This window comes from Proteiniphilum sp. (assembly GCF_040307845.1).
GTDB lineage: Bacteria > Bacteroidota > Bacteroidia > Bacteroidales > Dysgonomonadaceae > Proteiniphilum.
The window spans coordinates 1-57,671 of sequence record NZ_JAWRIS010000019.1; the positions used below are offsets into that span (position 1 = coordinate 1).

Here is a 57,671-nt window from a genome sequence, read left to right on the forward strand (position 1 = left end):
TCTTCAACCGATAAAATCTTTAACAAATATCCCCATGCGGGACCCCTGTGTCATAGGGAATTAGTCCGTCTTTCAACGGGTTATGCCCTTGTTGAAGGCAGGTTGCATACGTGTTACTCACCCGTGCGCCGGTCGCCACCAGAAGTATTGCTACCCCTTATGATGCCCCTCGACTTGCATGTGTTAGGCCTATCGCTAGCGTTCATCCTGAGCCAGGATCAAACTCTTCGTTGTATTTTTGTTTTTTTGTTTCCTTGAAACATATACCATCGGTTCCTGCTTGTGGCAGGCCCAAACGGAAACATGATCAACTGAAAAGATTCTTTCCAAAGCCCCCGGATTCACGATTTATTTAGTTTCCTGTTGATACTATTTCTTTACAGACTTTTTCTTCGCTCGACATAATTAAAACGAGTTTTAACTCTGCACTCGCTTATCGAAAAAGTTCTCGCCACGGCATGGTCAAACAAGTTTGCCCCTGCACGCCCGGCTTAACGAAATAGTTCCTGTTTTTTATTGAACGGGTACCAATTTGATCCGGGTATCTAAAACCCGAATCCCTTGTATACTCTGCTTTGTCTTCTTTTTGAACGTATATGTAAATAATCTAAAGATCGCTTTTTTCTCTCGCAGTCAGTACTTATTTCCTGAAAGCGGGTGCAAAGATAGGGAGTCTTTTCTTACCATCCAAACAATTCAACAAAAAAAATCGATCTTTTTTTACTCCTTTTTCTCCTCTTCTTTTCAAACAAAAGAATATCATCTATTTACCCTGACAAAAAAAATCAATCTTTTTTCATGCCGACAGGAGAGAAACAGGAAAAAACAGGGAGACGATATAAAAAATAGGGAAAAAGAAAGTCTCTCGGAAGAGACGAACGAAAGAGTAAGAAACCACACCAAAAAGTGAAAAGGTGCGACTTTTCCTGATAGAATCATATTTTATAAGTATCTTCGCACAAAAATAAGAATAAATAAATGAAAGGTATCCTTCATATCTTAAAGCGGTTTTTACCCCCCTATAAGAAATATGTTATTCTGGCATTTGTATTCAATATTCTGACTGCAATATTGAACGTAATTTCATTTGCCACGATCATCCCTATACTCCAGGTCTTATTCAAAATAAACAGGAGCACATTTTCATTTATTCCCTGGGACAGTCCTGACTATTCATTCATGGATCTGGTACTCAATAATATGAACTGGTATATAACCCACCTCATTGATACCCACGGGAGCAGTTTCACACTCATGGCACTGGCCATATTCCTTATCGTGACGACTTTACTGAAAACCGGAACTGCCTACCTGGGTTCTTATTTCCTTATTCCGATAAGGACGGGAGTAGTGAAGGATATCCGGAATCAAATCAACGACAAGGTACTTTCCCTCCCTATCGGCTTTTTCACCGAAGAAAGAAAAGGAGATATCCTCTCCCGGGTATCGGGCGATGTGAATGAGGTGGAAAACTCGGTGATGAGTTCCCTCGACATGCTTTTTAAGAACCCTGTTCTTATATTGATCTATCTGGGTACTATGCTGGTTCTCAGCTGGCAACTAACCCTTTTCGTCTTGGTAGTACTGCCGGTAATGGGGCTTGTGATGGGGCGTGTGGGAAGAAGCCTGAAAAGGAAATCTTTCACGGCACAGAACAAGTGGGGGGAACTGATGTCTCAGATGGAAGAAACATTAAGCGGATTGAGGGTGATCAAAGCGTTCAGTGCTGAAAGCAAAATCTCCGAAAAATTCCATACAGGCACCAACGAATTCCGGCGCATGTCTAACAGGATCGCGCGCAGGCAGCAATTGGCACATCCCATGAGTGAACTTCTGGGAACTATCACCATCGCCATTGTACTGTGGTTTGGAGGCACATTAATATTGGAGGGTAACAGCCTGATCGATGCTGCCTCGTTCATCTACTATCTCACCATATTCTATAGTATCATCAATCCGGCCAAGGAATTCTCCAAATCGGCCTATGCCATTCAGCGCGGGTTAGCATCGATGGAACGTATCGACAAGATACTGACTGCCGATAACAAGATCACCGATCCGGCACAACCGGTTCCCGTCACATTCAACTCCTCTATAGATTACAAGGATGTATGGTTTAAATATGAAACGGATTGGGTCATTAAAGGGGTAAATCTGAAGATCGACAAAGGCAAAACCATTGCTCTTGTTGGTCAGTCGGGTTCCGGAAAATCGACGATGGCCGATCTCCTGCCCCGCTTCTATGATATCCAAAAGGGAGAGATCCTTATCGATGGGGTAAATATAAAGGATATGAGAATCCGGGAGCTGAGGTCACTGATGGGATATGTCAACCAGGAGGCCATCCTTTTTAACGACACCTTTTATAATAATATAGCATTCGGCGTCAACAACCCAACGGAAAGCGAGGTGGTCAATGCCGCCAGGATTGCCAACGCCCACGAATTCATTATGGCTACCGAATACGGCTATCAAACCAATATCGGCGACCGGGGCGGGAAGTTATCAGGCGGTCAGCGACAGCGCATCAGCATTGCGCGGGCCATCCTGAAGAACCCGAAAATATTGATACTGGATGAGGCCACTTCGGCACTCGATACCGATTCGGAGCGGCTTGTACAGGAAGCGTTGGAGAAGTTGATGGAAAACCGGACTACCATCGTGATCGCCCACAGGCTATCCACCATCAAGAATGCAGATGAGATCTATGTAATGAAAGACGGGCACATAGTAGAATCAGGTCAACATGCCGCTCTTTATGCACAAGGAGGATATTATACCTCATTGTGCGATATGCAACGCGATCTAAGAGATTGATAGCTTATCCCTTACCCCTTATCCTTAGGGACAGGGACAAGCAATTCTTTTTCGGATATCTTCTCCAATAAGCGGTCTACGGCTTCGAAGGGGGAATTAATACTGAGAAATTCAGGGACGATCTCTTTCATCCTCTTCACTGTCCGCATATCGTCATATTCATAAGAAGCATGAATGAGAGTGTCCACTTTGCGGTTCACCTCTTCATATTCATATTCACGCACATCCGCGATCATAATCTTCTCATGGTATGTTGGTTTGGTGTGTTCTGCGATGTTCAGCAGCTCTTCATAGAGTTTCTCCCCATGCCGCAACCCGGTAAACTCTATTTTGATATTCTTGGAACCGGAGAGGCGGATCATTCTTTTTGCCAGATCCAGTATCTTGACTGGTTTTCCCATATCAAAAATATATATCTCACCGCCTTTTCCCATAGCACCGGCCTCCAACACTAACTGACAGGCCTCCGGAATGGTCATGAAATAACGGATGATCTCCGGATGGGTCACCGTAACAGGGCCTCCATGCTTTATCTGCTCTCTGAACAGGGGTATTACTGAACCGTTCGACCCTAACACATTTCCAAAGCGGGTGGTGATAAACTGCGTTGTCTTCTTGCCACTTTTCCCTATATGTTTTGCCAGAGACTGCACATAGATTTCGCAGATCCGTTTGGAACATCCCATCACATTGGAAGGGTTCACTGCCTTGTCGGTGGAGACCATCACAAATTTATCGGCATTGTATTTCACGGCAAGATCTGCCATAATTTTTGTTCCCAGAATATTGGTCTGTACAGACTCCGATACATTGTCCTCCATCATCGGTACATGCTTGTAGGCCGCCGCATGAAAAATATATTGGGGGCGGGTCCTCGAAAAGATACGCTCCATCCGGCTGGCATTACTCACGTCAGCCACAATGACTTCGGCACGCAAGTCTCGCCATTTCTCTTTTAACTCAAGCCTCATATCATGCAATGGGGTTTCAGCCTGGTCGATAAGAATAATACTGTAAGGATTAAAATTGGCTACCTGACGGACAATTTCACTTCCTATCGATCCGGCGGCCCCCGTTACCATCACACGTTTACCCTCAATATTTGAAGCAATCTTTATCATGTTGACATGGATCGGTTCCCGGGGCAGGAGGTCTTCAATCTGTACATCTTTCAACTGCTCCTTACTCATGATCATCCCGTTCCACTCGTTCAAAGGCACCGTGGTGAGCAATGAGATGTTATGATCCACAAAATTACTCAGAAGGTCGGAATTCTTTATCTCCTCCATCTGCTGGGGTGAGACGATAATGGTCTGCACATCTTTGCTTTCTAATGTCCTGAAAATATTCTCATTATTCGCATAGATAGTTATCCCCATCAATTCTTTTCCCACCATCTGGCTTTCGTCTGATATAAATCCAAGCACCCGGTAGTTAAATTCACTATTCCCTTTCACAGCTTTGGCCACACTTATACCGGCTTCCTTTGTACCATAGATAAACACATTGACTGGTTTCACATTCCGTCCTGTAATGAACTCATACACCTCTTTCGTCAATATCCTCGAAAAGATCATCAGAAACAAATTAAGGAAGAAAATGGAGATGAAAGTCACATCATCCAGATGAAAGCCGGGCCTGAATCCCTTCAGTATGATAATGCCCAGATAGGCAATCCCATACCCTAATATCAAAGAATAGGCAATCCTCATCAAATCGGAGAAAGAAGAGAATCTCAAAATACCGCTGGATGTGCGGAATAACATAAATGTGATGGCATTGACAAAAATCAGGATCACGACCAAGGTGATACCATCGCCCCTGACTTCGGGGGTGAGTTCCACAAATCCGTATCTCACCAGATACATCATGAAACAAGAGAACATGATCATGAGTGTGTCAATCACAAAAATTGAAAATCGGGATAAAACCCTATTTGATAAGAAATTATGTATTACATTACTCATAAAAGTCTAATTAATTTTATACTCCTCGTTCACAATAGATTGATGTATAGTCTTTCCTGTCTCTATCAACTCAATTCCTTTTTTAATCAGTGGATCTTCTTTATGGTAGGCTGCCCAGAAGGCTTCTTCACCAAAGAAATTCCGGATAATATAGGCATATATCACATTTTCCAGCAACTCACTCGATTCCTGCACATAATAAGGCCTCCGCCTGATGCCATTGTGATCGGCAAAGCTCACCAGATTTAATAACAGCGGCTGTTGCCGTAAATACCGGTAAAGTTCGTGCCATGTATTGAAACTATTCAGTTTTTCACGATTCATGTCGGAATAAAGCATGGCATATTTCTCATCCAACCGGTTATTCACTACCTGATTATAATAGGGGTTTATCCCCATTGTGTCACGGGGTATAAAGATGTCAGGCATGATTCCCCCTCCACCGTAAACGGTCCTGCCTCCAGCCGTCTGAAAAGGAGTAAGATGATTGGAGACCGTATCTACGTTGACATAATCTCCTTCTATATAACGGTTGATGGCCTCCATTTCGTACTCATCATACTTTCCCCTTTCATATCCACGCTGAATAGATCTGCCTGAAGCTGTATAATAACGGGCTACTGTGAGCCGAACCGCCGAACCGTCGGGAAAATTACGCTGTCCCTGCACCAATCCCTTACCAAAAGATCGTCTGCCTATCACTAATCCCCTGTCGTGGTCCTGAATAGCACCGGCAAAAATCTCACTGGCCGAAGCACTAAATTCATCGATCAACACCACTATATCGTCTTTCTTGCAAGTCCCCGATCCGTTGGCATAACTGTCGGTCCTTGGAAAATTCCGCCCATGGGTATATACGATAAGGTCTCCCCTGTCTAAAAATTCATTTACCATAGCCACCACTACATCCAGTGATCCTCCTATATTTCCCCTCAGATCGATCACAAAGGAATGTGCTCCCTGACTTTTTAATTTGGATATGGCAGATATAAATTCACTGAAAGTATTAAAACCAAAATTCTTCCCCAGTTTAATAAAACCGATCCGGTCCGTCAACATATAAGCTGCATTCACACTGTTCATGGGGATATCACCGCGCGTAACGGTGATATCATGTAAACGGTCATCACCCGTTCTTATGATACCCAACCTCACTTCCGAGCCCATTTCACCGCGCAGCCTCTCCATCACTTCCTCATTCCGGAGTTTGGTACCGGTGACCAAGGTATCATTTACCGTCACAATCCTGTCCCAATGCATAATACCGGCCGCCTCGGAAGGTCCTCCCGGCACAATTCCTGTTACCACGATGGTATCCCTCAACACATAGAAGTTAACGCCAATTCCTGAGAAATGACCTTCCAGGTCTTCGTTCACCCGTATCATATCAGCAGCAGAGATATAATCTGAATGAGGATCCAGTTCATGTATGATATTGGGCAGCGCATCTTCCACCAGTTGGCGCATATTGACCGTATCGACATACGACTCCCTGACATAGTTCAGCACTGCATCTATCTTTCCGGACCCTGCTATGCTTCCCGAACGTCCGAACTGGCTATATTTACTTCCTATAAATATACCCAGTGCAATACCTATACCTATACCTAAGGGCAGCCATATCCTGGCCTTCTTTCCTTCATTCATTCCATCTCTCTCCTGTCGCTATTTGTCAATTTCTACCGAAACAAGTTCAATATTGGCTCTCCTCAAAAGATCAATTCCATCGCTCAACCGGTAATTATCCGCAAAGACTACTCTGCTTATACCGGCCTGAATGATCAATTTGGCGCACTCAATACAAGGTGAAGAAGTAACGTAGAGTGTGGCTCCGTCGCTACTATTATTTGAACGTGCCACTTTTGTGATTGCGTTTGCCTCAGCATGGAGCACATAGGGCTTTGTGATATCATTTTCATCTTCACACACATTCTCAAAACCCGAAGGAGTGCCATTGTAACCATCTGAAATGATCATCTTGTCTTTCACCAGAAGCGCACCGACCTTTCTCCGTTTACAGTAGGAGTTTTCCGCCCATATAAAAGCCATACGCATATACCGCCTGTCGAGCAGTTCCTGCTTTTCCTCGTTTTGTTCCATATCACATTCAGATTGCTTTCAAACTCATATCGAGACTTTTCACCGAGTGAGTCAGTGCACCTACCGAAATATAATCGACTCCTGTTTCGGCATACGCACGGATGGTATCGATAGTGATCCCTCCCGAAGACTCTAACTCCACTTGCTCATTTACCGCTTTCACGATCTTCACAGCCTCAAGAGTCTGTGCAGGCGTAAAATTATCGAGCATGATCCTGTCTACACCGCCAATACGGAGCGCCTCTTCCAACTCAGCAAGATTACGCACCTCTATCTCTATTTTGAGTTTTTTATTTTTTGCTTTTAAATAGTGTTGTGCCCCACGAATGGCCTTTTCAATCCCTCCGGCAAAATCGACATGGTTGTCCTTCAATAGGATCATATCAAATAATCCTATCCTGTGATTCTCCCCTCCTCCTATCCTGACAGCCTGCTTTTCAAGGATACGCATTCCCGGCGTGGTTTTCCGGGTATCGAGTACTTTTGCCGATGTGCCCTCAAGGAGTTTCATATAGCGATTGGTTATGGTAGCAATACCGCTCATCCGCTGCATAATATTAAGGACAAGCCGTTCGGTCTGCAAAATGGAACGGATTTTTCCTGTCACAATAAAAGCTATGTCACCCGGCTTAACAGGTGTTCCATCCTGAAGAAAAACCTCTACTTGCAACTCCGGATCAAAAGTATGGAATACTTCAACGGCTATATCTATGCCGGCAAGTATACCTTCTTCTTTGATAAGCAGTTTCGATTGCCCTTCTACTGTCTCCGGGATACTACAGAGGGTGGTGTGGTCTCCGTCTCCGATATCTTCGGCAAAAGCCAATCGGATAAGGTTATGAATTAACTCTTTTTCTATCATACTAAAACGACTTGATCCGCTATATCTTACAACAAACAATCTATCCGTTTTGTTATTCTTTTATAAGAATTTTGGTGCAAAAATAAGAAATAAACGGCTATATTTGCCCTTAAAAACTGCTTTTTTCGTTTTCTGAGGCCAAATTACTCATATTCGATGATTATTCGGTTGTGATTCGATTGTGATTCAGTTGTTATTCAGTTGTTATTCAGTTGTAATTCGATTGTAATTCGATTGTAATTCGATTGTAATTCGATTGTAATTCAGTTGTTATTCGATTGTGATTCAGTTGTGATTCAGTTGGAATTCGATTGGAATTCGATTGGAATTCAGTTGTTATTCAGTTGTTATTCAGTTGTAATTCGATTGTGATTCAATTGTGATTCGATTGTTATTCGATTGTTATTCAGTTGTAATTCGATTGTAATTCAGTTGTTATTCGATTGTTATTCAATTGTTATTCGGTTGTAATTCGATTGTGATTCGATTGTGATTCGATTGAAGTTCAGAAATTACGTGCGAAGCACAAATAACAGCGAAGCTGAATAACGCACGAAGTGCGAATAACGGCGAAGCCGAATAACAATAGAATTACATAACAATAGAATTGAATGAAAACTATTTTACTTTCCATAGGAAAGACAGACGATCCGCTTTTTTCACAAATCATAGAAGAGTATAGAAAGAGGATCAATTACTATGTTTCCTTTGAAATGCAGATTATTCCTGATATAAAAAGTACAAAAAAATTCTCCGAGAAAGAACAGAAAAAGCAGGAAGGGGAAAAACTGCTGAAATGGTTCCAGCCCTCTGACTATATTGTGCTGCTTGATGATAAGGGAACGCAATATTCTTCCATGGAGTTCGCCGGATATATGGAGAAAAAATCTTATTCTGCCTCTAAACGGCTGGTTTTCGTTATTGGAGGACCTTATGGATTTTCCGGTGAGGTACGTGAACGATCAAATGAAACTATTTCTTTATCAAGAATGACCTTTACCCACCAAATGGTTCGGCTGGTCTTCGCAGAACAGCTTTACCGTGCAATGACAATCTTACACAATGAGCCCTACCACCACGAATAAAAAATTTCACTTTCCACTCACTTGACGAAATAGTTATTACTTTTGTAAAATGAATTAAGCCGAGTTATGACAAAAAAGAAAACAATTCTAACTGTTATCTGGACTATCATTGCACTAATCGCAATCGCAGCTGTGATTTCCCTGATAGTTTTTCCCCGCTGGAAAGGACTTTTTCTGGCAGGAAGCGGGGCTTTTCTTATTTTAAACCTCTTTCTGTCGCTGTTTTTTATCAGCAAGAATTTTAAAGAATAACTGTTATAGTTCAAACTCAAAAGAGAGCAGATCAAAGATTTCTTTTTCCTGCGGATTGGTAGAGCCTTTAAAATCGGTTACCAACTGCATCACTCTTTCAGCATTATCAGGTGAAATTCTACCGGAGAATTTCAACATATTCAATGCTGATTGGCGCAGCAACAGCGATTCGCTTTTCAGATCGGCTTTCGCCTTTTCCAATAACCCTTCAAACCGGATCCGCACCAGGGACCCAGAACGGATAATACATAACCTGGCAAGGAGCCAATACCCGGTAGCCCGGATGGTTTCATCTCCACTCCCCGTCCATTCCTGTACTAACTCATCAGCATAAGACAATTCCTGAAAAAGATTTTTACATACCTGCTCCCGGATTTCCTGATTGGCCGTACCTTTTACCCACCGACCAGCGTCTTCCTTAGAGAAACGGGCAGGCGGACAAAGCATTGTCGCCAATATTTTCAACTCACGCACATCCTCTTTCCACATTATTTCCGCCAGGACTATATCCGGCACGTATCTGGCCGCGATTTGTTGGAGCCTGGGAATATCCACCCCGAAATTCATTCGATATTCTATTCCTTTTGCACGCATGCTGGCGGCAGTCATTCCGTTCATCGACATTCGCAGGTCGGCTCGTATATTCCGTAAAACAGAGTCTATTGATTTATTTTCCATAACTGCAAAATTAGGTTTTTCAAAGATAAAATTATAATTTTGAAACAATTTTCACTATCTTTATGTTATAGTAAAAAAACAGATAAAACCATACACGATGAGACTCCTCTTAATCAGTAACTCCACCAATCCGGGTGAAGGATATCTGGAGTACCCCAAGAACCAGATCAAAAAATTTCTGGGGGATAAAGCTAATAATGCTATTTTTATTCCTTATGCAGCAGTCACCTTTTCATTTGATGAATATGAAGAGAAGGTGAATGCCCGTTTTGCAGAAATAGGACATCATGTCACTGGTATTCATCGTTTCATCAATCCAGTGGAAGCCCTTGAAAATGCAGAGGCCATTGTTGTGGGAGGCGGGAACACCTGGCAGTTGGTGAAAATGCTTCAGGAAAAAGGACTGATGAAAGTGATCCGTAAGAAAGTGAAGAAAGGCACCCCCTATATAGGCTGGAGTGCAGGATCCAATATAGCTTGCCCCACTTTGAGAACCACCAACGATATGCCTATCGTGGAACCTCTGAAATTCAAGACGCTCAAATTGGTTCCCTTTCAGATTAACCCCCATTATCTTGACGATCACCCGGCAAACCATGGAGGTGAAACCAGAGAAGTACGTATCAGGGAGTTCATCGAAGTGAACCGCGATATCTATGTAGTGGGACTTCGCGAAAGTACCATGCTCCTTGTCGAAGATGGCGAGCTGGAGCTGATTGGTCCTCGGAAGGCCCGTATCTTTAAATATGGACAGGCCCCCATGGAACTTTCAAATGAAGATGATTTCAACTTTCTGCTACAAAAAAAATGAGTACAATACAGCATAGCGGCCTTCAACCCGGCACCTCCTTATTCCGACGAATCATCAGCGATAGCAGGTCTTTGGGTATACTTTTATTATTATGCACTTTCCTGTCACTGGTTTTGACAAACATCAAAGGAATAGGCACTCTATATTATAATTTCTGGCATTTGGAGATTCCCGGCTTCCACCATTTGCACCTGCCACACAGCATTATCCATTTTATCAACGACGCCCTGATGACGTTGTTTTTTTTTCATGTGGCTATCGACATAAAAAAGGAAGTGACCACCGGAGAACTCTCCTCCCCCAGCAGGATGATGTTTCCTTCCATTTCCGCATTATTCGGGGTAGCCTTTCCAGCCCTTATTTTTATCACGTTCACATCGGGTACGGTTTTTACAAACGGGTGGGCCATTCCCACGGCTACTGATATTGCTTTCACATTGGGTATCATAAGCCTGCTCGGGAAAGCGGTACCTCATTCGATGAAAGTTTTCCTGACAGCACTGGCCATCATCGACGACCTCTGCGCCATTCTCATTATCGCTGTGTTTTATGGCACTGGACTTTACTTTATGTGGCTGGCAGGTGTGGCTGCCATAGCAGTCATTATTTTTCTTATCAACCGTTACTTTCATCACAAATCGGTTTATATCGTAACAACCGTACTGGCATTGAGCATGTGGTATTGCATGTATCGATCAGGGATTCACGCTTCATTTGCCGGGGTGATATTGGCTTTTATCCTTCCTATCAGCAAGATGCCGGCATTTGAGAAAAGACTGAGCCTTCCGGTGAATTTTTTCATTGTGCCCCTCTTCGCGTTGGCAAACACCAGTATCTTCATCACTCCCGCGGCAGTCGCAGGCCTCACCTCCCCCCTTTCTATCGGGATTATTCTGGGGCTGCTCATTGGAAAACCATTGGGCATCGCGTTCGCCGTTTATCTGATGGTCAAACTCCGGCTGGTCAGGTTAACAAACATCCGTTGGTCCCAGTTTATAGGGGTGGGCATATTAGCCGGAATAGGCTTCACTATGTCTATTTTCGTATCAAATCTCTCTTTTCCCGAGGAGAAAATGTGGATGGATATAGCGAAACTGTCGGTGCTGATTGCTTCGGTATCGGCAATGATAGTAGGGTATGTATGGCTCAAAGCTATTCCCCGTGATGAGGACGAAGTGTGATTGACATAGCCACCACTATTACCATTGCCGGGGGTTATCCGAAACGTTATTCTTAAAATCCGCGATGCTCCATATTTCCGAAAATCGTGTCGGAATGAAGTATCAGGTCAACATATTGTGCCCGCTTGTAGATCAACAGGTTGTCGTTTTTATTGAGCACACTGTCCGAAAGCTTTCCCCTGAATTGTTCAATTGAGTCATATCCTTTCCGTTCCATCCATTCCTCCACTCCACGGATCATCTCAGTAATATGTTTTATCCCGTGCCTGTAAACGGCGCTTACCGTCTGTACACATGTTGCCCCTGAGAGGATCAATTTAATTATATCATCGCCGTCGAAAACGCCCCGGCTACCACATATACTGGCATTTATACGGTCATAGAGCATCCCCGCGATACGAAGCGATTGCTTATAGTCACCTTTCTTACTGAAGTTAAAAGCTCTTCTGTGGCTTTCATTTTCAATATTGATGTCGGGCTGGAAGAAAGAATTAAAGAGCACCATCGCATCTACACCCGCCTCGTCAAGACGTTTCGTAAAGTGCAGGATATTGGTATAATCAGAACTGAGCTTCACGCTTACCGGTATGGATAGTTCTTTTTTGATTTCTGCCACCATATCGATCTGCCTTTTCTCTATTTCAGAGGCATCGAGATCGAATTGGGTAGGCGTCTGGTAAAGATTGAGTTCTATTCCATCCACACCAGTCTCTTCGATCAAGCGTGCATAGCGAAACCAGGAAGCATCATTCACGGCATTCAGACTGGCAATCATCGGTATGGAAAGGCTCTCTTTGGCATTGCGGATCTTTACCAGGTAATACTCTATCTCGGAGCGATCAATATCGGGATAGAGCGAAGTCATCTCGGCATGGATATCGTTATACTCTTCTTTCAATTCATCAAATTGCAGATCCTCCAATTGAATCTGTTCTTCGAAAAGCGTTTTATACACTATCGCCGCAGCTCCTGCCTGTTCTGCTTTTTTCAATGACTCAATGTCAGAGGATAGTTCCGATGCCCCCAGTATGACCGGGTTTTTAAGCGGAATGCCCATGTAGGATGTTTCCAGGTTCTTCATATGACTCTATTTTTATTATATACACTTATATTATGTTTCAGACAAAGTTATACTTTTTCATGAAAAAACAAAAATCCTGTAACAATAAAAGTAATTATCTTTCCAATTCAACTCTTTGGAAATAGTTCGATTTTCATGTACTTTTGCGCTGGATTCTACAAAGAGTGAATTATTCAATTGTTAAGATGATGAATAGATCAACGGCAAACTTCCTAACGGCATGCATTTCTGACAAATCGAAAAGAGAAAAAAGACGTGAAGAACTGACAAAACTTGATCTCTCCTTTTCGATACGCAAAGGGCTTGCTGAGATTGTAGCAGGGGTTATCCCGCACAAAATGACGAGGAACCAATGTCGGGGAATTCTGCGCTATGGTCCAATACGGGTCCTTAAACTCCGCAGGGAAGTGTATCGCCATAGGGAGGTAGTTCCAAAATATTATCTGGCTGTCTGTACAATGGCAAAAAACGAAGGTCCCTATTTTAAGGAATGGATAGAATGGCATCATAACTTAGGTGTAGAGAAGTTTTACATATATGACAACGAAAGTACGGACAACACCAAAGAAATACTGGCTCCTTATGTCGCATCAGGTTTGGTGGAATATATCTTCTGGAAAGGGGTAAAACAACAATTGCCGATCTATGATGACTGTTTAGATAGACACCGTTTGGATACACGTTGGATGGCGGTTATTGACCTGGATGAATTCATAGTACCGATACAAGACAAAACGATTCCCCAGTTTTTAAGTCGATTCGAGGAGGCATCTGCGATAGAAATCAATTGGTTGTGCTATGGCAGTGGCGGAGCCGATAAAAAAGTGGAGGGCGGCGTCATGGAGCGATTCAAACAACATGCGGAACCAGATCATATTTTGAACAGGCATGTCAAGAGTATCGTCAATCCGCGCCGTGTCGTTTCATTTATCGGCGCCCATGAAGTGGCAAGAATGTCCGGAAAGACTTTCGATTCGCACGGCCAACCGGTTCGAAAGCATTTCAGGGATCGCGATCCCCAGCAGGATGTGATCCGCATCAACCATTATGCGGTGAAATCTTATGAGGAATTTCTGGGAAAACGTGCCAGAGGCCGGTCAAGGACACTTGATATCCGGGGTATGGACTATTTTGAACGGTTCGACCTGAACGATATTGAGGAGGAATAAATTGATGAAGATGAAGATATTGGTTACCGGCGCTGCCGGATTTATTGGTTTTCACGTCGTACAGGAATTGGCCCGGCAGAGATACGACGTAGCCGGACTCGACAATATCAATGCTTACTACGATGTCCAACTGAAATATGCCCGTCTGGCTGAAACGGGCATACCCCGGGAAAAAATAAAAGAGGGTGAATGGGTACAGAGCGATACATACCCCACATACCGTTTTATCCGGATCGACCTGACTGATGCCGAAGGGGTTCTCGCACTCTTCCGTGACGAGCAATTCACACATGTCCTCCATTTGGCTGCACAGGCGGGGGTTAGGTATTCCCTTGAAAATCCGCTTTCATACATCAATTCCAATATAGTGGGGTTTACCCACCTGTTGGAGGCGTGCCGTGCCTACCCTGTCCGGCATCTGCTTTACGCCAGTTCCAGCAGTGTGTACGGTGACGACACTCCCACCCCGTACAAAGAATCCGCACAAACCGACCATCCCGTAAGCCTTTATGCGGCGACCAAAAAAGCTGGTGAACTGTTGACCTACTCCTATAGCAAACTTTATGGAATAGCTGCTACCGGCATCCGTTTTTTTACGGTTTATGGGCCGTGGGGGCGACCCGACATGGCTCCCTGGCTGTTTACATCGGCCATTACAGAAGGAAGACCGATCAAGGTTTTCAATAACGGGAAAATGCAACGTGACTTTACCTATATCGACGATATTGTGGAAGGGATACTCAGAATTATGCCCGCCCCTCCGCAAGCCGATATTCCCCATGTTATATACAATATGGGCTGCTCATCTCCCGTGCAATTGATGGATTTCATCCGTATCATCGAAAAAACCGCCGGAAAACAGGCTATCAAGGAAATGACAGATATGCAACCCGGCGATGTGGTATCTACTTACGCCGATACATCATTACTCGAACGACAATTTGGCTATAAACCCCGCACGTCGATAGAAACCGGGATCAGGAATTTCTACGTCTGGTTCAAGGAATATAGTCATAAACACCCGACATAGTGAATACAAATATTTGTCATAAAATATGAGCATATCATGATAAAGTAGGGATAAAAAATAGCGATTTTAGAGATAAAATTTCACTTATTCTTTGGAAGCCCGTTCCATAGTGCAGGCGGGGTTCACACAGCAAATGAACACGCTTAAGATGTCCGTAAAGCAGTGGTTTAACGGCTATGTAGGCAATGATTATCTTAACTCCTCGTATGCATCCGGCAGTAATTTCCCGTATATGGAGCAGGAAATTGTCATAAAAACAGACCCAAATAAAACGTTATTTTATCCCCCCAGACACCACATATCGGGCAAATATCGGGCAAGCTACCAAAATAAAAAAAGCTAACCATTTATATATAGAACGATTAGCTTTCTTAAAAGTACTCGGAGCGGGACTTGAACCCGCACAACCGTAATGGTCACAAGATTTTAAGTCTTGCGTGTCTACCATTCCACCATCCGAGCGTACCTGGAGCGGAAGACGGGACTCGAACCCGCGACCCTAACCTTGGCAAGGTTATGCTCTACCAACTGAGCTACTTCCGCAATAATATTTTAAATTTCACCAGAACCTCTGTTCCGAGCTTTCCTTGCCAAGGTTAGTTTCCTTTTCCTTTTTGGGGCAAGGTTATGCTCGACTTTTTTGCGACTGCAAATGTAAAGATGTTTCTCCGTATTTCAAAGCAATACGGAAAATTTTTACATTCATATTTTTAATTTATCCCGGAAAACCGCAAAAAGAATGATACACGCGGAAAACAGAACACAGGAATAAAAAGGATTTATGCAACCGGCTAATTGATTACACGATAACTGCCATCTTGCAGAAGAATCACATTATATCGCTGCAAAGGTTCGGTTGAAGGCCCCGACTCCACATTCCCGATACCAAACATGGTTACAAAAACAGAACCACATGATGTACACTTCACTTTACCGTTATACCCCTTTTCTTCATAATCCGGATTTATAATTATCTGCTTATTGTCTTCATGAGGGCAACAAAGATCAAAGGCATGCAAACCGCCGTTCGCATCGGTAACAACCAACACGCCGGCATAACCAAAACGATCTGTTGATGAATGTGCCTCGCTCTCTGTAAATATTTTATAGGTGAGATAGTTTTTCAGGATATGGTCGGCGCCATCCGGATCGATCCTGAAGTTCACCGGGGCATAAGGAACAGTCTGACGGGGTGCTTCGTCCCCGCAGGAAGCAACCACCAGAAAAATGATTAAAAAGAAAACATCCGTTCGTTTCATCATCACTTATACCAATTAGTCTCCCACTCTCCCACCTAATCACTCAGGCACCTAACCACTCAGGCACCTTTCTCAAAGCGTAGCTCCGTCGAGGATGGCATCAATCTGTTGTAGTTCTTCCGCTGAGAAAGAGATGTTCTCTAACGCTTTCAGATTATCCTGCAATTGTTCCAGATTGCGTGCTCCTACAATAAGAGAAGTAACCCTCTTATCCCGCAACGCCCACGCCAGAGCCATTTCAGCCATGGTCTGTCCTCGAAGTGCAGCCATCACGTTCAACTGTTTCACCTTATCCACCAGCAATGCGGTCACCTGTTCTTTCTGAAGGAACCCGGAAGGATTGGCGGCACGTGAATCTTCAGGAATTCCGTTCAGATATTTACCGGTAAGGAGTCCCTGCGCCAACGGTGAAAAGGCAATAAATCCGGAACCGAACTCATCGGTGATATTCAGAATATCCTTTTCAGGCAGACGATTGAACATACTATACTTATCCTGAAAGATGAAACAGGGGACATCTCTCTCTTTCAGATAGTGCATCGCTACCCGTGCCTGGACGGGAGGATATTTTGACAGGCCTATATAAAGTGCCTTTCCCTGTCGCACGATATCTACCAGCGCCTGCATGGTCTCCTCCACCGGTGTATTGGGATCGTAACGATGTGAATAGAAAATATCGAAATATTCTAATCCTGTCCGCTTAAGACTTTGATTGATGCTGGCCATAAGATATTTCCTCGATGAGCCGTCGCCATACGGACCATTCCACATCAGATGCCCCGCTTTGGACGAAATGATCATCTGGTCGCGATGGGAAGAGAGATCCTCCTTTAGGATCTTTCCGAAATTCGATTCTGCCGAACCGGGGGGTGGGCCGTAATTATTTGCCAGATCGAAGTGGGTTATACCCTGTTCAAAAGCATGGATAACCATTTCACGTGCTGTACCATAATCATCGGCAAATCCGAAATTATGCCAGAGTCCCAGTGATATTTTAGGGAGTTGTACACCACTGTTTCCGCAATAAGAATAGTGCATCATATTCTTTCAATTTAAAAGGTTCATACAATAAACAAGTTCCAACCGGCCCTTGTTTAACAAAATATTTCATTGCATTTTCTTTTCAATCTCCGCATCCGACACCACGCTGATTATAACCTGACCATCAGGGGTGTAGGTAGGAGAAGGTGACGCAAAAAGTTGACTCACCACAAGCAACATCTCCTCAGCAGTCAATGTTCTTCCGTAAGGAATGGCGGTCATATTGGCCAATGAAAGTGCTATGGACTCCTGTACTTCCGATTTCACATCACTTCCCGTCTCCATACTCTTTCCGATCATGGAACGGACCAGTGGAGCCGGAGCAGTATTTTCAATTTCGGAAGGAACAGCCTGTATGGCAAAACTGCAATTACCCAGATCGCCCAGTTCAAAACCCAGTGCCTCCAAATCCTCCAGAATGGAAGGCAAGGCAGCTGCTTCGGATACAGAGAGGTCTAATACTTCCGGGAATAACACCCGTTGAGAGATCCCTCTTTTGTTCTTTATCTGCTCCAGATACTTATCAAAGAGAATACGTACATGCGCCCTGTGCTGATCGATAATCATCAGCCCCGATTTCACCGAAGTAAGTATATATTTTTGTTTATATTGATAATGTTCAGGCGAAAGTTCCGTTTCAGGCAAATTATGATCATTTTCGGCCGGTTTGAATAGTGTGGAGGAGGAGTCTTTTTCAAATCCTTTGTAAAGTTGCTCCCACCCGAAAACAGGGGTTACCGGCTTCGGGGTTTCAGCACGATGGCTGTGAAAAGGATTATAACCGGGGTCGATGTTCACTTTCGGCATTGACGCAGAATGAGATGGATTATAAATCGGTATCTCGGGTGCGTCATCCCTGTCGAAGTCGATCGTAGGGATGGCATTGAATTTTCCCAGCGACTCTTTCACTGTTACCATGAGTATCTGCCAGAGAGCCTGTTCATTCTCGAACTTCACCTCGGTCTTGGTAGGATGAATATTCACATCGATCGTATCGGGATCGACCTGAAAATAGATATAGTAACCGGGTTTCTCGGTGGCGGCAATAAGCGGCTCAAATGCGGTGGTAACCGCCTTATGGAAATAAGGATGCCGGATATACCGGTTATTCACGAAAAAGAACTGGTTTACCTTTCCCTTTCTGGCAAATTCGGGGCGGGTTATATAACCGTAAATCTTTCCAAGCGTAGTCTCTTCACTGATTTCGATCAATTGCTGATTCGTATTTTTCCCCTCTATCTGGACGATACGTTGCCGCAATCCGGTCCTGGGCAGATGAAGCGTCTCCACTCCGTTTTCTATGAACGTGAATTCCACATCGGGGTTGACCAGTACGATACGTTCGAATTCCGTGAAAATATTCCGCCGTTCAGTTTCGTTGGATTTCAGGAATTTTCTCCGGGCCGGCACATTGAAAAAAATATTTTTCACAGTGATTGAAGTTCCCGCGGCCGCGGCCACGATCTCCTGCTTTTCGACTTTCGATCCGGAAATGACCAGCCACGATCCCAATTCATCTTCTTTCCTGCGACTCTTCACCTCTATATGGGAGATCGCGGCAATAGAAGGCAAGGCTTCCCCCCGGAATCCCATCGTAGTAAGTGAAAACAGGTCGTCGACATTTCGTATCTTGGAAGTGGCATGACGCTCGAAAGCCATCCGCAGATCGGTGGCCGACATCCCTTTGCCGTCATCAATTACCTGAATAAAAGTACGTCCGGCGTCTTTTACACTGAGAATGACATGTGTAGCACCGGCGTCGAGGGAGTTCTCGATCAGTTCCTTCACTACCGATGCAGGGCGTTGTATAACTTCACCCGCAGCTATTTGGTTGGCGATGGAATCCGGAAGGAGATGAATGATATCAGTCATAGTGTAATCAGTACTGTTTAGCGCAAAAACCAGAAAAAGAAGATTGCAAAAAGAATCACCAAAATAATAATAAGCAGTCCATTATTGGTAAAAAAAGAATTTCTTCCGGAACCTTCCCGATCCTTTCGTTTTTTTAAATGACGCGTCTGGGAAACAAATTCCGTCTTAAAATCTTTCCTTTCGACCGGTTTTTCTTCCGGCAGTACGCCCATCTCCCTCTTCACCTTCTCGATCCGGTCCTGCAGGTTCTTCTTGCGTTCCTCCTCTTCCGGATTGTAAAGGATAGGCGTATAATTGAATTTACGCGGCTTCCGGTTATTATAAAAAAAGAAAACACCCATAATAAGCAACTGTTGGTTTGTAAATATAAAAAGGTCAGAGCGTGATATCTTCTCTCTCAAAACGTCCCCTACGCGGTTCGGTAGCTTCGGAGCTACGCCGCTCATTAGGACGGAATATATCATCGGGGCCGGCAGGACGCAAATAATTGAGCCAGACAAACTGTTTCAAGCGTTTCTCTTCGGGTTTTAACAAGGGAAGTGGAGTGAGGACTCCCGTAGTTACCGGATAGGCTTTTAATTTCTTAATCTTGTTATTTTCCGTATCTATCTCCAGGTAAGCACTCTCCATCTTGTTCAACCCGATGATGGTACTGTCTTCCTGTTCCGCGTAGTATAACGACACGGCCTCCCCTTCCACCAGGATATGATAGAGTTCCCCATCCCGAAAGAAAGCGGTCATATCCCTTCCGCTCAATTGATTGAACTGATCCTCTTTCCACCTCTCCTGTACAGAAAAGGCATAATCCCTTACAACGGCTTTTTCGATGGTGGAGTCGTTCAGGAAAATATCGATCCGATTTCCCAGCACCTGATTATTATCACTCCATATCACAGGATCACCTATCATATAAAGTATAGAGTCAGCTGAAGCATAGTGCAGCGAGTCACACACACCCTGGATATCAGAGCGATAAAACCGCACATCATAAAAAGCTTTGACATCCCGGTATATTGAGTCGGTTTTCATGATGAGCGTATCCCCGTGCACAAACAGGCTGTCGCCCTGGGAGTAGTCGATCGCATACGCCATATCGGTAGCCATCCCGTACTCCGTTTTTTCTTCATAGTAACCATAATTTCCCCGCAGGATAGTCTTTTGTGCCTTGTCTTCGAGGAACATATCTCCAAACACCTCTCCCACCCCCGTTTGACGGTTATAGAGGATTGTATCCCCGATAAGCACTTTGGTTCCGTCATTGCTATACACTTCCGAGCGGTCCAGCAATTTGGAATCATCTGTCACGGTATTATACCATCCGTTGCTTGTATGCACATAACCACTGTCCGATACAATACGTGAAGGCCCCAGAATATCGGCTAATTTCGACTCGGTATTGTATTTTAGCGTATCGGCGTAAATAATATAGTCTATATTAACCAGTTTCACACTGTCGCTGAACAGTGCTTCCTTGGTTTCCGGACTATATTGCCCCCAATAAGAAGTAAGCTCGTTCTTCTCATCTACCAGCATCCCGCCATCAAAGTAATACCCGAGATTGGCCATCCGGTCGTAATCAAGGCTGTCGGTAAAGAGTGTAGCCGTCCGGTCTTCCATCCTAATATTGTCACGAAGCCGCGCCAGCCGGGTATTCCCGTCGTAATGCAGGTAGTCGCCATAGACAAAAATGGTATCGCCCTGCTCCATTCTCACATTACTGAATGCTTCAAACGAATTAGCCTGCTGATAAAGGTAAGCGCTATCACAATACATATATGCCCCCTCATGGTAGAAAACCACACTACCCGTAAAAATCTGGGCATCGAGTCCGTCTCTCTTGCTCAAAAGATCTGCCTGCCTCATTTCCACAATCTGCACCGGCGGATCCGCGGCGGATTGTTGCGGGGGAGGCACCTGCGCATAAGCCGAGGCCATAATAAGCGATAGCAGTCCCAACAAAAATATGCCTCCGCTGAAAGATTGCAAGCGTTGTTTCTTCATTGCTGTAAGAGCACAGTTATTTTAGCCAATCCTTGTATTTATATTCGCACCCCTGCCATTCCGGGTCTATACGGACGTAAGTTTTCCGGATCTTATCCTGCAGCCATTCATCCACCAGTTTCTGTTGCCTGGCATTCTCGGCCATCTGTTTGATAGTCTGATAATCGTTATTGATATTGGCTTTATGCCCTTCGTTACGGTCAGTGATTTTAATCATGGCAGCCACTTCCCGTCCCTTGTCGTTGATCATAATAAACGGTTGCGATACCTCTCCTTTCGCCATCTCGCCTGCAATTTTTGCTATATCCTGGTTCAACTCGTTGAGAGGGAACCGGGGGGTACCCGCGTTCACACTTCTGGGAGTATTATTCACCATGATCCCCCTGTTATTCCGGGTATCTTTATCGGCAGAGAGATAAGTAGCCGCATCGTCGAAAGTGATTTTTTCATCCATGATCCCTGTTCGGATGGAATCGAGACGGATCTGCGCCGTGTCGAGCGATACCTTAGGCACTTTGGGTTTCAGCAGTATATGCCGGAAATTCGCCATATCGTTTCTCCGCTCGATCAACTGGATAATGTGGAAACCATATTCCGTTTCCACCACATTCGATACTTTTTTCGGATCGTTCAGGGCAAAAGCCACATTCGCGAATTCGGGAGTTAAAGTAGAACGACTCATAAAACCGAGTTCTCCTCCTCTCATCGCAGATCCGTCCTCGGAATGGAGTATGGCCAATGTGGACATAGTATTCTTCCCGCTGGTTATCTGCTCGGTATAGTCACGCAACTGCGCCTTCACCTTATCGATCTCCGCCAACGGAATCTCCGGTTCCACAGTGATGATCTGTACTTCCAGCGTTGTCGGAATAAAGGGCAGACTATCCTGCGGAAGACTGTTATAATACTTCCGGATTTCGGAAGGGCTCAATTGTACGTGCCCGAAATGTTTTTGCTGCACTCCTTCTATAAGCTGCTGTTCGCGGAGCTGGTCCCGCATATCTTCCCGGATGGCAGTGAGGCTCTTCCCCCAATATTCTTCCAGTCTCTCCGCAGAACCTACCGAAGCGATATACTCATTCATCATATATTCGAGCGAGCGGCTCACCTGAGACTCCTGCACTGTAATGCTGTCCAGTTTCGCCTGGTCGAGAAACAGCTTCCTGATGGCCAACTGTTCAGGAATAAAACAATAGGGATCACCTTCAATTCGCTGGTTCTGCATCAGTATCTCCTTGCGGTACTCCTCTACCTCCGACTTCAGGATCGCTTCATCGCCAACCACCCATACGATCTCGTCGACTATATTATTCTGGGCAATCATCAGGCCGGGAACGAATAATAACGCCGTAAAAAAGAACAATATCTTTACTGAATATTTCATTTCGATTTTCATTTAGAACAAAGAATAAAGAGCAAAGAACAAAGACATTTGATAAACTAAGAGGGAATAGATTGCACCATCATATCTTCAAATGAATGTTCATACTCATTTCATAAGTCAATCTGTTTAAAATAGTGGTGTAAAAGTAATGATAATCCCATTAGCAGCAAAATAGTTTCATGGTTAAAAGTAGTTATAAAGGGTGGACAACATACAAACGAGCAGAGACGCCATTAGGGGCGCCTCTGCAAAAATATCAAAATTGACCGTTCAACCTTCAATAGCTGCCTGGGCTGCGGCCAGACGTGCAATAGGCACACGGAACGGTGAGCAGGATACATAGTTCAGTCCCACCGTATGGCAGAACTTCACCGACGAAGGCTCTCCCCCATGCTCTCCACAGATGCCGCATTTAAGGGTGGGCTTCACTTCACGACCTTTCTGCACAGCCATTCTCACAAGCTGCCCTACGCCATTCTGGTCGAGAACCGCAAACGGGTCATGTTTCAATATCCCCTTATCGATATACATCGGCAGGAACTTGGCCACGTCATCACGGCTATAGCCGAATGTCATTTGGGTAAGGTCGTTCGTGCCGAAGGAGAAGAAATCGGCTTCCTTGGCGATCTTGTGCGCCGTAAGCGCTGCACGCGGTATTTCGATCATCGTGCCGATCTTGTATTCCACCGAGTCGCTCTTTTCTGCAAATACTTTCTGGATAGTATTCTCGATGATATCCTTCTGTGCTTTGAACTCATAGACAATCCCGGTGAGGGGAACCATGATTTCAGGACAGGCAGTGATACCCTCTTCCTTCAACTCGATGGCCACTTCCATAATGGCACGTGCCTGCATCTCGGTAATCTCCGGATAGAGGTTTCCAAGGCGGCAACCACGCAGACCAAGCATCGGGTTCGATTCCAGTAACCCTTCTACCCGTTCGTGAATATCTTTGTAAGAAATTCCCATCACCCTGGCCATTTCCATCTGTCCCTTTTCATCGTGGGGAACAAACTCATGCAACGGAGGATCGAGCAGGCGAACAGTAACGGGCAGACCGTCCATCGCCCTGAATATTCCGTCGAAATCTTTTTTCTGCAACGGGAGCAGTTTTTCCAATGCTTTCCGGCGTCCATCTTCATCTTTGGCGAGGATCATCTCCCGCATGGGTATGATCTTATCTTCTTCAAAGAACATATGTTCCGTACGGCACAAACCAATACCTCTGGCACCGAAATTGCGGGCCACTTTGGCATCGCGCGGGGTATCAGCGTTGGTTCTCACATCCATACGGGCATATCTGTCGGCAATCTCCATCAATTCGTTGAAATCGGCATCCAGTTCAGCATCCTGGGTTTCTATCCGGCCTTCATAGACCAGACCGGTAGAACCATCCAAGGAGATCCAGTCTCCTTCTTTCAGTTCCTTGCCATGGATGGTCATGGTGCGTTCCTTATAGCTGATCACTACATTATTGGCAGCCGAAACGCAACATTTACCCATTCCTCTTGCCACTACGGCAGCATGGGAAGTCATTCCGCCCCGTGCGGTAAGGATTCCTTGCGCAGTAGCCATACCACGCAAATCTTCGGGAGATGTTTCAATACGGCAAAGGATTACTTTTTTACCTCCTTTACTCCATTCTTCGGCTTCATCGGCATGGAATACTATCTGGCCGGCAGCTGCGCCCGGGGAGGCAGGCAGACCATTGGTCAGCGGTTTAGCCTTGGCGAGTGATTTTTTATCAAAAACAGGGTGGAGCAACTCATCCAACTTTTCAGCGTCGCACCGTTTCAATGCAGTTTTTTCATCTATATATCCCTGATGGAGCATATCGATAGCGATTTTCACCATTGCAGCACCGGTACGTTTACCGCTACGGGTCTGCAGCAACCAGAGTTTTCCATCCTGGATAGTGAACTCAAGGTCTTGCATATCCTTGAAATAGTCTTCCAGTTTCTGTTGTACCTCAATGAGATCCTTTGCACATGCGGGAAGCGCTTCTTCGAGAGAAGGATATTTGGCTGCACGTTCCTCTTCCGAAATACCCTGCAGCTTTGCCCAACGACGAGATCCCTCGATAGTGATCTGCTGCGGCGTACGTACACCGGCAACCACATCTTCACCTTGTGCATCGATCAGGTACTCTCCATTAAAAATATCTTCGCCGGTAGCAGCATCACGGGTGAAAGCAACCCCTGTGCCGGAAGTTTTACCCATATTACCATATACCATGGCCTGCACATTGACAGCGGTTCCCCACTCTTCAGGAATATTATTCATCTTACGGTAAAGGATTGCGCGTTCATTCATCCAACTGTTGAATACGGCACATACGGCTCCCCATAACTGATCCCAAGGGTCTACCGGAAAATCGTTACCGGTATTTTGTTTTACGGCTGCCTTGAATTTTGTGACAAGTTCTTTCAGGTCGTCAGTGGTAAGATCAGTATCCAGTTCTATCCCTTTCGCTTCCTTCACCTCATCCATAATCTCTTCGAACGGGTCGATATCTTCTTTGCTTTGGGGTTTCATTCCCAACACTACATCACCATACATCTGCACAAAACGGCGATAGGAATCCCATGCAAAACGTTCATTGCCCGACTTTCCGGCAATTCCTTCCACGGCATCATCATTCAGACCAAGATTCAGTACGGTGTCCATCATCCCCGGCATAGATACACGTGAACCGGAACGGACAGATACCAGGCAAGGATTTTCCTTGTCTCCGAATTTTGTTCCCGTCAGTTGTTCTATCTGGGCTACTGCTTGCTCAACTTCCTCTTTCAGGAGACCCACCACATAATCTCTACCCAATTCATTATATTCCGTACAGACCTCAGTAGTAATGGTAAAACCCGGAGGAACGGGAACGCCAATTAGATTCATTTCGGCAAGATTCGCACCTTTCCCTCCAAGGAGGTTTTTCATATCTGCCCGCCCTTCAGCAGCACCGTTTCCAAAGGTATAAACTCTCTTTTTTTTCATTTTAATGTTAAGTTATGACAAGTAAATGTTAAAGTATTATTGTTTCTTTCGTTATATTCTGCAAAAATAGCAATTTATCTAAAATATAAGTCATTATGATAGATTACTTTTCTCTATAAGATTCTTTATTGCATCATTTTTACGGAATCAGGTTTGAACGGCATCACGGAATCCGGGTTCAAATATTTTATTGAATCCGGCTCCAAAAGTTCCACGGAATCAGGATGTAAAGGTTCTCCGTTCAAAGTATCCAGGTCAACCGCCAAAGTGTCTGTTTCTAAAAAGGGTGACGGTCTATCTCCAAAAGATATATTATATAATTGAATATGAGGCATTACAACAGTTGAGTCCTGCAAGCGAACAAAACCTCTTATTTCTGTGATCGTATCTCCCGCAATATACTTGGATCCTGAGAGCTCATAAGTTTTATTTTCCAATATTTTCTGGAATCGATAAATGGTGGTGTCAGAATAAACCAATGTAAGCAAAGATGTAAAGGGAGAAGAAAACCAGGATGGAATTCCTATTGCACTGAATGTAAACAGAAAATCGTCGCCGGCAACTTTAGAAGAAATTTCGGCAGAATCCAGGCGGAACTGGAATCCTCTTTTGGTATCAGGCATTGAGAAAATATAGAAAGGAGGCAGATAGGAAGGTGACAATAGCGCAGGGGTTCCTTGTCCCTGGTTCTGCTGCGCTACCATAGCATCGATCTGTTGCCGGGTCCGCTGCAAACGGGCCTTTACCGAATCATTCATCTTCAGATAGAGGTCGATCCTGTCGGAATACCACGACAATGAAGTATCCCACTGAGCCTGTGTGGTTTTATGTGACCGGAATACCTTATTGATGTATGCTTCTTTCTGCTCAGGAGTATTGAAATTCTGATAATCGTTTTCTATGGTTGCCTCAGCAATATACACGTCATACATCAGCCGTTCCATTTGCTTTCTGTTCAATACCTCTTTGGGACGGTTCTGACAGGAATAGGCCAGTCCGCCTAACAGGATAAACAGGAACAAATATGCCACACTCTTTCTATTTTTCACTTCCGAATTGCTGATCTTGTTCTTCTTTTTCCAGTTTTTCACGCTCATTCTTCGAGAGCAATGAATAGGATAATGTCCTTCTATAACAAAGCAGTATCAGGATAACCCCCACTGTAATAGCCGAGTCGGCAATATTAAATATAAACCGGAAGAAAAGGAATTCCTCTCCCCCCAGAAAGGGTATCCAATCGGGATATGTGCCGCTGACCATCGGAAAGTAGAGCATGTCCACCACTCTGCCGTGAAGCAGGGATGCATACCCTTCTCCCCAGGGGACGAAAGAGGCCACATGTCCCGGATAACTTGCTTCAAAGATAACACCATAAAAGATGCTGTCAATGATATTTCCCGAGGCTCCGGCAAGGATCAGTGCCACACAAGCAATAAACCCACCCTTATAATTCCGCTTTATCAGCCGTGACAGATAAACAACAATAAAGACTACGGCAATGATACGGAAAAGCGAGAGAAACAATTTTCCTCCCGCCTCAATACCGAATGCCATACCGTTATTTTCTACAAAATAGATCTTGAACCAGTCGAAAACATCAATGGTATCATACAATCCCATATGCGTTTTTACCCATATCTTGGAAAGTTGATCGATGAGGAGTACCGCCACAACAACGCCAATGGCAACCCATCTATTTTGTATACTATTCTTCATACGATTCTTTGCTCTTTTTATGGGCATAAAAAACCTGAAAGAAGCGCCGCTCCTTTCTCCAACTTTCGCTGATTCCGCCCACATTTCATTGGAGAAGTGTTATTTTTTCTTCTGCGACTTGGCCTCAATACTCAATGTGGCATGGGGCACAGCACGAAGACGTTCTTTCGGGATCAGTTTACCGGTCTCACGACAAATTCCGTAGGTTCCGTTTTCAATACGCACCATGGCTGCCTGCAGATTCTGGATAAACTTCATCTGGCGCTGTGCCAATCTTCCAGCCTCCTCTTTGGAGAGGGTAGATGCCCCTTCTTCCAACACTTTATAGGTAGGGGAGGTATCTACCGTATCGTTGCCATCGGCATTGGTGACTGCGGCACGGTAATTTTCATACTCCTGCCTGGCTATCTGCAATTTTTCATTAATAATAGCGCGGAATTCTTCCAATTCCTCGTCTGAATATCTCGTTTTCTCGCTCATAATAAATCGTTGTTTATTCTGCCTAATATAATGAAAGCCGAGAGATAAGTGTAACTTGTTAAACTTGTCCGAGGCGCATCTTATATTCTGCAAATATACGTATAATTCTCAACTATTCCTCACTATGCTGATTGTGAGTATTTCATCATCGATCTCTATTTCATCTTCAAGCTGTCCACTCACCATAATGATCTTATCTGCCAGCACCTGATTTTTGATATAAGCAGCATTGTGGGCGACAGCTTCATCAATCGCATTATTGGACGAAATCCGGATGTTGATGCGGTCGGTGATTTCGAATTCCTTCGCTTTACGCAGGTTCTGTATCCTGTTCACCAATTCCCGGGCAATTCCCTCTTCGCGAAGCTCAGGAGTAAGGGTAATATCGAGAGCCACGGTCAGTCGGCCTTCGTTAGCAACCAACCATCCCGGAATATCTTCGGAGATGATTTCCACATCATCAAGCGTCACCAGCGCCTCCTGTCCCTCTACGGTCAGACTGAACCGGCCGCTTCTTTCCAGTTCCTGTATCTCCCCGGGCGTCATACCCTGTATCCTCGGGGCGAGCTGTTTCATTATTCTTCCGTAGCGCGGTCCCAGTTTCTTAAAATCGGGCTTCACCCGTTTCACCAATATTTCACTGGCCGTATCCACAAAATGCAGTTCTTTCACGTTCACTTCATTCAGGATCAGCGATTCTACAGCCTGAATATGCTGCTTCTGCTCCTCATCTATCACCGGGATCATGATTTTGGAGAGCGGCTGACGCACCTTGATATTTACCTTACGGCGTAATGAAAGCACTATGGATGAAGCAGCCTGGGCAAGATACATCTGTTCTTCGAGTTGCTTATCGATAAGCGAATCATCCCACAATGGGAAATCGGCCAGATGCACCGATTCAAACGGCTCACTGCTCGTCGCCGTAGTCAGATCGAGGTAGAGCCGGTCGGCGTAAAAGGGAGCGATGGGTGCCATCAGTTTTGCTACAGTCACCAGACATTGATACAGTGTCTGATAGGCCGACAACTTATCATCGGTCATTTCCCCACCCCAGAATCGCTTACGATTAAGGCGTACATACCAGTTACTAAGATGATCGTTCACAAAATCGGTGATAGCACGTCCTGCCTTGGTAGGCTCATACGCCTCATAACTCTGGTCGACCTCTTTCACCAATGAGTGCAGCATCGACAATACCCAGCGGTCAATTTCCGGCCGGTCGTCGAGGGCGATCTGCGTATATTGATCGTGGAAATCATCTACATTGGCATACAACACAAAAAACGAATACGTATTATAAAGCGTGCCGAAAAATTTACGGCGTGCTTCTTCCACTCCTTCTATATCGAACTTCAGATTCTCCCACGGTGCGGCATTGGTAATCATATACCAGCGTAACGGGTCGGAACCGTGCTTCTCTATTGTTTCAAAGGGATCCACCGCATTGCCCAACCGTTTCGACATTTTATTGCCGTTCTTATCGAGCACCAGTCCGTTGGATACCACATTTTTAAATGCCACACTTCCTTTCACCATAGAAGCAATGGCATGCAGGGTATAAAACCATCCACGCGTTTGATCGACTCCCTCCGCAATGAAATCCGCGGGAAATACTTTTTGGAACTCATCCTCTTCAATATGCGGATAGAACACCTGGGCGAAAGGCATAGCTCCACTGTCAAACCATACATCGATCAGGTCCGTTTCCCGCTTCATCGGCTTGCCGCTATCGGACAGCAATATTATATCATCTACATAAGGACGGTGCAGGTCTATCTTATCATAGTCAGGTTCCTGACCGTCGCTTACATCCAGACCTTTCCAGGGCAATTCTTTCATTATCCCCGCATCCATCGACTTGCGCATCTCCGCGTACAGTTCCTTCACCGAACCGATGCATTTCTCTTCTTTTCCGTCTTCGGTACGCCACACCGGGAGGGGTGTGCCCCAATAACGGCTGCGGCTCAGGTTCCAGTCCTGCAAGTTTTCAAGCCATTTCCCGAAACGTCCGGTACCGGTAGATTGCGGCTTCCAGTTGATGGTATTGTTAAGTTCTATCATCTTATCGCGACATGCCGTCGTACGGATAAACCAGCTATCCAGCGGATAGTATAACACCGGCTTATCGGTCCGCCAGCAATGCGGATAATTGTGTACCTGCTTTTCTATACGGAAAGCTCGGTTCTGTTGTTTGAGCATAACCGAAAGATCCACATCGAGCGTGGCATCCTCATCGGTAAGCGAATCATCATAGGCATTCTTCACATACCTGCCTGCATACTCTCCGTAGAGGTCGCTGTGTACATTCTGTTGTACAAATTCGGGATCGAGGTCTTCAATACGGAAATACTTTCCTGTCAAATCGACCATTGGGCGCTGGTTACCCTCTTTATCGGTCAACGTCAAACCGGGCACATCGTATTCTTTCCCTATTTTCGCATCATCCGCACCGAACGTAGGCGCTATATGAACGATACCGGTACCGTCTTCGGTAGTCACAAAATCACCGGTCACCACTTTCAACCCGTTGTCCGATACTTTTACCCAAGGGATAAGTTGCTCGTATGCTATACCTGCAAGTTCACTACCTTTCCACTCCTTGTTGATCACACGGAAGGGGATATTCTTGTCGCCGGGCTTGTAGTCATCGAGTGGAAGTTCCCCATTTTTGGCCGGGAAATAGGCATTCAACAAACTTTTAGCCAATATGGCCGTCATCGGTTTACCGCTGTAGGGGTTATAGGTCTGCACTGCCACATAGTCGATCCTGGGACCCACAGCCAGCAATACGTTGGAGGGCAAGGTCCAGGGCGTGGTGGTCCATGCCAGGAAGAAAGGCTCTCCGAATTCCGTCCATTCCGGTAACGGATTCTTAATGAAGAATTGAGCTGTACAGGTGGTATCTTTTACATCGCGGTAACATCCCGGCTGGTTCAGTTCATGCGTACTGAGACCCGTACCAGCAGCAGGCGAATAAGGCTGTATCGTATATCCCTTATAAAGATATCCTTTTTCGTATAAATCTTTCAGTAGATACCAGAGAGTCTCGATATAACGGTTGTCATAAGTAATATAAGGATTACCCATATCGACCCAGTATCCCATTTTCCGGGTGAGTTCTTCCCACTCCCGGGTATATTTCATTACTTCAGTCCGACATGCTGCATTGTATTCTTCGACCGATATTTTTTTCCCGATATCTTCTTTGGTAATGCCAAGCGATTTCTCTACGCCCAGTTCCACGGGCAACCCGTGCGTATCCCATCCGGCTTTTCGGTTCACCAGAAAACCTTTCATGGTCTTATACCTGCAGAAAATATCTTTAATGGAACGTGCGATCACATGATGGATGCCCGGCATCCCGTTAGCCGAGGGCGGCCCTTCATAAAAGACGAACGGGGTATGTCCCTCCCGCGTCTCCAGACTTTTCCTGAAAACCTCTTTTTCATCCCAGGCTTTCAACATCTCCCTGTTTATTTCCGAGAGGTCTAAATGGTTATATTCCGGAAATTTCTTATTCATTGTCAATGAAATTTATACCACACAAAAATTAAGGTGCAAAGGTAACAATAAATTGAGAAATGGCAATCGAAACCTTATGACAAAATACAGCATCACAGGGAGGGAGATAGAGCCGCAATGAAATAAGTCTCTTTCTAAAAGCAAATGGTCACAACAAAATAAACAGGTTATCGGTCACATTTTTCTTTTTTTTAAGTCATCGATCTCTGCAATGAGCCTTAGATTTATTTCATGGAGATGTTTGTTTTCATTTATTTGAGCCCCCAGTTGAACGGATAGTTCCTCTATCTTTTTAATTAAATTGTCAATATTTATTGACTGAACGTATTGCTCCTCTTTTTCATTCACTTCATTCTCGGGTTTCAGCATAGGCCCATCTCCCGGGAGAAACCAAGCCGGATTCAAATCATGATAAATATCTAAGATCTCTCTCAATTTATCCACACCCAAACTCTTCCCACTATCTAAAAAACCTACTGACAAGCCCGTTTTTACATAAAATTTATTCTTGGAAATCCTTTTATATTTAAGGTATTCTAATATTTTTTGCTTATCTGTCATGATTTTTATCTTAAAATATTTGGATTTTGTTGATAATTATCATTATCTTTGCATGGTGAATATTCACCACGTCTTCAAAGATAGGTATAATTGCAAAAATCTAAAAATATGGAAACAAAAAAAATACCGCAGCCCGTTTTGCCCCCGGTTTTACCGCATGGTTGGAAAAAAGAAGTAGCTCTGGCGCTTGGTATACACCCGAACACCGTCAGTCGTGCCTTACATTCCCGAAAAGGGACAAATTATATAAAGATCGTAAAAACAGCGGCGGCAAAATACGGCGAAAAAATAAAAATCTGATCATAATTCCCCGCCACCAACTATATCCTGATTCTGACATGAGTTGTTAAGTAATTTTTTCTTTACATTTTCTCAACACTCTCTTAACATGTTTAGTTTTCCTTTGCACGTGAATTATAATAAAGGATTTCATAATAAAAAAACATTTAAACTCTAAAACAAAACCAATGGTATCAGAAAAATTATTACGGATTAACCTATTTATAGCCTTCTTTTTATGTGGCTATATGGTTTATTCTCAAAATGGAACATTGAGGGGAAAAGTCACTGACATAGGCAATATTCCTCTTATCGGCGTGAATGTGGTGCAAAAAGGCACCACCAACGGTACAATCACCGATATCGACGGGAATTATACTTTATCCGTACCTTCCGGAACGACCATCGTCTTTTCATATATCGGATACAATAGTCAGGAAATTGTATGGGGCGGCCAATCCTCTTTGGATATTGTACTGGAAGAAGATCAACACCTCCTGGAAGAGATCGTCGTTGTAGGGTATGGTACTCTAAAAAAAGTAAACCTTACCGGCGCTGTAGAGCAAGTGACGGGGGATGTATTTGAGAATCGGCCTATTACCAATATAAGCCAGGGATTAGTGGGAGTAATTCCTAACCTGAATATTCAGATGAGTGATGGAAAGCCGACCCAATCACCCTCTTACAACATCCGGGGAACCACCTCGATCGGACAGGGAGGTAGCGCATTGGTACTGGTCGACGGAGTGGAAGGAGATCCACGGATGCTCAACCCCAATGACATAGAAAGTGTTTCGGTATTAAAAGATGCGGCATCTGCCTCTATTTACGGGGCACGGGCAGCTTTCGGTGTAGTATTGATCACGACCAAAGGGGCTGCAAAAGGAAAAACATCCTTGAATTATACAGGAAGTTTCTCTTCGAAACGACCGACTACGGTGCCTGATAATATTGTAGACTCTTATCCCTGGGCGCAGTCTTTCAGCGACGCATGGTCGAGATGGAACGACAATGGAAATACACCTACAGCCGTAAACAAAACTATGGCTTTTTCACCGGCATATCTGGCTGAAATTAAAAGGAGATGGGAAGATCCGAGTCTCCCCAGGATAGAGATCAACCCGACTACCGGTGCTTACGAATATTATTATAGCACAGACTGGTACAAGGAACTCTATAAAGATAGTTTCTTTGCCCAGGACCATAATCTTTCGGTATCAGGAGGGAATGAATTTGCCTCTTTCTACCTGAGCGGACGCTATAATGGAGAAGACGGATTATTCCGTTATAATACGGACGACTACTCCATGTATAACCTTCGGGCAAGGGGAGATATACAGCTGTTCAAATGGCTGCAAGTGGACAACAACCTGGAATATTCATCCATGAAGTATCACCAACCGGTGAATGTGGGTGAAGGAAGTAATATCTGGCGTAATATTGCCGACGAAGGCAATCCTCTGGCTCCGATGACCAATCCCGACGGCACACTGACTTTCCCGGCCGCTTATACGGTAGGCGATATGTATCTGGGGAAAAACGGTGCGGACCTGAAGCAAAATGTGGTCAAAAACAAAACGGCCCTGAAATCTGAATTTTTCGATAAAAGCCTCACATTACGGGCCGACTTCACATTCCAGAACAAAGAATATTCCCACCAGCGGATCAGGGTACAGGTACCCTACAGTCGCTATGAGGGACAGATAGGATATACCGGGGCAAATACCAATGACTTACAGGAACGGCGGTACACTACCGACTATCTTGCGACCAACATCTATGCGAATTATGTCAAGTCATTCAATGAGGTGCACAACTTTGATTTCCTGGGAGGGTACAATTATGAACAATCGGTATACAAAAATGTCACCATGACACGTAACGGGATAGCTTATGAGGATGCCAAAGATATCAACCTCACTTTGGGAAATAATATCACCACGACAGGCGGTTACCGCAAATGGCGCATTGCGGGAGGGTTCTTCCGTGTGAATTATAATTTTAAAGAACGTTACCTGCTTGAAGTAAATGGCCGCTATGATGGTTCTTCCAAATTCCCCAATAACCAGCAATGGGCTTTCTTCCCATCTGTTTCCGCGGGATGGCGCTTCTCGGAGGAGCCTTTCTGGAAAGTGGATCCGAAAGTCATTTCCAATATAAAATTACGCGTATCACTTGGTTCTCTCGGTAACGGAGCTATCAATCCTTATACCTTTAGTGAGAATTTCGGCATCAGCCAGTCAGATCGCATCCTGGGAGACCTAGTGTTTTGTCTTTCAGTCTGAAAACAAGGGAATTGCAAGAAGAAATTCTTTAGCAGCTAACGGTTTAGAAACGAGCGACCTTCAATCTTTTGCCCTATTTTGCATAAAATACAAAGAACGACTTTATTTTGCAAATTTACTAAATATTATTTTTACAGTAAAACTTTTGAAATTTTTCTTTCCATACAATAATATCCTATCCTCAATGCAGCAAACCAATTTGTATATTTCTATTTTATCATTCGCAATATTGCGAATGATAAAATTATTCGTATATTTGCGAACAATAAATATTGATTATGTCAAAAAAAGGATTAACAGACCAGCAAGAGCAGCTTGCACGCTTTGCCAAAGCATTGGGACACCCCATCCGTATTGCCATTCTGGAAATGCTTGTCAATCAATCATGCTGTTATCATGGTGATATGTCAGAAATATTGCCTATCGCTAAAAGTACGCTTTCACAGCATTTGAGTGAATTAAAAGATGCAGGATTAATACAAGGAACGATTACATTGCCAACTGTTAAATACTGTATTGATGAAAAAAATTGGAAGAAGGCGAAAAGCTTGTTCGCAGGCTTTTTCACCCAATTGCAGAAGACAGACGATATTTGCTGATATCATAAAGATGCCGGAAGGTTTATTCCGGTATTTTTGTACAATAGTAATTCGCTGTTCTACGAAATACGAATTATGGGTATAGATACAACAAAAAATGACTGAAATGAAAATTTTGATCCTTTGTACGGGCAATAGCTGCCGCAGCCAAATGGCACACGGTTTTTTACAATCTTTCGACTCCAAACTATTCGTCTATTCCGCAGGAACAAAAGCAAGCGGACGGGTAAATCCCAAAGCAATAGAGGTCATGCAGGATGCAGGTGTGGATATTTCGCTGCATACATCCGATAGTATAGAAAAATATAGCGATGATGAATGGGATTATGTGATTACCGTTTGCGGTGGTGCAAATGAAAGCTGCCCGACATTCTCAGGAAAAGTAAAGAACCGCTTACATATCGGTTTTGATGATCCGTCCGAAGCAACAGGAACGCCCGAATTTATACAATCCGAATACATCAGGGTAAGGGATGAAATAAAACAAGCATTCTACGAACTGTATCAAAACAAGATAAAGGGTCATGAGTAAAAAGAGAATGAATTTCCTGGATAAAAACCTGACTCTTTGGATATTTCTTGCAATGGCTGTCGGTGTCGGATTGGGCTATTTTATCCCTTCTTTCAGCAGTTATATCGATTCCATGTCGAGCGGGACAACCAACATCCCTTTGGCAATCGGCCTTATCCTGATGATGTACCCGCCATTGGCAAAAGTAGATTATAAACAACTGCCAAACGTATTTTCCAACGTAAAAATAGTATCTATTTCGTTAATCCTGAATTGGATTATCGGCCCTGTATTAATGTTTCTACTAGCTATTCTCTTTTTACACGATTATCCCGAATATATGGCAGGTGTTATCCTGATAGGTCTTGCACGGTGTATTGCAATGGTGCTTGTTTGGAACGAGCTGTCAGAAGGTAATACCGAATACGGCGCAGGGCTTGTCGCCCTGAACAGTATCTTTCAGGTATTCTTTTACAGTTTTTATGCCTGGATATTCATCACAAAACTACCGCCATTATTCGGATTTGAAGAGGCAATCGTAGATATATCCATGGGCACGATCGCCCAAACGGTTGCCGTCTATCTGGGCATTCCTTTCCTGATGGGTATCCTTAGCCGTTTGATATTAGTAAAGGTAAAAGGCGAACAATGGTATAAAGAAAAATTTATTCCTGCCATATCGCCCATTACCCTGATAGCATTATTATCTACCATTGTGTTAATGTTCAGTCTGAAAGGGGAAATAATCGTACAAATACCATTGGATGTGGTGCGCATTGCCATGCCGCTGTTGATCTATTTCGTGGTGATGTTCTTCCTTAGTTTCTTTGCAGGCAAATTAATGGGTGCATCCTATGATAAAAATGCTTCGATAGCATTTACTGCCACAGGCAACAACTTTGAACTGGCTATTGCGGTTGCCATAGGTGTATTTGGCTTACATAGCGGACAAGCCTTTGCCGGTGTCGTCGGTCCGCTTGTCGAAGTGCCGGTACTTATCCTGTTGGTACATGTTGCTTTTTGACTAAGAAAAAAATATTATATCTGGGAATCGGATTAATTGCTTTCATTAGAGTTCCGTATTTTTTAGACAAACAAGATAGATTCGACTAAGGGATGAACGAAAAGGATATGAGTAAGGATTCCGATGTGAAGGAGCTTGCAAAATTATTCCTGCGACTGGGTTTTACCGCCTTTGGCGGTCCAGCGGCACATATCGCCATGATGCAACATGAAGTGGTAACCAAACGTAAGTGGTTAAACGAGCAAGAATTTCTGGATCTGCTGGGTGCTACGAATTTAATACCCGGTCCCAACAGTACTGAAATGGCTATCCATATCGGGTATGCACGCGCAGGATGGAGAGGACTGATCGTAGCGGGAGCATGCTTTATCCTCCCCGCAGTCTTTATTACCCTCGTTTTTGCCGTATTGTACAAGCAATACGGACAGCTCCCGGAGGTGCAACCGTTTATCTACGGAATAAAACCTGCGATTATAGCCATTATCCTTTCGGCAGTATATCCACTGGCAAAGAAATCGCTGAAAACACCGGAGTTGATACTGATCGGAATCATTGTGCTGATCCTTTCATTATTGAACATCAATGAAATCTACCTGATGTTCGGGGCAGGGCTGTTTGCGCTGTTGTCGGCCATGAAAAGGAACAGGAAAGCCGACAAATTGCCTGGGCTTCTCCCGCTTCCTCTTTTGCAGGTTACAAGCTCCGCCTTCCTGTCGGCAACCAATCTGAACCTGTTCCTCTCGTTTTTAAAAATCGGAGCTATATTGTACGGTAGCGGCTATGTGCTGATCGCATTTCTCGACACGGAGTTAGTCGCCACGGGTCTTTTGAGCAGGCAACAACTGGTTGACTCCATTTCCGTGGGGCAATTTACCCCGGGACCGGTTTTTTCTTCGGTTACCTTTATCGGCTACCAGATCAACGGTATTGGGGGTGCTGTTGTCTCTACGATTGGCATTTTTCTTCCCTCCTTTGTCTTTGTAGCCCTGCTCAATCCATTGATTAAGCGAATGCGGAGTTCGGTCGGTTTTTCCGCATTTCTGGATGCGGTCAATGTCGCATCGGTTGCTATCATTGTCTCGGTCTGTTTTACAATGGGTCAGGAAATAATCACGGATTGGAGGACAATCCTGATTGCTGTTTTAAGTCTTGGCTTCACTTTTAAGTTTAACAAAATAAACAGTGCGTTCGTTGTCATAGCAGGATCGTTAATTGGCTATTTATTAACGTTTTTTTAGATTAAGCGTTTCTTAATTAGAAACGCTTAAAGTTGAGGTTTGGGCGATATTCTTGCCTTTAATGTGCATGATGTCCTCCTCCATGCTCCAAAATATCGTGCAGCGCCTCTATCGAATGAGTGTAATCCACATACGCCGCTACATACTCCCTCCCTTTTTCTACCGATTGATCTTTCACTTTGTCCAACGCAACTACTTTCTCGTATTTCTTTCGGAGGCTGGTACCGATATGACTGTTCAATTTTTCGAGCAAACCATCAATATCTTCATTCTTTAAGGCGTTGTCACTTAATTGAACAATCTTCTTTGTGCTACCCGCGGGCTTTAATCCTGTGAATGGAGCCCCTTCTGTCTCTCTGTGCAGGCGGACAAGAGTTTCCAGGAAATGTTTTTCCACAATGGCATACACTTCCTTGTCACCATTACGCAGACTATAGGTTTTTTTGAACAGAGAGGTAATTTCCCCTTCCTGCTTTTTATCGATCCACTTCAACACCAAATTGACATTGTTGGTCTCAAGAGCCTTTAGGGCATCCTTAACGGTAGGGCCGGCATAAGAGTCGCAATGTGCAAAAGCGGGAAGAGAACCGGCAGCCATAAATAATACGGTTAGCATAACCGATAGGATTGTGCGTACATTACGTTTTCCTATTTGTGAGTTTCCCGATCTTTTTACATCAGAATTTGTTTTTTTTGCTTTCATACTTTCAATTAAAAAATGATTATTACTAAAAATGATTTATGATGCAAAGATAGTGGGAGAAAAACAGTCTTACGCCCCAGTTTATAAGTTGGCACTTGTTTTCCGGAACAAATAGAACCTTTTCTGTAAAGTGGCACGTTGAATTTTTCAACTGATGTTACGCTTGCGACTTTTTATATTCGCTTGGCGTCAATCCGGTCGTTTTTTTAAAGATACGGTTAAACGCCGATTTGGAATTGAAACCGCACTCAAAAGCAATGCCCAACAGAGAAAAATTATCATAGGCAGGGTCGAGAAGTTTTTTCTTTATCTCCTCCACCCTGTAGCCGTTGATGAAATCAAAAAAGTTGTGTTCGAACTGTTCGTTAATGACGCGCGAAAGATGATGTGCCGGAATAGCCAATTCCGATGCAAGCAGAGGAAGTGTCAGGTCGGGATTGAGAAAAGGCTTCTCCTGCTCCATGTAACGATTGATTTTTTTAACATATCCGGCAATTTTCTTTTCGGATAGAAAAAGGCTACTGTATTTTTCTTTGGTCACAGTAGTATATTCCCGGAGCGAATGATGGTCAGGATACTCAACCGTAAAATGAACGAAAATCTCTTTTTGCTTCAATCCGTAATAACCTACAAGGATAATAAATGCTGAAAGAGAAAGGAGCAAACCATTAATGCAGAAGTGTATGGATGAATAATGAAAAATATGATGTGTAACAGCAATGATGATCAGGAATGTCCAAATAATCCCGAAAATGTATAAAAGTATTCTCAACCAATTAAGGTTAATTTTTTCGGCGGTAGAAAAATTATCCATATACTCGCGCTTGTGTTTTTGGACTCTTACAATGGAAAGGATAAAATACAGGGGACCTGATGCGGCGGTCATCAACAGTAAGAAAACGAAAAACAAGGGTGGCCGGATATGCGTACTTACGTGGTCTAAACGTATTCCGGCGGAATAACCGGGGAAGCGGGAAGCGATTAAAAGATACAGCACAAATATCAGAAACGGCAGAAAATGGAGAAAATCCTGCGTTACAAGTTTTCTTTTCCCCAATGTCAGCGCCGATGTGTATAGATAGAGGAAAGGACCATGCAGCAAAAATAACGACACGATAAAAGCGGGGAATTGTTTTATTCTGTCAAAAAACTCTAAGGATGAAAACAAGTATAATCCTGTAAATAACCCTAAATAAACCAGCCAATAAACTAAAATCCGGTCGTGCAATGTTTTGGGCTTTTTCCCGAGAAGCAATGCAACAAAGAAGAAAGCGCTGAAAGATGCGATTGAAAAAATGTAATTCATTCCAAAAATAAAGTACAAAAATAATACATATTAAATGATTTTCAGGAGATGGCAATTCCGAAAACATAGCCAACCAAGGCGGTGGCAAGCATGGCGGCAGTCCCCCAAAAACAGATTCTCAAAACCGCTTTTTTAATACTTGAGCCACCGGTTTTTGCGGAAACAGCACCAAGCAATGCTAAAAACAATAATGAGAAAAAATATTGGTAATAAATCATCTCTTTTACAGGGGCAAGCAAGGTGACGATAAAAGGCAATATAGCTCCAATGATGAATGCGAGAAAAGACGAAAATGCCGCTTGAAACGGTTTTGCTTCCATAATCTCGTTGATACCCAGTTCGTCTCTCGCATGCGCTGCCAAGGCATCGTGCTCCGTGAGTTTTGTCGCGACCTGTAAAGCCAATTCTTCGTCCAATCCTCTTTTTTGATAGATTTCTGCCAATTCATTCAGCTCTATTTCAGGCATTTCGTCGATCGCTTTTTGTTCTCGCAGCAAGTCCGATCTCTCTATGTCAGCCTGCGAACTTACCGATACATACTCGCCCGCTGCCATGGACATGGCACCGGCAATGGCTCCTGCCAAAGCAGCCAGAATAATAGCCTGGCGTGATTCGCTGGCTGCCGCCACCCCAATGATGATGCTCGAAGTGGATAATATACCGTCATTTGCGCCCAAGACGGCGGCCCGCAACCAATTGGATTTTGTAACAAAATGCTTTTCCAATTCCATAATTTAGCTGTTTTCTCGATTATACCATATTGTTACATCACATCATACACACCTTTGAAGAGTACCTTAGTGTCGGAATTGATCGTATTGTCAGGAATAACTTCCAACCAATCTCCGTGTCTTTCGCCTGTTTTGACCAAGACCTTTCGAAAAGTGTAAATGTCCTTTTTCTGCGATTCAAGAACTAATAAAAAATTGTTCCCCTCTTCTGTTGTAACAGCATCAAAAGGCACACTCAATGCATTTCGGGAAGCGGCAACAAGTTGTGCTTCTACAAACATGCCTGTCAATAATTTTTGCTTGGCTCCAGCATCTAAAGAGGCATAAACGTGGATAACACGATCACTTCCTTCGACAGATTTCCCTATTTGAGAAACTTGTGCCCCAAATTCCTCCGAACCTATTTGTGGAACAGTAAATTTTATATTCTGTCCATTTCTCAGATTGAATACATCTTTTTCGAAAACGGCCAATTCCAGATGCATTGCCTGTGTTTCCACTATTTCCATAATAACATCTGTTGGAGTGATTGCCATACCTATATTCGCATTGATAGCTGTAATATCTCCCGAAATGGGAGAATAAACAGTAATATAGGAAGAAAATGTCCCCTGCTCCACTTGGAGTGGGTTAATGCGCAGCATATTCAGTTTCTGGCGGAGGCTCTCATAGCTGGCTTTTGTGCGTTTGTAATCGCTCTCGGCTTCGAGGTATTTCTTTTGGGAAGATATTTTTTCATCAAAAAGGGTCTTTTGTCTTTCGTATTCCGATTTCAGATACCCCATTTGGCCTGCTATTTCCAGATAAGATTGTTGCAAGTCAATATATTCCGGACTTTCCAGGGTTAGTAACGGCTGACCTTTAGTTACCTTGTTACCTACCTGCAAAGAAACAGACTTAACATACCCACCGATAAATGAAGTCACTTTCGCTCTGCTTTTTGGCGGTACATCTATTCTGCCCGATGCTTTTACCGTATTGTCAAATTCCCTTTCCTGCAAAGCGCTAATCTCCATTTTCATGGAAGAGAACTGTTCCTGCGTAATCTCAACTAAAGAGGAATCCTCTTGTTCGGAATTATCTGTCTTCAAAGATTTACCCTCCCCTGTGCAGGAACTTAAAAAGCCAACGGTCAATACAAATAGTATATAAGAATATTTCTTCATTGCTTATTCGTTAAAGTTGAAATAATGTAACTCCAGATATGATTGATTATAAGAAAGGACGCTATCCAGATAATCAGATTCTATACTGATCGCATTCTCCAGGCTCTGAATGTACTGGAAAAAGTCTATTTCGCCATTCTTATAACTCATATCGGCGGTTTTGATAATTTCTTTTGACAGTATCTGTCCGTTCTCTGTGTAATAATTAATCATTTCCTTATGTTGGTTCAGTTCAGCCTGTTTTTGCATATAGAAACTTTCCATTTGTATCTCGCGGTCGCTGCGCATCGCTTCCCAGCTTTGTTGCTCCAACTTAGCTGTTTTCCTTTTTGACGTGTTTCCGCTAAAGAGTAACGGAATAGCCACTCCTATCTGAAAGCCGTTTTGCCTGTATCCCAAACCTCTGTTTGTTCCTGTAAATAACTCCATGCTCAAGTCGGGTAACCAGCTTTGATTTTGTAACTTCAATTGAGAAGAATAAGTTTTACTGATGGTCTCCATATAATTTTTTTGCAATGTTTTACCCGTAGCAGCGCCATCTATATGCAACATTTCCAGCTGATTGTCAGATACCTGAAAGTCTTCTTGGCTTTGCGCCAACGATTTCAGCTGTCCGTACAAAGCCTGTTTTTGATTTTTTAATTGGATTAAGGTTGTATGAATTTGTTTCGATTTGGCTTCTGCCGTAATTTTCTCCAGATAATTAGATTCACCTAACTCAAATTTACGGTTTCCTGCCTTTGAAAAAGCAGAATAGAGGCTATCGAGTTGGGTATATAGCACTTCTTTGTTTTGTGTATAAACAATCCGGTCGTAGACAAGAGATACGGCAAGCGCCAGTTTGTTTTTTTGAATTTCATACAGCACCTTATTTTGCTCCCACTGCGATTTGTATACCTTTTTCCGAGCGCCATAAACAGTAGGGAATGAAAATGTCTGTTCAATGCCAAACACCCTTAAGGCCTTGTCGTTGGGCGCAACATTATTTTCATCGTATCCATAATAAACAGTCGTTTTATCAAAATCAAAAGCTGTTCCGATATTTGCTTTAGAAGCCTTGGTCTGCAAATAATACGAACTTAATTCTTTATTATTGGCAAATGCCGTCTCGATCAACTTATTCAATTCAGGGTTAATGTTTTGCGAATAAATACTCGAACTGTATATAAGTAGAATGGTAAATACTATATTTTTAAACCTTTTCTTCATCTTTCGTCAGGTTTTTATCAAACATTTTGAACAAAGCAGGAAGCACCACCATTGTAAGTAGGGTTGCAGTAAATAATCCTCCGATAACTACCGTTGCCAAAGGACGTTGTACCTCTGCGCCCGCCGATGAAGAGATGGCCATCGGCAAAAATCCGAGTGCTGCTGCGGCAGCAGTAAGCGTTACAGGACGAAGCCTATCGGTAGTCCCTTTCAGAATCAGTTCATCTACATTTTTCATTCCTTTGTTTTTCAATTTTTTGAGATGCTCCACCAGCACAATACCATTCAGTACGGCAATACCAAACAAAGCGATAAAACCTACTCCCGCCGAAATACTGAAAGGCATCCCTCTCAACCAAAGAAGTAATATTCCGCCTACAGCCGAAAGAGGGATGGCTGTAAAGACCAGCAAGGTTTCCCTCACCGAACCAAAGGCAAAATACAAGAAGATAAATATGAGGCATAGAGCTATAGGAACGGCTATCATCAGACGGTCTTTCGCATTCTGTAAGTTTTCGAACTGTCCCCCGTAAGTAATATAATATCCGGGAGGCAGGTTGATTGTTTCATTTATGATGGCCGAAACATCTTTCACCACACTTTCCATATCCCTGCTCCTTACATTTACACCTATCACCACACGGCGTTTGGTGTCGTCTCGCGATATCTTGGCAGGCCCTTCGGTATATTCCACCCTAGCCAATTCACGCAGGGGGATCTGCCCACCATCGGGAAGCGGGACATACAGATTCCGCAAATCATCGATGTCATTCCGAAGATTCTCCTCCAGGCGGATCACCAGATCGAAGCGGCGTTCCCCTTCAAACACATTCCCTACGGTGGTTCCGGCAAAAGACAGGGCTACAATATCGTTGATGTCCGAGATATTCAGTCCATACTGGGCAATACGGGTACGGTTGTAATCGACAGTCATTTGCGGGAGTCCGTCAATCTTTTCCACAATAATATCGGCCGCTCCTTCCACATGTGCGATTGCCTGCCTTATCTGTTCTGCCTTTTCGGCCAAAACACTCAGGTCTTCACCAAAAACCTTGATGGCCACGTCGGAGCGCGTACCCGAAATGAGCTCGTTAAAACGCATCTCGATGGGTTGTGTAAATTCAATTTCCATGTTGGGGATAGTAGTCTCCAGAGCTTCTTTTATCTTATCCGCCAATTCATCTTTTGAACTTGCCGATACCCATTCACTTTTGGGTTTCACTTTCACGATAATATCGCTTTCCTCCATCGACATGGGATCGGTAGGTACTTCGGCTGCACCGATCCGGCTGACGATTTGCTCCACTTCTGGAAATTTATCCAGAATTGTTTTCTCTATCAATGTAGTGGTCTCTATCGTCTTTGTCAGTGAAGTCCCCGTTTTCAGCACAGGCTGAATAACAAAATCTCCTTCATCCAGTTGAGGGATAAATTCGCCCCCAATGCGGGAGAATATCACAACGGACAGAATCAGTAATCCGGTTGCTCCTGCCAAAGTCTTTTTTGTGTTCTTCAATGCCCATGTAATAACAGGCGAATAACATTTTGTTAATATGCGCATCAAATGGGCAGTGATACTGTTTGTTTTCTGTGCCTGAGGTTTTATCAGCAGAGAGGAGGCCACAGGGACATAGGTCAAACAAAGCAGCATGGCACCAATGAGAGCGAAACTGAATGTGAGAGCCATTGGGCGGAACATTTTACCTTCCACACCTGATAATGACAGGATGGGAATAAATACAATGAGGATTATTAATTGCCCGAAGATGGCCGAATTCATCATGGTGGATGAGCTGCCCAGTGTTATTCTGTCTGTTTCCTTTTTTCTCTCAGACAGAGGTAAATTGCTAAGTTTGGAAGCATTTGCCGTGATCTGAGCTGAGACGAACTCCACAATAATAATCGCACCATCTATAATAATACCAAAATCAATTGCTCCCAAGCTCATCAGATTGGCATCTATTCCGAATATCCTCATCAGGGAAATGGCAAACAGGAGCGAAAGAGGTATTACAGATGCAACAACCAGCCCTGAACGAAAACTCCCGAGTAAAAGTACCACAACGAATATCACAATCAGACATCCTAAAATAAGATTTTCGGTAATGGTAAATGTCGTTTTGGCAACGAGTTCACTACGTTCCAGAAAGGCATTGATATACACGCCTTCAGGCAGTGATTGCTGCACTTCCTCTACACGTTCTTTCACGGCATTGATGGTTTGCTTGGAGTCAGCTCCCTTGAGCATCATTATCTGGCCAAGAACTTTTTCTCCTTCCCCGTTCCCTGTAATTGCGCCAAAACGATTGGCGCTTCCGAAACGAACCGTTGCTATATCTTTTACCAGAACAGGGATTCCATCCACATTCTTGACAACAATATTTTGTATATCTTCGATCGAACTTATCTTTCCTTCCCCACGAATAAAATAGCTCTGATTGACTTTCTCAATATAGGCTCCTCCCGCTATACTGTTATTTTTTTCTAAGGCTGTTACTAAATCTCCCGTTGTTATGGACATGGCTTTCAATCGGGATGGGTTAACAGCGACTTCGTATTGCTTCAGGTAGCCTCCCCATGTATTGATCTCAACGACTCCCGGGATACCCGATAATTGACGTTTGACTATCCAGTCCTGTATGGTACGCAAATCCGATACTGAATATCTGTCTTTGTATCCGGGCTTTACATCAAGTATATATTGATAGATCTCACCTAAGCCTGTCGATATGGGACCCATTTCAGGAGATCCGAAACCTTCTGGGATAATTTCAGATGCTGTTTTTATTTTTTCGGCTATTAGCTGCCGGGGAAGATAGGTTCCCATATCTTCGTCAAAAACAATGGTAACCACAGACAACCCAAATTTAGAAATAGAGCGGATCTCCTGTACTCCCGGTAGATTGGCCATCTCCATTTCTATTGGATAAGTAATAAATTGTTCAATATCCTCAGTAGAAAGATGGGTGGATGTGGTAATAATCTGTACTTGATTGTTTGTTATATCTGGAACTGCACCAATAGGGATATGGAACACAGAATAAATCCCATACGCAAATATGGCCGATGTGAACAGCAATACAATGAGTTTGCGATTGAGGCTGAACCGTATAATCTTTTCTAACATTTACCTTCCTTTTACCTGGTTTTCTGATTACAGGCAAAAGTAGAGATTTGTTAAAACAGTTTGCTTAAGATTTGCTTAAGATTGAGGAATTTGAAGTTTTATTATAGTGCCTGAACTCAGTTTGCTTACTACCTCTATATGGATATTAAGAAATAAACAGAATCTTTTTACGATAGGCAAGCCCAATCCGAAGCCCTTAATATCGGAATGCTCTGTAGATCGGTAAAATTTATCGAAAATCTTTTCTAAATCCTCTTGAGAAATACCTATACCATTATCTTTTATTTCACAATGTATGACAGAATCAGATTTGAATAAATCGATGTTTACCTCTCCATTCTGATAAGAATATTTGATAGCATTGGATAAAAGGTTGCTAATGATCGTTGAGAATAGATAAGTGTCGGTCTTGAAAAGAATATCCTCGGATGAAAAATTTGTTTTTACCCTTATACTCTTCTCTTCGATGTTTCTTGACAGATATTTTAGGCTCTCTTCAATCAGCGCTTTTGCTGAGACGACTTCTAGATTAAGTGACTGCTTCTGATTTTCGAAACGGGTAAGGATGAGCAGTTCATCTACCAAATGGTTTAAACGATCGATTTCTTTGACACAGTATCTTACTTTTTCTTCGTATTCTTCCTGTTGGCGGGGTTTTCGTATCAACACTTCAAGAGTTCCCTTCAATATAGCCAATGGAGTCCGGAATTCATGCGAAGCATAAGAGGTAAAAGACTTTTCGCGTTCTATTGTTTTTTCTATCCTATCAAGAAGTTGATTGATAGTATCCGAAAGAATATACAGTTCGTCTTTATTGTTAGGTAATGGGATACGTTCAGTAAGATTATCACGTGAGATATTATTCGATGTATCAATAATGTCATTGATAGGTTTAATACTTCTTCCTGCAATAAAACGTGCAACAAAGAACAATATAATAAGAATGACAGGGAAGGTAATGAATAGGATATGCCGTAAAGTTTCTAAAACCACTTCTGAACCTTCGCGTGCAACTGCCACCAAAAGATGACCTACGCGCTTTCCGTTCTCATCCAAAATGGGAACCTGTACCTGCCTTATCCTTTTTTCGGCAAGTTCACCATTGTAAAATACATTATCTCTTTGATTGGGATCGTAAAGCAAGTGGCTGTCTTTCAGGTTGGGGGATTTATCAATCAGATTCCCCTCTATGTCCAAAAATTCAATGAATACAGGATCGACACCGACTGTATTATGCTCACGCTCCATCCACTCCTTATGTCTTTTTAGAGCTATTGTTCCGTTTTTCACTTCCACTTCCTGAGAGTGACGGTCGACTTCTTGTTGCAGATCTTCATTCAAATGGTCGGACACACTGAACTCTACTACCAGATAGATAGTAAAAAATACGCAACCAATCAACAATGCTGTTGTGATGATGTAGTTCAGTGCAATTCTGTTCCTGAAAGATAGATTGTTCATATTCAGTCGTTAGCTATATATCCCACTCCCCGAATGGTTTTGATGTATCCATTATCTTTATCCAGATTAAGCTTCTTGCGAATAGCATTAATAAAAACATCAATTACACCTGTATCGTACTCAAAGTTAATCCCCCAGACTTTTTCTATAATTTCGTCTCTTTTACAGACACGTCCTTTATTTCTGATTAAAAACTCGAGCAACTCAAACTCACGTTGGGTAAGAGCAACATCAAGTGAGTCTACATTTACTTCGTATGTCCTTAAATGAAGAAAAATATTACCCAAAGTAAGAGTGTCCGGTTCCGTCTTGTTACGGAAATGAATCTTTATACGTTCTAATAATTCCTCAAAACTGAAAGGCTTTTTGATATAGTCGTTTGCTCCACTTTGTAATCCCTCAATCGTCTCTTGCAGAGTGTCTTTTGCTGTCAAAAATAGTATAGGCGTTTCCGAATCTTTTTCTCTGATAGCTTTGCACACGTCTATTCCGTTCATTTTAGGAAGCATCCAGTCCAGAAGGATAAGATCGGGCTTCTGCGATTGAAAAAGCCCTATCCCTTGTTTCCCATCAACGGCAATAGAGGTACTATAACCTTCTTCTTCCAGTCCCTGTTTTAGAAAGTTATAGATTCCTGATTCGTCTTCTATGATCAGAATGTGTCGCATAATATGTGCAAAGATAGGATAAATAGTTTCACCCTCTTATTTGCAGTCTTGATATATTGGAGAAATCAAAGATTCTTTAGTAAGTCTATGAAATAAGTGATAAATGGGCAAAAGTTTATTCTTGTTTCACAAAAGCATTAAAAAGCATCATTTGATACTGATTGTGCCATAATTATTATGAATTTAGTTTGTAGTTTTTTAGAGCCTTAATCCCTTTCATTTCTTCTTTTTCCTCCTTCGTTCTTCGGCTTGTAATCGCTGACGTTCCGCTTGGTCGGAATCGTAATCCGTTGCTGATGGTTGAATGCCTATACGACGCGGTATCCCATATCTGCCATTCCTGCTACGAGATTTCCCGAAAGACTATTTGTTGTATCTTTGGTCTTTTCTGGAATAGATATTGCAGTTGTAGGAGTTGGAATCGGTGATTAATGGCATATTGAAAGATTTTCCTGATAAGATGGGAGAAATTTTCATGATGCTCCACCGGGATGGGTATACCGTCAGGGAAACGGCCGAAATACTGAATATGAATGAAAGGACGGTCAAATACAAATCGAAACAGGCCGTCGCCGCCCTGAAGAAAATGATGGAAAAAGAGGGTATGGATGCCAGGTCGTTCAAAGTGATCAGGGATGTTTCTTCCTCTGTCCTATACATTGTATTTATAGCGGACAAGTTGATTTAGAAGGATTTATTTCTTCTATTCCGGCTTTTGCCTCTCAATAACGATACCTTGCCTGTGATGTTCCTCTATCAGTAACGCATAGTCGTTCTGCTGTTTCATGCAAAACAAGGTGAGTAAAAATACCAGCAAGCCAAGTATGGTTATCACGAAAGAAGTTTTTCTGACTTTGAACATTTTAAAATTAAAGCAGGATTTTTCATTTCCTTCCTGTGATTCAACATATATTTTTAACCGGTCTTCAGTCTCCCGGATGTGCTTTGAAACCAGAAGGATATTCTTATTGAGCAGCTGAATATTCTCCCTGTTGGCTCCGAAATTACTGTCGTTATGTTTGCCAAGCAAAGCGGTTTGTTGCCTTATTTCCGTAATTATAGCGTCTTTCGCCCCTTCAAAACCAGACATGTTTTCGTCTTTTTCCCCTGCTATATCCTGTGATTTCTGCATTACAGCAAGCCCGTCCAGTTTCTTTTCCATTTCCGAGAGCTTTTCCCATAAAGCGTCGTTCGATACCGATTGTACCATATTTCTTTTGTTTTTAAGCCGTTAATAATTCATTTTAGTGTCTTAACCCCTTGCGTTTTTTCTTCTTTTTCTTCCGGGTTAACGCCTGTTGACGCAATGCTTCCGCTTCATCCGGATCGTAACCCGAAGGCTGGAAATCCAGCAGCCCGCTTAAACCCGATACGGTTCCGGCTACACCTGTTGCAATCGTTTCCGCAAGGGTATTTCCTGTTGTCTTCGCCGGTGGAGCTTGTTGTACCTGTTGCTCCTGCGGTGTTTGACGGTGGCTGTTTCCTCCCAAAATTGCATCCAGTCTGGAATAACTGAACTGCCGGTCGATGTCCGAGCCTTTGAAACAGTGTTCCCCTTTCCGGAATGAGATACCCTGCACTTCATCTGTTTGTCCTTTATATTTATAGTTTATGGATATTCCTTGTTTACCCAATAGGGATTCAAACTGTTGCCAATTCTTAGCTTTGGGCAGTATATTGTTCACAGCATGATAAATTTCATATTTGGTTTGCTCCGCTCCTTTTAAGTGTTGGATGTTGACTTTATCTTTTCCTGTTCCGTAAGTCAGGTTATACCTGTCTTTTAGTTGTTTGCATACTTTCTCGTTCCGGTAACGGTCGTTCTTGTCGGAGATAGTCTTGCCATCGTTATCCACCCGGTTAAATACGATATGGCAATGGGGATGGTTTGTATTGTTATGCCGGACAATAATGTATTGGGTATTTTCTATCCCCATTGCTTTCATATACTCTTTGGCTAATCGTTCCATGAATTGATCTGTCAACCGTTCTTTATCATCGGGCGAGAATGCCAACGGGATATGCCCGACACATTTCGATAACTTGGGATTGAGCAGGCTTTGCATGTGAAAACTATTGATGATGGATTTTACGTCCGTCTCCAATACACCTTCGCTTGCCAGGATTTTCGCATTTTTATCTCCTAAAACATACGAAATACATCCCTTAAAACTTCTTCCTTTTACTATTTTTCCAATCATCCGACAGCTTGTTTATGATATCCTGTATGCTTTCCAATAGGGGTAATGCCTGGTTTTCGAGCCGTTTTTCACTTAAAAACTTCGCTATTTTTGTGAGCTGGTTCAGGTTATTGCCCATATTGGAAAGGCTTCTTAATACGTCCAGTTCCTCTTTTTTTAGCGGTTCTTTGATTATCCCGTCCAGGACGGCATCATGACAATAGATACTTAGCGGAAGATTGGCCTGTTTTGCCCGGTGCCGGATGGCATAGAGTTCCGGCTCGGAAAAGCAGACCCCGATGGTCTTGCTTTTGCGATGAACGGGACTCTTCTTCGGGCGTCCGCCTTTCTTCCTGTTATCATTATTATCCTGATTCAATTTTTCGATTGTCGGTTTACTGATAAAATCGATAATAATAGGGTCTATGACCCCGACCCAAAACTGTGACCAACGGGAGCGGTTTTCCCTTTGGCGGTAAGCCAAAGCGAGGGTTTCCATGCAATGGAAACATAACCTCGCTACGCTCCACGAACATTTATGTTCCGCTCAAAAGCTAAGTCGTAGATACTGAACGGACTTACCATACAATGGACAGAAGCTACACTTTATAGCTTCTTCCACATTTCCACATCATCCCGGTAGATTTCCAGATGATGGCGGGCAAGGTTCTCGATAAAGCCCGATACACTCATTCGGCGTCCTCCCAGTTTGCGGGCTATCTCGTCCAACTGATCCCGCACCTCCCGGCTGATAAATACAGGCTTGCGGTCTTCGAGCTTTGGAACGGTAAGAAACGCCTGCCGGTATTCCTCCAGTGATTCTTTCCGTTGTTTACTGCTGATCCGTCTGGATGCAGTTTGTACAGATTGCTCCTGTGATTCAGTCTTTACGGTATCTTTTCTATTTTCAGTTGCAACAGTCAGTACAGCATCCACACTGCCAATGGTGTCCGCATTATTGATATTGGCGGTATTGTTTGTCGTATCGACACTCACAACGGAAGGTTCTTCAATAATATCTTCCCGGAGAAATTCCCGGATGATTTTACTCTTGTTCCCATCGGTTGGACTCTTGCCTTTGCCCTTCCCGTCATCAGGTAACCAATCCTGTACAGATTGTTTCTTAGTTTGACTTTCGCCGGTTTGTTTACTATCCATATAATACTGTATTAAAAAAGTGAATATTCCGGTTCCTGTTGATACAGGAACCCGCTTGTCGGTTGCAAATAAACAACTATTAGTCAGGATAGTACATTAACCGGGTTTACATGGATGATTCTGTATTGTCTTGCTACTGTAAAGATTGAATGAACGGTGCAGACTGCACCGATTGGCTTATCGGGATATACTGTGCTACCGGAGTGATGTCTGCTAAAAAACCGCTCCCATTTCAGAAAACCGGAGGGAAATATCGAAAGTAAAAACCTGCTTTTTTAGATTTAAAACAGCACCCGAAATAAGAAATCTGTCCTTTACCCCTACCAAACCGGTGCCACAAGCTGCCACCTGGTTATCAATCCATTGTGGTGTGGTTTATTCTGTTTTACTTCGTGGCGGAAAGGTGCAGTTTGCACCGGAAAGGAAGTCCTGACTTACATTAAGAATAACATAAAAATATCAAGTAATGGAAACAAAGTTCGGCGTATGCCAAATAGTAAATATTGATGCACAGACATTCGAGCAGATGCTCTCGAAGTTTGAACGTTTTGCTGAACGTATGGAACAGCTTTGCCGCCTGCATGGCGACAAAGATTCAAATGAATGGCTCGACAACCAGGATGTATGCCTGCTGTTGAACATCTCGCCCCGGACGTTACAGACACTCCGGGATAACGGCACACTCGCCTTTAGCCGTATCAACCACAAGATCTACTATAAAGCCCAGGATGTAGAAAAGATCGTCCCGGTGGTGGAAGACAAACGCAAACAGGCCAAATATAAAGGCAAACGGATATGAATACAAAAGGAGATCCCATAAACAATGGCTTTCCTGCCCGATTACAGGGCGGCTGGGAAAGCGTGGACGGCAATCCCGACATCTATATCTTCCGGGATTACGACGGCAACTATTCCCTGCTTGCCTACAGTTATGACACCGAATGCAGGCGGGGAGGTTTCTCCTGCCATGCGGTAGAACCGGACGAAGACAGTTATTATATCCGTATGGGAATAAAACGCTGCCGGTTGACGGAAGAAAAATCGCCTTACGGACTGCATATTGCGGGCTGGGGCAGTTATATGAAGAATTAAAAAACGATATAAAATTTTGAGTTTATGAGCAATCAGTTAATTACACCGGAAAACAACGAAAGGGTCAAGTCCTTTTTCCTTTCACTGGATCGCCTTTCTACCTTGATGGAACGCCTGTTTGCATCCCGCAAACCGACACTCGGTGGAGAGGGTTTCTACACGGACGAAGAATTGTCGAAAAAACTAAAGATCAGTCGGCGGAGTTTACAAGACTATCGCAATGAAGGGCGTATCCCCTATATCAAATTAGGTGGCAAAATACTCTACCGGGCTTCGGATATCGGCAAATTGCTGGAAGAAGGATACAAGGAGAGTTTCAGGTAATGGCGTGGGCTGACAGCCATTTACCGGGAAAGTTATCCCCGGACAACCGGTTATTCTGCGCATCTTCCGCCCTCCAAAACGGGCTGGGAAGCCATGAGCGGAAATAACCGTAGGCAGGACGGGAGATAACTTTTGCGCATTAAAAAACCGGCAGGATTTCAATAGCGAATAGCCTGCCCCTTGTTATAGAATACGATTTGTTTTATTTCAGCAATTTACGGTTCTCAACTTCCTGCAATACACGCATCTGCTGGATAGCTATTTGGTTAAGCTTTTGCAGTCGTTCCCTTTGGGGTATTTTTTCATTAATCAGCACGGCATTTATATTTTCCATGTTCGACAGGCATATCAGCTCGTTGATCGTAGCGTAATCACGGATATTGCCTTTCAGGTCGGGGTTGGCTTCGCGCCATTGTTTTGCCGTTATCCCGAAAAGAGCCATGTTCAGCACATCGGCTTCACTGGCATACACGATTGAAATTTGCTGTGGGGTAAGTTCAGCCGGGATCAGGTTGTGTTTCACGGCATCGGTATGGATATGGTAGTTGATTTTCGAGAGTTCCCGTTTGGCTGACCAACCGATTTGTTGCTGCTCCTGTTCTTTGAGGCGTTGGAACTCGGTAATCAAATACAATTTGAATTCGGTATTAACCCATGAGGCAAACTCGAAAGCTATATCCCTATGTGCGTATGTTCCGCCATTAGCTCCATTTTTAGTAACAATTCCAGTTGCGTTCGTCAATTCAACCCAACGTGTCGGACTCATCGTAAATGCGTTTGTACCTGCTTCGTACATAAGGGGGTCGAATTCGACCCCCTTGAAAGTCGGATTGTTCAACTTTTCCCATAACCCCAGGAACATCAGGGTGTTTTTACTCCGCATCCAGTTTTTAACTACATCCTTTGGTTCTATAGGATTGCGTATTTTCGCAATATCGGTAATAGATATGTAATCTGTATTATTGATATGCAGCATTTTAACTTTTGTCCCTTGCACATCTAAATCTTTTTTTGCCATAATCTTATTCTGTTTTTAATTGTGCCGGATTCGGCACAATCAGATTCTACAAATTTAGTTGAAAATATTGATATTCTTAATGGTAGATAAGTCCCGAAAATCTAAACCCCTCATAAATGTGGAGTTTAATTTAACATTAAGTTTTGCAAAGACAGAAAAATGGTTTGAGATAAACCATGCCTTGTAATTCTGTGAACTAACCATTTTCTAAAGATATCCGCATTTGCCGACCGTACCCTGAAAGCAATAGCAATAACCATTTCCAGCCCATAATAATCAGGATAAACGTTCAATCCCTCAACGGAGCCACCCTTCGAATCATCGCCTCTGGCAATCCCTGCCTTTTCAATAGCCCGGATATGCCTTTTTGCCGTCAGATAGTAGATACCGAACAAATCGGCAATCTCTGAAATGCTCATTTTTGTTTCACCCGGAACGATTACCGTTCCATTATCTGTGATCGTTATTATTTGGCTATCGCCGATTTTCAATTTTCTTTTCATCGTTACTATGGTTTATTTTGCGTTGTTTTTCATTGTTTTTCTTCGCTCCATCAGCTTGTCCATATCCTCCGAGATTTTATCGTCCGTTATTTTGGCATACCCCTGTGTGGTGGAGATATTGGCATGCCCCATCATTTTGGCGATGCTTTCAATGGAGATACCCGCTGAAAGTAAGAGGGTTCCGAACGAATGGCGGCTTTTATGGTAGGAGAGGTTCTCTTTCAATCCCGCAACAACACCTATCTGGTTGATGTCGTTCCATATCACATCCCGGTTCTTGGGCAACGGAAATACAGGCCGGCTGTCATCGGCAGTGTTGTAAAGTGAAAGTATCTGTTCGGCTACCGGGTGCAGCGGGATGAACGCTTCCACATTGGTTTTTACCCGCTTCTTACGGATATACAACCTGCCTGCGGCTGTCTTTCCGATATGGCGGGGATAGAGCCGCTGCATGTCCACATAGGCTAACCCGCTGAAAGAGGAAAAAATGAACATCCGGCGTACCAGCTCCAGCATCCGGCTGTGCATGGGGGTTTCCATAATCCGTTTCAATTCGCTCCTTGTTATGTATTTCAGTTTAGGCGGCTCTTTCTTTTCGTAAGCAACGTCTTCCAACGGGTTAGCCCTGAGTATTTCCTGGTCTACAGCAATATAGACAAGCCTGTTCAGCCAGCAGAGGCAGTGGTTGATATGACCGGATTTGTACCCCAAGTCCCTCTTAAGAAAGAGTTTAAACGACTCACCGAACTCCCCGGTAATTTCTGTAAAGGCAATATCCTTTTTGCCTCTTGACAGGATAAAGTCGCGCAAATTGGCTTGGGTGGTTTTCGAACCCCGGAAAGTGGAGGTTGACTTAATTTCCAAAGAGCGTAGCCGTAACCGCTCGCGCTCTGCTTCTCCTGCCTGTAACAGCATGGCCGGAACGGAGTTCACTCCTGCGATTGTATTTTTTAGCAGTTCGGCACTGACAACCCCCTGCTCTTTGAGGATATTTTCATAGGTTTGTTCAATCCGTAAACGGTATGCTTTGAGCCGGTTATCACTTCGCTCATTCTTAATTTCTCCTTTTCGGGCATTCCAGTCATCTGGACTGCAATAAATACCTGTCGATATTACTGTTTGTTTGCCATCTATGGAAATCCGGCATAGGATAGCTGTCGTGCCGTCCGCCTTTACTTTATTCCTGTTTATATAGAATAATATTCTGAATGTACTGCGCATATTTTTTTGTTGTTTGTTTTGTTTGAAAATTAAAGAACTAATTGTAAATCCCCGGTTGTTCCGATGAATTTATCCATATCCTCGAAAAGTTTCTTCGGGGTAACACGGGCATATATCTGGGTGGTGGTGATGTTATTGTGTCCGAGCATCCGGCTGATGGTTTCTATCGGCACGCCCTCTTCGAGCGTGACCAAACTGGCAAACGAGTGCCTTCCGGCATGGTAGACCAGGTCTTGCGAGATACCCGCCATAATCCGCAAGCCTTTCATGTTGGATCGTAAAGTAGCATAGAGTTGTTTCGGGAACAGCGTTTCCCGATTCTTATCCCTGTACTTTTCAATCAGGGCGATTGCTTCGGGCAGCAGCTTGACACGCCCCAACAACTCGTTTTTCTTCCGGCGGTATTTCAGCCACAGGCTGCCTTTATCATCGGTAAAGATATTTTCTTGTGTGATGGAAACGGTATCGGCATACGAAGTACCCGTATAGCATGCAAAAAGAAACAAATCCCGTGTAATGACATGGGAAATGCGTTTTTCGGGTATTTCCAAGTCCCGGATCTTCTCGAAATCTTCACGGCTCAATGCTTTGGGGGTGGTTTCTTTCTGCTTGGGCAGCTTGTAATGGGCAAAATGGAATTTCTCGGAGATACCTTCCTTGAAAGCGATCTTACAGATCTTTTTCAGGATGGCAAGGTAATGGCGTACGGTATCCATCGCATATCCCTGTTCTGTCAAGACAAAATCCTGATACTCCCGGATAAACTGTTCGTTCAGTTGTCCGAAAGCCACATCTTTGGTTTTGAACTTCTTTTTGATAAACTTGCCGAGTGAACGGTGGGTGTACACGTAGGTGCTTAAGGTGGTCGGGGCAACGTCTATTCCGATGCGGGCTTTCAACTCCTCCATATGTCGGTCGAGAAGGGCAAGCAGGCTCATCTGTGCACTCATACTTCCCTGAAACAGGTCTTTAACCGTTCCGGCATCGAATGATTGCTTGCGTTCGATCAAAGAATCGAATGCGGCATGAACGGCCAACAGCAACTTTTCGATTTTCTGATTTATTTCTACCGCTTCACGGCTTTTGCCGTCCAACCGGCTCTCGCGGGGATTCCATAAGTCGGGCGTACAGGATAGCTTACAGCTAAACTGCGCCATTGAGTGGTCCAGGGTAATGCGCCCCATGATGGGGGCTTTGCCCAACTTGTCCAGACTGCTTTTTTTAAGGTAAAGCAAGACCTTGAATTTTTCTATTTGCATAACACTTATTTTTGTGGGCTTTGCCGAAAGGCAAAGTTACCGGTTATATAAGTGCCCTTTGTTATGCAAAATTCTGTGATTCAGAACAAAAGAACCCGGTTCGGAATGCGTTGTTACCTGTCGGTATTCCGGTAACTAACCGGCTAACGGATTGGTAACAGAAATCCTGCAATATTTTGCCGGAATTTGATTTCAGACAACATACAGAAAAGAGAAAAACAATTCATTATAAACCGTTTACGTTACAATTGCCGTGACCTGCTTTTTCTTGTTTGAGACTGAATTACTCATCCTGGGAGACACACGCCCGCAACGCACATCCCAACCCAATGTCATCCCTAACAGTTTGACATGGGAGACTGCTACCACTGGGAATATAGGATTGGATCTGAACGCACTGGATAATTGCCTTGTTTTTTCGGGTGACCTGTACCGGCGGTGGACGAAAGATATGTACACGGTCGGTCCAAGTGTCCCGGCTATTTTCGGGACGAGCGTTCCTAAAGGCAACTACGCCTCACTAAAAACAACCGGATGGGAAATCTCCCTGAACTGGATGGACAAATTCAACCTGGCTGGAAAACCATTCAATTATAGCGTAAGGGCTACGCTCTCTGATTATAAATCGGTTATAACCGACTACGAAAATGAAGAGTATAACTTAACGGATTATTATAAGGGGCAGGTCATCGGTGAGATATGGGGATACCGGGTAGAAGGTTTATTCAAATCGGAAGAGGAGATCG

Annotated in this window: 52 protein-coding genes, 2 tRNA genes and 1 rRNA gene (1 of these 55 running past the window's edge); 18 read left to right on the plus strand and 37 right to left on the minus strand. The window is 43.6% G+C overall.

What is annotated here, in order from left to right; translation table 11 throughout:
- Positions 1-234 (minus strand): 16S ribosomal RNA (locus ABV001_RS04380); the annotation flags it as partial.
- A 744-nt stretch (positions 235-978) separates the two neighbouring features.
- Here ABV001_RS04380 and ABV001_RS04385 point away from each other — a divergent pair.
- Entirely contained in the window at positions 979-2,817 is a 1,839-nt protein-coding gene (locus ABV001_RS04385; protein ID WP_352421700.1) for an ABC transporter ATP-binding protein, read from the plus strand.
- An 11-nt stretch (positions 2,818-2,828) separates the two neighbouring features.
- Here the strand turns inward: ABV001_RS04385 and ABV001_RS04390 are convergent, their stop codons facing one another.
- Genes ABV001_RS04390 through nadC form a run of 4 tightly spaced genes read right to left on the minus strand, consistent with a single transcriptional unit; the run spans position 2,829 to position 7,746 of the window.
- Entirely contained in the window at positions 2,829-4,784 is a 1,956-nt protein-coding gene (locus ABV001_RS04390; RefSeq protein WP_352421701.1) for a polysaccharide biosynthesis protein, read from the minus strand.
- 6 nt (positions 4,785-4,790) lie between these two features.
- Positions 4,791-6,431: a S41 family peptidase gene (locus ABV001_RS04395; RefSeq protein ID WP_352421702.1), complete on the minus strand. Its 1,641-nt coding sequence runs from the start codon at positions 6,429-6,431 to the stop codon at positions 4,791-4,793.
- Positions 6,432-6,449: 18 nt separating this feature from the next.
- On the minus strand, positions 6,450-6,884 hold the full coding sequence (locus tag ABV001_RS04400; RefSeq protein WP_352421703.1) for a dCMP deaminase family protein: 435 nt from the start codon (positions 6,882-6,884) through the stop codon (positions 6,450-6,452).
- Positions 6,885-6,891: 7 nt separating this feature from the next.
- Positions 6,892-7,746, minus strand: coding sequence for a carboxylating nicotinate-nucleotide diphosphorylase (gene nadC / locus ABV001_RS04405; protein WP_352421704.1), 855 nt, complete (start codon positions 7,744-7,746; stop codon positions 6,892-6,894).
- 611 nt (positions 7,747-8,357) lie between these two features.
- Here nadC and rlmH point away from each other — a divergent pair.
- Entirely contained in the window at positions 8,358-8,831 is a 474-nt protein-coding gene (gene rlmH / locus ABV001_RS04410; RefSeq protein ID WP_352421705.1) for a 23S rRNA (pseudouridine(1915)-N(3))-methyltransferase RlmH, read from the plus strand.
- Positions 8,832-8,897: 66 nt separating this feature from the next.
- Complete coding sequence (locus tag ABV001_RS04415; protein WP_352421706.1) at positions 8,898-9,083, plus strand: hypothetical protein; 186 nt, start codon at positions 8,898-8,900, stop codon at positions 9,081-9,083.
- A 3-nt stretch (positions 9,084-9,086) separates the two neighbouring features.
- On the opposite strand, the gene ABV001_RS04420 is transcribed toward ABV001_RS04415, so the two are convergent.
- Positions 9,087-9,761, minus strand: coding sequence for a DNA alkylation repair protein (locus ABV001_RS04420; protein WP_352421707.1), 675 nt, complete (start codon positions 9,759-9,761; stop codon positions 9,087-9,089).
- Positions 9,762-9,858: 97 nt separating this feature from the next.
- Here ABV001_RS04420 and pepE point away from each other — a divergent pair, with 97 nt between their 5' ends.
- A complete protein-coding gene (gene pepE / locus ABV001_RS04425) occupies positions 9,859-10,572 on the plus strand; it encodes a dipeptidase PepE (RefSeq protein ID WP_352421708.1) in 714 nt (237 codons plus the stop codon).
- Positions 10,569-11,753: a Na+/H+ antiporter NhaA gene (gene nhaA / locus ABV001_RS04430; protein WP_352421709.1), complete on the plus strand. Its 1,185-nt coding sequence runs from the start codon at positions 10,569-10,571 to the stop codon at positions 11,751-11,753. The genes pepE and nhaA overlap by 4 nt, the downstream gene beginning before the upstream one ends.
- A gap of 52 nt (positions 11,754-11,805) precedes the next feature.
- Here nhaA and ABV001_RS04435 read toward each other — a convergent pair whose 3' ends face one another.
- Complete coding sequence (locus tag ABV001_RS04435; RefSeq protein ID WP_352421710.1) at positions 11,806-12,834, minus strand: dihydroorotate dehydrogenase-like protein; 1,029 nt, start codon at positions 12,832-12,834, stop codon at positions 11,806-11,808.
- Positions 12,835-13,019: 185 nt separating this feature from the next.
- Here ABV001_RS04435 and ABV001_RS04440 point away from each other — a divergent pair, with 185 nt between their 5' ends.
- Together ABV001_RS04440 and ABV001_RS04445 are read left to right on the plus strand one after the other, a co-directional pair.
- Complete coding sequence (locus ABV001_RS04440; protein ID WP_352421711.1) at positions 13,020-14,003, plus strand: glycosyltransferase family 92 protein; 984 nt, start codon at positions 13,020-13,022, stop codon at positions 14,001-14,003.
- A gap of 10 nt (positions 14,004-14,013) precedes the next feature.
- Positions 14,014-15,033, plus strand: coding sequence for an NAD-dependent epimerase/dehydratase family protein (locus ABV001_RS04445; protein ID WP_352421712.1), 1,020 nt, complete (start codon positions 14,014-14,016; stop codon positions 15,031-15,033).
- Positions 15,034-15,411: 378 nt separating this feature from the next.
- On the opposite strand, the gene ABV001_RS04450 is transcribed toward ABV001_RS04445, so the two are convergent.
- The 14 genes from ABV001_RS04450 to ABV001_RS04515 all read right to left on the minus strand — a co-directional run bounded on the left by ABV001_RS04450 (position 15,412) and on the right by ABV001_RS04515 (position 31,863).
- A tRNA-Leu gene (locus tag ABV001_RS04450) sits at positions 15,412-15,495 on the minus strand.
- A 5-nt stretch (positions 15,496-15,500) separates the two neighbouring features.
- Positions 15,501-15,576 (minus strand) — tRNA-Gly (locus ABV001_RS04455).
- A gap of 248 nt (positions 15,577-15,824) precedes the next feature.
- Complete coding sequence (locus tag ABV001_RS04460) at positions 15,825-16,295, minus strand: Rieske (2Fe-2S) protein (RefSeq protein WP_352421713.1); 471 nt, start codon at positions 16,293-16,295, stop codon at positions 15,825-15,827.
- Positions 16,296-16,364: 69 nt separating this feature from the next.
- A complete protein-coding gene (locus ABV001_RS04465) occupies positions 16,365-17,333 on the minus strand; it encodes an aldo/keto reductase (RefSeq protein WP_352421714.1) in 969 nt (322 codons plus the stop codon).
- Positions 17,334-17,399: 66 nt separating this feature from the next.
- Positions 17,400-19,205 carry a DNA mismatch repair endonuclease MutL gene (gene mutL, locus ABV001_RS04470; protein WP_352421715.1) on the minus strand — a complete coding sequence of 602 codons (1,806 nt, stop codon included), beginning with the start codon at positions 19,203-19,205 and terminating at the stop codon, positions 17,400-17,402.
- A gap of 17 nt (positions 19,206-19,222) precedes the next feature.
- Entirely contained in the window at positions 19,223-19,546 is a 324-nt protein-coding gene (locus tag ABV001_RS04475) for a hypothetical protein (RefSeq protein ID WP_323426014.1), read from the minus strand.
- Between the two features lie 34 nt (positions 19,547-19,580).
- Entirely contained in the window at positions 19,581-21,206 is a 1,626-nt protein-coding gene (locus ABV001_RS04480; RefSeq protein ID WP_352421716.1) for an OstA-like protein, read from the minus strand.
- A gap of 16 nt (positions 21,207-21,222) precedes the next feature.
- Positions 21,223-22,590: a peptidylprolyl isomerase gene (locus ABV001_RS04485; protein ID WP_352421717.1), complete on the minus strand. Its 1,368-nt coding sequence runs from the start codon at positions 22,588-22,590 to the stop codon at positions 21,223-21,225.
- A gap of 270 nt (positions 22,591-22,860) precedes the next feature.
- Entirely contained in the window at positions 22,861-25,581 is a 2,721-nt protein-coding gene (gene ppdK, locus ABV001_RS04490; protein ID WP_323426001.1) for a pyruvate, phosphate dikinase, read from the minus strand.
- Between the two features lie 125 nt (positions 25,582-25,706).
- Positions 25,707-26,678 (minus strand): DUF4296 domain-containing protein, encoded by a 972-nt coding sequence (locus tag ABV001_RS04495; RefSeq protein ID WP_352421718.1) that lies wholly within the window; start codon positions 26,676-26,678, stop codon positions 25,707-25,709.
- Positions 26,620-27,297 (minus strand): lipoprotein signal peptidase, encoded by a 678-nt coding sequence (locus tag ABV001_RS04500; RefSeq protein WP_352421719.1) that lies wholly within the window; start codon positions 27,295-27,297, stop codon positions 26,620-26,622. The genes ABV001_RS04495 and ABV001_RS04500 overlap by 59 nt, the downstream gene beginning before the upstream one ends.
- Positions 27,298-27,396: 99 nt before the next feature.
- Positions 27,397-27,777, minus strand: coding sequence for a TraR/DksA family transcriptional regulator (locus ABV001_RS04505; protein ID WP_323425998.1), 381 nt, complete (start codon positions 27,775-27,777; stop codon positions 27,397-27,399).
- 108 nt (positions 27,778-27,885) lie between these two features.
- Positions 27,886-31,302: an isoleucine--tRNA ligase gene (gene ileS, locus ABV001_RS04510; protein WP_352421720.1), complete on the minus strand. Its 3,417-nt coding sequence runs from the start codon at positions 31,300-31,302 to the stop codon at positions 27,886-27,888.
- Positions 31,303-31,476: 174 nt separating this feature from the next.
- Positions 31,477-31,863 carry a hypothetical protein gene (locus ABV001_RS04515; protein ID WP_323425996.1) on the minus strand — a complete coding sequence of 129 codons (387 nt, stop codon included), beginning with the start codon at positions 31,861-31,863 and terminating at the stop codon, positions 31,477-31,479.
- Positions 31,864-31,971: 108 nt separating this feature from the next.
- Between ABV001_RS04515 and ABV001_RS04520 the strand changes: the two genes are divergently transcribed.
- The 6 genes from ABV001_RS04520 (at position 31,972) to chrA (ending at position 37,799) form a co-directional block, all read left to right on the plus strand.
- Positions 31,972-32,163, plus strand: coding sequence for a hypothetical protein (locus ABV001_RS04520; protein ID WP_323425995.1), 192 nt, complete (start codon positions 31,972-31,974; stop codon positions 32,161-32,163).
- A gap of 167 nt (positions 32,164-32,330) precedes the next feature.
- Positions 32,331-34,427, plus strand: a complete 2,097-nt coding sequence (locus ABV001_RS04525) for a SusC/RagA family TonB-linked outer membrane protein (RefSeq protein WP_352421721.1) — start codon at positions 32,331-32,333, stop codon at positions 34,425-34,427.
- 278 nt (positions 34,428-34,705) lie between these two features.
- Complete coding sequence (locus ABV001_RS04530) at positions 34,706-35,026, plus strand: ArsR/SmtB family transcription factor (protein WP_313382014.1); 321 nt, start codon at positions 34,706-34,708, stop codon at positions 35,024-35,026.
- A gap of 106 nt (positions 35,027-35,132) precedes the next feature.
- A complete protein-coding gene (locus ABV001_RS04535; protein ID WP_313382013.1) occupies positions 35,133-35,558 on the plus strand; it encodes an arsenate reductase ArsC in 426 nt (141 codons plus the stop codon).
- Positions 35,551-36,561 carry an ACR3 family arsenite efflux transporter gene (arsB, locus tag ABV001_RS04540; RefSeq protein WP_352421722.1) on the plus strand — a complete coding sequence of 337 codons (1,011 nt, stop codon included), beginning with the start codon at positions 35,551-35,553 and terminating at the stop codon, positions 36,559-36,561. The genes ABV001_RS04535 and arsB overlap by 8 nt, the downstream gene beginning before the upstream one ends.
- Positions 36,562-36,653: 92 nt before the next feature.
- Positions 36,654-37,799, plus strand: coding sequence for a chromate efflux transporter (chrA, locus tag ABV001_RS04545; RefSeq protein WP_352421723.1), 1,146 nt, complete (start codon positions 36,654-36,656; stop codon positions 37,797-37,799).
- A gap of 58 nt (positions 37,800-37,857) precedes the next feature.
- Here chrA and ABV001_RS04550 read toward each other — a convergent pair whose 3' ends face one another.
- The 8 genes from ABV001_RS04550 to ABV001_RS04585 all read right to left on the minus strand — a co-directional run bounded on the left by ABV001_RS04550 (position 37,858) and on the right by ABV001_RS04585 (position 48,170).
- Complete coding sequence (locus ABV001_RS04550; RefSeq protein WP_352421724.1) at positions 37,858-38,502, minus strand: DUF6448 family protein; 645 nt, start codon at positions 38,500-38,502, stop codon at positions 37,858-37,860.
- A gap of 157 nt (positions 38,503-38,659) precedes the next feature.
- Complete coding sequence (locus ABV001_RS04555; RefSeq protein WP_313382004.1) at positions 38,660-39,808, minus strand: helix-turn-helix domain-containing protein; 1,149 nt, start codon at positions 39,806-39,808, stop codon at positions 38,660-38,662.
- A 41-nt stretch (positions 39,809-39,849) separates the two neighbouring features.
- The gene (locus tag ABV001_RS04560) at positions 39,850-40,500 is read right to left on the minus strand and encodes a VIT1/CCC1 transporter family protein (protein ID WP_352421725.1); all 651 of its coding nucleotides are present in this window, start codon (positions 40,498-40,500) and stop codon (positions 39,850-39,852) included.
- 71 nt (positions 40,501-40,571) lie between these two features.
- Positions 40,572-41,705, minus strand: a complete 1,134-nt coding sequence (locus ABV001_RS04565; protein ID WP_313382000.1) for an efflux RND transporter periplasmic adaptor subunit — start codon at positions 41,703-41,705, stop codon at positions 40,572-40,574.
- A gap of 3 nt (positions 41,706-41,708) precedes the next feature.
- Positions 41,709-42,914: a TolC family protein gene (locus tag ABV001_RS04570; RefSeq protein WP_313381998.1), complete on the minus strand. Its 1,206-nt coding sequence runs from the start codon at positions 42,912-42,914 to the stop codon at positions 41,709-41,711.
- Positions 42,898-46,041, minus strand: coding sequence for an efflux RND transporter permease subunit (locus tag ABV001_RS04575; protein ID WP_352421726.1), 3,144 nt, complete (start codon positions 46,039-46,041; stop codon positions 42,898-42,900). The genes ABV001_RS04570 and ABV001_RS04575 overlap by 17 nt, the downstream gene beginning before the upstream one ends.
- Positions 46,042-46,116: 75 nt before the next feature.
- On the minus strand, positions 46,117-47,382 hold the full coding sequence (locus ABV001_RS04580) for a sensor histidine kinase (protein ID WP_352421727.1): 1,266 nt from the start codon (positions 47,380-47,382) through the stop codon (positions 46,117-46,119).
- Positions 47,383-47,504: 122 nt separating this feature from the next.
- Positions 47,505-48,170, minus strand: a complete 666-nt coding sequence (locus ABV001_RS04585) for a response regulator transcription factor (protein WP_313381993.1) — start codon at positions 48,168-48,170, stop codon at positions 47,505-47,507.
- Positions 48,171-48,630: 460 nt separating this feature from the next.
- Between ABV001_RS04585 and ABV001_RS04590 the strand changes: the two genes are divergently transcribed.
- Entirely contained in the window at positions 48,631-48,858 is a 228-nt protein-coding gene (locus tag ABV001_RS04590) for an RNA polymerase sigma factor (protein ID WP_313381992.1), read from the plus strand.
- Positions 48,859-48,873: 15 nt separating this feature from the next.
- Here the strand turns inward: ABV001_RS04590 and ABV001_RS04595 are convergent, their stop codons facing one another.
- The 4 genes from ABV001_RS04595 to ABV001_RS04610 form a co-directional block, all read right to left on the minus strand.
- Positions 48,874-49,380 (minus strand): hypothetical protein, encoded by a 507-nt coding sequence (locus ABV001_RS04595; RefSeq protein WP_313381991.1) that lies wholly within the window; start codon positions 49,378-49,380, stop codon positions 48,874-48,876.
- A 34-nt stretch (positions 49,381-49,414) separates the two neighbouring features.
- Positions 49,415-50,371: a relaxase/mobilization nuclease domain-containing protein gene (locus tag ABV001_RS04600; RefSeq protein WP_313381990.1), complete on the minus strand. Its 957-nt coding sequence runs from the start codon at positions 50,369-50,371 to the stop codon at positions 49,415-49,417.
- The gene (locus ABV001_RS04605) at positions 50,337-50,849 is read right to left on the minus strand and encodes a plasmid mobilization protein (RefSeq protein ID WP_313381987.1); all 513 of its coding nucleotides are present in this window, start codon (positions 50,847-50,849) and stop codon (positions 50,337-50,339) included. The genes ABV001_RS04600 and ABV001_RS04605 overlap by 35 nt, the downstream gene beginning before the upstream one ends.
- 107 nt (positions 50,850-50,956) lie before the next feature.
- Complete coding sequence (locus ABV001_RS04610) at positions 50,957-51,508, minus strand: DUF3408 domain-containing protein (protein WP_313381984.1); 552 nt, start codon at positions 51,506-51,508, stop codon at positions 50,957-50,959.
- A gap of 466 nt (positions 51,509-51,974) precedes the next feature.
- Between ABV001_RS04610 and ABV001_RS04615 the strand changes: the two genes are divergently transcribed.
- From ABV001_RS04615 to ABV001_RS04625, 3 genes are read left to right on the plus strand one after another with little or no spacing between them, the layout of a single operon-like run.
- Entirely contained in the window at positions 51,975-52,307 is a 333-nt protein-coding gene (locus ABV001_RS04615) for a helix-turn-helix domain-containing protein (RefSeq protein ID WP_313381983.1), read from the plus strand.
- The gene (locus ABV001_RS04620) at positions 52,304-52,600 is read left to right on the plus strand and encodes a DUF3876 domain-containing protein (RefSeq protein ID WP_313381982.1); all 297 of its coding nucleotides are present in this window, start codon (positions 52,304-52,306) and stop codon (positions 52,598-52,600) included. The genes ABV001_RS04615 and ABV001_RS04620 overlap by 4 nt, the downstream gene beginning before the upstream one ends.
- 24 nt (positions 52,601-52,624) lie before the next feature.
- The gene (locus ABV001_RS04625) at positions 52,625-52,924 is read left to right on the plus strand and encodes a helix-turn-helix domain-containing protein (RefSeq protein ID WP_313381981.1); all 300 of its coding nucleotides are present in this window, start codon (positions 52,625-52,627) and stop codon (positions 52,922-52,924) included.
- A 202-nt stretch (positions 52,925-53,126) separates the two neighbouring features.
- Here the strand turns inward: ABV001_RS04625 and ABV001_RS04630 are convergent, their stop codons facing one another.
- The 4 genes from ABV001_RS04630 to ABV001_RS04645 all read right to left on the minus strand — a co-directional run bounded on the left by ABV001_RS04630 (position 53,127) and on the right by ABV001_RS04645 (position 56,925).
- Positions 53,127-53,942 (minus strand): KilA-N domain-containing protein, encoded by an 816-nt coding sequence (locus ABV001_RS04630; RefSeq protein ID WP_313381980.1) that lies wholly within the window; start codon positions 53,940-53,942, stop codon positions 53,127-53,129.
- Between the two features lie 125 nt (positions 53,943-54,067).
- The gene (locus tag ABV001_RS04635) at positions 54,068-54,445 is read right to left on the minus strand and encodes a virulence RhuM family protein (protein ID WP_313381979.1); all 378 of its coding nucleotides are present in this window, start codon (positions 54,443-54,445) and stop codon (positions 54,068-54,070) included.
- Between the two features lie 12 nt (positions 54,446-54,457).
- Positions 54,458-55,666, minus strand: coding sequence for a site-specific integrase (locus ABV001_RS04640; protein ID WP_313381978.1), 1,209 nt, complete (start codon positions 55,664-55,666; stop codon positions 54,458-54,460).
- A 29-nt stretch (positions 55,667-55,695) separates the two neighbouring features.
- The gene (locus tag ABV001_RS04645) at positions 55,696-56,925 is read right to left on the minus strand and encodes a site-specific integrase (RefSeq protein WP_313381977.1); all 1,230 of its coding nucleotides are present in this window, start codon (positions 56,923-56,925) and stop codon (positions 55,696-55,698) included.
- Between the two features lie 253 nt (positions 56,926-57,178).
- Here ABV001_RS04645 and ABV001_RS04650 point away from each other — a divergent pair, with 253 nt between their 5' ends.
- Positions 57,179-57,671, plus strand: partial view of a TonB-dependent receptor domain-containing protein gene (locus tag ABV001_RS04650; RefSeq protein WP_352421728.1) — the 5' portion only. The gene runs 116 nt beyond the window's last position; only the first 493 of its 609 coding nucleotides appear in the window; its start codon is at positions 57,179-57,181; its stop codon lies beyond the right edge, outside the window.

Coding starts and splice junctions, on each gene's coding strand:
- nadC (WP_352421704.1), bottom strand. CDS start 7,746: ATGATAGAAAAAGAGTTAATTCATAACCTTATCCGATTGGCTTTTGCC.
- ABV001_RS04535 (WP_313382013.1), top strand. CDS start 35,133: ATGAAAATTTTGATCCTTTGTACGGGCAATAGCTGCCGCAGCCAAATG.
- ABV001_RS04615 (WP_313381983.1), top strand. CDS start 51,975: ATGGAAACAAAGTTCGGCGTATGCCAAATAGTAAATATTGATGCACAG.
- ABV001_RS04445 (WP_352421712.1), top strand. CDS start 14,014: ATGAAGATATTGGTTACCGGCGCTGCCGGATTTATTGGTTTTCACGTC.
- ABV001_RS04595 (WP_313381991.1), bottom strand. CDS start 49,380: ATGGTACAATCGGTATCGAACGACGCTTTATGGGAAAAGCTCTCGGAA.
- ABV001_RS04610 (WP_313381984.1), bottom strand. CDS start 51,508: ATGGATAGTAAACAAACCGGCGAAAGTCAAACTAAGAAACAATCTGTA.
- mutL (WP_352421715.1), bottom strand. CDS start 19,205: ATGACTGATATCATTCATCTCCTTCCGGATTCCATCGCCAACCAAATA.
- ABV001_RS04440 (WP_352421711.1), top strand. CDS start 13,020: ATGATGAATAGATCAACGGCAAACTTCCTAACGGCATGCATTTCTGAC.
- ABV001_RS04420 (WP_352421707.1), bottom strand. CDS start 9,761: ATGGAAAATAAATCAATAGACTCTGTTTTACGGAATATACGAGCCGAC.
- ABV001_RS04575 (WP_352421726.1), bottom strand. CDS start 46,041: ATGTTAGAAAAGATTATACGGTTCAGCCTCAATCGCAAACTCATTGTA.
- ABV001_RS04555 (WP_313382004.1), bottom strand. CDS start 39,808: ATGAATTACATTTTTTCAATCGCATCTTTCAGCGCTTTCTTCTTTGTT.
- rlmH (WP_352421705.1), top strand. CDS start 8,358: ATGAAAACTATTTTACTTTCCATAGGAAAGACAGACGATCCGCTTTTT.
- ABV001_RS04435 (WP_352421710.1), bottom strand. CDS start 12,834: ATGAAGAACCTGGAAACATCCTACATGGGCATTCCGCTTAAAAACCCG.
- ABV001_RS04465 (WP_352421714.1), bottom strand. CDS start 17,333: ATGATGCACTATTCTTATTGCGGAAACAGTGGTGTACAACTCCCTAAA.
- ABV001_RS04550 (WP_352421724.1), bottom strand. CDS start 38,502: ATGAAAGCAAAAAAAACAAATTCTGATGTAAAAAGATCGGGAAACTCA.
- ABV001_RS04625 (WP_313381981.1), top strand. CDS start 52,625: ATGAGCAATCAGTTAATTACACCGGAAAACAACGAAAGGGTCAAGTCC.
- ABV001_RS04630 (WP_313381980.1), bottom strand. CDS start 53,942: ATGGCAAAAAAAGATTTAGATGTGCAAGGGACAAAAGTTAAAATGCTG.
- ABV001_RS04400 (WP_352421703.1), bottom strand. CDS start 6,884: ATGGAACAAAACGAGGAAAAGCAGGAACTGCTCGACAGGCGGTATATG.
- chrA (WP_352421723.1), top strand. CDS start 36,654: ATGAACGAAAAGGATATGAGTAAGGATTCCGATGTGAAGGAGCTTGCA.
- ABV001_RS04585 (WP_313381993.1), bottom strand. CDS start 48,170: ATGCGACACATTCTGATCATAGAAGACGAATCAGGAATCTATAACTTT.
- ABV001_RS04480 (WP_352421716.1), bottom strand. CDS start 21,206: ATGAAGAAACAACGCTTGCAATCTTTCAGCGGAGGCATATTTTTGTTG.
- ABV001_RS04640 (WP_313381978.1), bottom strand. CDS start 55,666: ATGCGCAGTACATTCAGAATATTATTCTATATAAACAGGAATAAAGTA.
- ABV001_RS04530 (WP_313382014.1), top strand. CDS start 34,706: ATGTCAAAAAAAGGATTAACAGACCAGCAAGAGCAGCTTGCACGCTTT.
- ABV001_RS04500 (WP_352421719.1), bottom strand. CDS start 27,297: ATGAAGAATAGTATACAAAATAGATGGGTTGCCATTGGCGTTGTTGTG.
- arsB (WP_352421722.1), top strand. CDS start 35,551: ATGAGTAAAAAGAGAATGAATTTCCTGGATAAAAACCTGACTCTTTGG.
- ABV001_RS04385 (WP_352421700.1), top strand. CDS start 979: ATGAAAGGTATCCTTCATATCTTAAAGCGGTTTTTACCCCCCTATAAG.
- ABV001_RS04570 (WP_313381998.1), bottom strand. CDS start 42,914: ATGAAGAAAAGGTTTAAAAATATAGTATTTACCATTCTACTTATATAC.
- ABV001_RS04495 (WP_352421718.1), bottom strand. CDS start 26,678: ATGAGCGTGAAAAACTGGAAAAAGAAGAACAAGATCAGCAATTCGGAA.
- ABV001_RS04460 (WP_352421713.1), bottom strand. CDS start 16,295: ATGATGAAACGAACGGATGTTTTCTTTTTAATCATTTTTCTGGTGGTT.
- ileS (WP_352421720.1), bottom strand. CDS start 31,302: ATGAATAAGAAATTTCCGGAATATAACCATTTAGACCTCTCGGAAATA.
- ABV001_RS04520 (WP_323425995.1), top strand. CDS start 31,972: ATGGAAACAAAAAAAATACCGCAGCCCGTTTTGCCCCCGGTTTTACCG.
- ABV001_RS04505 (WP_323425998.1), bottom strand. CDS start 27,777: ATGAGCGAGAAAACGAGATATTCAGACGAGGAATTGGAAGAATTCCGC.
- ABV001_RS04645 (WP_313381977.1), bottom strand. CDS start 56,925: ATGCAAATAGAAAAATTCAAGGTCTTGCTTTACCTTAAAAAAAGCAGT.
- ABV001_RS04620 (WP_313381982.1), top strand. CDS start 52,304: ATGAATACAAAAGGAGATCCCATAAACAATGGCTTTCCTGCCCGATTA.
- ABV001_RS04515 (WP_323425996.1), bottom strand. CDS start 31,863: ATGACAGATAAGCAAAAAATATTAGAATACCTTAAATATAAAAGGATT.
- ABV001_RS04395 (WP_352421702.1), bottom strand. CDS start 6,431: ATGAATGAAGGAAAGAAGGCCAGGATATGGCTGCCCTTAGGTATAGGT.
- ABV001_RS04565 (WP_313382000.1), bottom strand. CDS start 41,705: ATGAAGAAATATTCTTATATACTATTTGTATTGACCGTTGGCTTTTTA.
- ABV001_RS04605 (WP_313381987.1), bottom strand. CDS start 50,849: ATGGAAACCCTCGCTTTGGCTTACCGCCAAAGGGAAAACCGCTCCCGT.
- ABV001_RS04590 (WP_313381992.1), top strand. CDS start 48,631: ATGGGAGAAATTTTCATGATGCTCCACCGGGATGGGTATACCGTCAGG.
- nhaA (WP_352421709.1), top strand. CDS start 10,569: ATGAGTACAATACAGCATAGCGGCCTTCAACCCGGCACCTCCTTATTC.
- ABV001_RS04600 (WP_313381990.1), bottom strand. CDS start 50,371: ATGATTGGAAAAATAGTAAAAGGAAGAAGTTTTAAGGGATGTATTTCG.
- ABV001_RS04525 (WP_352421721.1), top strand. CDS start 32,331: ATGGTATCAGAAAAATTATTACGGATTAACCTATTTATAGCCTTCTTT.
- ABV001_RS04485 (WP_352421717.1), bottom strand. CDS start 22,590: ATGAAATATTCAGTAAAGATATTGTTCTTTTTTACGGCGTTATTATTC.
- pepE (WP_352421708.1), top strand. CDS start 9,859: ATGAGACTCCTCTTAATCAGTAACTCCACCAATCCGGGTGAAGGATAT.
- ppdK (WP_323426001.1), bottom strand. CDS start 25,581: ATGAAAAAAAAGAGAGTTTATACCTTTGGAAACGGTGCTGCTGAAGGG.
- ABV001_RS04475 (WP_323426014.1), bottom strand. CDS start 19,546: ATGGGTGTTTTCTTTTTTTATAATAACCGGAAGCCGCGTAAATTCAAT.
- ABV001_RS04415 (WP_352421706.1), top strand. CDS start 8,898: ATGACAAAAAAGAAAACAATTCTAACTGTTATCTGGACTATCATTGCA.
- ABV001_RS04635 (WP_313381979.1), bottom strand. CDS start 54,445: ATGAAAAGAAAATTGAAAATCGGCGATAGCCAAATAATAACGATCACA.
- ABV001_RS04390 (WP_352421701.1), bottom strand. CDS start 4,784: ATGAGTAATGTAATACATAATTTCTTATCAAATAGGGTTTTATCCCGA.